Annotated in this window: 45 protein-coding genes and 1 tRNA gene; 26 read left to right on the forward strand and 20 right to left on the reverse strand. The window is 58.9% G+C overall.

The features are described 5' to 3' along the window. Positions 1-123: 123 nt before the first annotated feature. The 4 genes from KUL77_RS00745 to KUL77_RS00760 all read left to right on the forward strand — a co-directional run bounded on the left by KUL77_RS00745 (position 124) and on the right by KUL77_RS00760 (position 2,626). Positions 124-486 carry a helix-turn-helix domain-containing protein gene (locus tag KUL77_RS00745; RefSeq protein WP_297142264.1) on the forward strand — a complete coding sequence of 121 codons (363 nt, stop codon included), beginning with the start codon at positions 124-126 and terminating at the stop codon, positions 484-486. Continuing rightward, positions 470-1,045, forward strand: coding sequence for a hypothetical protein (locus KUL77_RS00750; RefSeq protein ID WP_297142266.1), 576 nt, complete (start codon positions 470-472; stop codon positions 1,043-1,045). Before KUL77_RS00745 ends, KUL77_RS00750 begins: the two co-directional genes overlap by 17 nt. A gap of 112 nt (positions 1,046-1,157) precedes the next feature. Further along, complete coding sequence (locus KUL77_RS00755) at positions 1,158-1,763, forward strand: type IV toxin-antitoxin system AbiEi family antitoxin domain-containing protein (protein WP_297142269.1); 606 nt, start codon at positions 1,158-1,160, stop codon at positions 1,761-1,763. Next, positions 1,760-2,626, forward strand: a complete 867-nt coding sequence (locus KUL77_RS00760; RefSeq protein WP_297142270.1) for a nucleotidyl transferase AbiEii/AbiGii toxin family protein — start codon at positions 1,760-1,762, stop codon at positions 2,624-2,626. The genes KUL77_RS00755 and KUL77_RS00760 overlap by 4 nt, the downstream gene beginning before the upstream one ends. A gap of 99 nt (positions 2,627-2,725) precedes the next feature. Here KUL77_RS00760 and KUL77_RS00765 read toward each other — a convergent pair. Both KUL77_RS00765 and rnd read right to left on the reverse strand, forming a co-directional pair. Then, positions 2,726-2,801, reverse strand: a tRNA-Phe gene (locus tag KUL77_RS00765). 63 nt (positions 2,802-2,864) lie between these two features. After that, complete coding sequence (rnd, locus tag KUL77_RS00770; protein WP_297142271.1) at positions 2,865-3,950, reverse strand: ribonuclease D; 1,086 nt, start codon at positions 3,948-3,950, stop codon at positions 2,865-2,867. A gap of 77 nt (positions 3,951-4,027) precedes the next feature. Between rnd and KUL77_RS00775 the strand changes: the two genes are divergently transcribed. Together KUL77_RS00775 and KUL77_RS00780 are read left to right on the forward strand one after the other, a co-directional pair. Next, on the forward strand, positions 4,028-5,893 hold the full coding sequence (locus KUL77_RS00775) for a formylglycine-generating enzyme family protein (RefSeq protein WP_297142274.1): 1,866 nt from the start codon (positions 4,028-4,030) through the stop codon (positions 5,891-5,893). A gap of 48 nt (positions 5,894-5,941) precedes the next feature. Beyond that, the gene (locus KUL77_RS00780) at positions 5,942-6,808 is read left to right on the forward strand and encodes a M48 family metallopeptidase (RefSeq protein ID WP_297142278.1); all 867 of its coding nucleotides are present in this window, start codon (positions 5,942-5,944) and stop codon (positions 6,806-6,808) included. Positions 6,809-6,820: 12 nt separating this feature from the next. Here the strand turns inward: KUL77_RS00780 and KUL77_RS00785 are convergent, their stop codons facing one another. The 4 genes from KUL77_RS00785 to gluQRS all read right to left on the reverse strand — a co-directional run bounded on the left by KUL77_RS00785 (position 6,821) and on the right by gluQRS (position 9,591). After that, on the reverse strand, positions 6,821-7,315 hold the full coding sequence (locus tag KUL77_RS00785; protein ID WP_297142280.1) for a DUF456 domain-containing protein: 495 nt from the start codon (positions 7,313-7,315) through the stop codon (positions 6,821-6,823). Between the two features lie 78 nt (positions 7,316-7,393). After that, positions 7,394-7,849, reverse strand: a complete 456-nt coding sequence (locus KUL77_RS00790) for a hypothetical protein (RefSeq protein ID WP_297142282.1) — start codon at positions 7,847-7,849, stop codon at positions 7,394-7,396. Between the two features lie 46 nt (positions 7,850-7,895). Next, positions 7,896-8,636, reverse strand: a complete 741-nt coding sequence (phbB, locus tag KUL77_RS00795) for an acetoacetyl-CoA reductase (RefSeq protein ID WP_297142285.1) — start codon at positions 8,634-8,636, stop codon at positions 7,896-7,898. 55 nt (positions 8,637-8,691) lie between these two features. Next, complete coding sequence (gene gluQRS / locus KUL77_RS00800) at positions 8,692-9,591, reverse strand: tRNA glutamyl-Q(34) synthetase GluQRS (protein ID WP_297142288.1); 900 nt, start codon at positions 9,589-9,591, stop codon at positions 8,692-8,694. A gap of 90 nt (positions 9,592-9,681) precedes the next feature. Between gluQRS and htpX the strand changes: the two genes are divergently transcribed. Continuing rightward, positions 9,682-10,542, forward strand: a complete 861-nt coding sequence (gene htpX, locus KUL77_RS00805) for a protease HtpX (protein ID WP_297142291.1) — start codon at positions 9,682-9,684, stop codon at positions 10,540-10,542. Positions 10,543-10,622: 80 nt separating this feature from the next. On the opposite strand, the gene KUL77_RS00810 is transcribed toward htpX, so the two are convergent. Then, positions 10,623-10,922, reverse strand: a complete 300-nt coding sequence (locus KUL77_RS00810) for a hypothetical protein (protein WP_297142294.1) — start codon at positions 10,920-10,922, stop codon at positions 10,623-10,625. Between the two features lie 124 nt (positions 10,923-11,046). Beyond that, a complete protein-coding gene (locus KUL77_RS00815; RefSeq protein WP_297142297.1) occupies positions 11,047-12,222 on the reverse strand; it encodes an acetyl-CoA C-acyltransferase in 1,176 nt (391 codons plus the stop codon). Positions 12,223-12,416: 194 nt separating this feature from the next. Here KUL77_RS00815 and KUL77_RS00820 point away from each other — a divergent pair, with 194 nt between their 5' ends. Further along, on the forward strand, positions 12,417-15,365 hold the full coding sequence (locus KUL77_RS00820) for an autotransporter serine protease (RefSeq protein WP_297142300.1): 2,949 nt from the start codon (positions 12,417-12,419) through the stop codon (positions 15,363-15,365). A 9-nt stretch (positions 15,366-15,374) separates the two neighbouring features. Here KUL77_RS00820 and hflD read toward each other — a convergent pair whose 3' ends face one another. The 3 genes from hflD to KUL77_RS00835 are packed head-to-tail and all read right to left on the reverse strand — an operon-like array spanning position 15,375 to position 17,596. Next, positions 15,375-15,986 carry a high frequency lysogenization protein HflD gene (gene hflD, locus KUL77_RS00825; protein ID WP_297142302.1) on the reverse strand — a complete coding sequence of 204 codons (612 nt, stop codon included), beginning with the start codon at positions 15,984-15,986 and terminating at the stop codon, positions 15,375-15,377. A 12-nt stretch (positions 15,987-15,998) separates the two neighbouring features. Next, entirely contained in the window at positions 15,999-17,105 is a 1,107-nt protein-coding gene (gene mnmA, locus KUL77_RS00830; protein WP_297142304.1) for a tRNA 2-thiouridine(34) synthase MnmA, read from the reverse strand. After that, positions 17,102-17,596: an NUDIX hydrolase gene (locus KUL77_RS00835; protein WP_297142305.1), complete on the reverse strand. Its 495-nt coding sequence runs from the start codon at positions 17,594-17,596 to the stop codon at positions 17,102-17,104. The genes mnmA and KUL77_RS00835 overlap by 4 nt, the downstream gene beginning before the upstream one ends. A 72-nt stretch (positions 17,597-17,668) precedes the next feature. Between KUL77_RS00835 and clpS the strand changes: the two genes are divergently transcribed. From clpS to KUL77_RS00855, 4 genes are all read left to right on the forward strand, one after another. Then, the gene (gene clpS, locus KUL77_RS00840) at positions 17,669-17,989 is read left to right on the forward strand and encodes an ATP-dependent Clp protease adapter ClpS (RefSeq protein WP_297142381.1); all 321 of its coding nucleotides are present in this window, start codon (positions 17,669-17,671) and stop codon (positions 17,987-17,989) included. Between the two features lie 117 nt (positions 17,990-18,106). Continuing rightward, entirely contained in the window at positions 18,107-20,383 is a 2,277-nt protein-coding gene (gene clpA, locus KUL77_RS00845; protein ID WP_297142307.1) for an ATP-dependent Clp protease ATP-binding subunit ClpA, read from the forward strand. Positions 20,384-20,386: 3 nt separating this feature from the next. Beyond that, positions 20,387-21,088, forward strand: coding sequence for a 4'-phosphopantetheinyl transferase superfamily protein (locus KUL77_RS00850; RefSeq protein ID WP_297142309.1), 702 nt, complete (start codon positions 20,387-20,389; stop codon positions 21,086-21,088). Positions 21,089-21,138: 50 nt separating this feature from the next. After that, positions 21,139-21,579: an acyl-CoA thioesterase gene (locus KUL77_RS00855; RefSeq protein WP_297142312.1), complete on the forward strand. Its 441-nt coding sequence runs from the start codon at positions 21,139-21,141 to the stop codon at positions 21,577-21,579. Between the two features lie 5 nt (positions 21,580-21,584). On the opposite strand, the gene KUL77_RS00860 is transcribed toward KUL77_RS00855, so the two are convergent. Then, a complete protein-coding gene (locus KUL77_RS00860; protein WP_297142316.1) occupies positions 21,585-21,770 on the reverse strand; it encodes an oxidoreductase-like domain-containing protein in 186 nt (61 codons plus the stop codon). 81 nt (positions 21,771-21,851) lie between these two features. On the opposite strand from KUL77_RS00860, the gene KUL77_RS00865 reads away from it, so the two are divergent. Further along, complete coding sequence (locus KUL77_RS00865) at positions 21,852-22,487, forward strand: mechanosensitive ion channel family protein (protein WP_297142319.1); 636 nt, start codon at positions 21,852-21,854, stop codon at positions 22,485-22,487. Between the two features lie 3 nt (positions 22,488-22,490). Here KUL77_RS00865 and KUL77_RS00870 read toward each other — a convergent pair whose 3' ends face one another. Together KUL77_RS00870 and epmB are read right to left on the reverse strand one after the other, a co-directional pair. Next, a complete protein-coding gene (locus tag KUL77_RS00870; protein WP_297142323.1) occupies positions 22,491-24,593 on the reverse strand; it encodes a bifunctional diguanylate cyclase/phosphodiesterase in 2,103 nt (700 codons plus the stop codon). Between the two features lie 42 nt (positions 24,594-24,635). Then, entirely contained in the window at positions 24,636-25,676 is a 1,041-nt protein-coding gene (gene epmB / locus KUL77_RS00875) for an EF-P beta-lysylation protein EpmB (RefSeq protein ID WP_297142384.1), read from the reverse strand. An 89-nt stretch (positions 25,677-25,765) separates the two neighbouring features. On the opposite strand from epmB, the gene efp reads away from it, so the two are divergent. Genes efp through folE2 form a run of 6 tightly spaced genes read left to right on the forward strand, consistent with a single transcriptional unit; the run spans position 25,766 to position 30,727 of the window. Next, complete coding sequence (efp, locus tag KUL77_RS00880) at positions 25,766-26,332, forward strand: elongation factor P (RefSeq protein ID WP_297142325.1); 567 nt, start codon at positions 25,766-25,768, stop codon at positions 26,330-26,332. Positions 26,333-26,335: 3 nt separating this feature from the next. Then, positions 26,336-27,679: a TRZ/ATZ family hydrolase gene (locus KUL77_RS00885; protein ID WP_297142328.1), complete on the forward strand. Its 1,344-nt coding sequence runs from the start codon at positions 26,336-26,338 to the stop codon at positions 27,677-27,679. After that, a complete protein-coding gene (gene ubiG, locus KUL77_RS00890) occupies positions 27,676-28,392 on the forward strand; it encodes a bifunctional 2-polyprenyl-6-hydroxyphenol methylase/3-demethylubiquinol 3-O-methyltransferase UbiG (RefSeq protein WP_297142330.1) in 717 nt (238 codons plus the stop codon). The genes KUL77_RS00885 and ubiG overlap by 4 nt, the downstream gene beginning before the upstream one ends. After that, positions 28,371-29,066, forward strand: a complete 696-nt coding sequence (gph, locus tag KUL77_RS00895; RefSeq protein WP_297142334.1) for a phosphoglycolate phosphatase — start codon at positions 28,371-28,373, stop codon at positions 29,064-29,066. Before ubiG ends, gph begins: the two co-directional genes overlap by 22 nt. Further along, positions 29,063-29,728 carry a phytoene/squalene synthase family protein gene (locus tag KUL77_RS00900; RefSeq protein ID WP_297142337.1) on the forward strand — a complete coding sequence of 222 codons (666 nt, stop codon included), beginning with the start codon at positions 29,063-29,065 and terminating at the stop codon, positions 29,726-29,728. Before gph ends, KUL77_RS00900 begins: the two co-directional genes overlap by 4 nt. Before the next feature lie 60 nt (positions 29,729-29,788). After that, complete coding sequence (folE2, locus tag KUL77_RS00905; RefSeq protein WP_297142339.1) at positions 29,789-30,727, forward strand: GTP cyclohydrolase FolE2; 939 nt, start codon at positions 29,789-29,791, stop codon at positions 30,725-30,727. A 157-nt stretch (positions 30,728-30,884) separates the two neighbouring features. Here folE2 and KUL77_RS00910 read toward each other — a convergent pair whose 3' ends face one another. The 3 genes from KUL77_RS00910 to yidD all read right to left on the reverse strand — a co-directional run bounded on the left by KUL77_RS00910 (position 30,885) and on the right by yidD (position 36,450). Beyond that, positions 30,885-34,193, reverse strand: a complete 3,309-nt coding sequence (locus KUL77_RS00910) for an autotransporter serine protease (protein ID WP_297142342.1) — start codon at positions 34,191-34,193, stop codon at positions 30,885-30,887. A 683-nt stretch (positions 34,194-34,876) separates the two neighbouring features. Further along, positions 34,877-36,223 (reverse strand): dihydroorotase, encoded by a 1,347-nt coding sequence (locus tag KUL77_RS00915; protein WP_297142346.1) that lies wholly within the window; start codon positions 36,221-36,223, stop codon positions 34,877-34,879. Further along, on the reverse strand, positions 36,220-36,450 hold the full coding sequence (gene yidD / locus KUL77_RS00920) for a membrane protein insertion efficiency factor YidD (RefSeq protein WP_297142348.1): 231 nt from the start codon (positions 36,448-36,450) through the stop codon (positions 36,220-36,222). The genes KUL77_RS00915 and yidD overlap by 4 nt, the downstream gene beginning before the upstream one ends. Before the next feature lie 117 nt (positions 36,451-36,567). Here yidD and dksA point away from each other — a divergent pair, with 117 nt between their 5' ends. Further along, positions 36,568-37,680 (forward strand): RNA polymerase-binding protein DksA, encoded by a 1,113-nt coding sequence (gene dksA, locus KUL77_RS00925; RefSeq protein WP_297142351.1) that lies wholly within the window; start codon positions 36,568-36,570, stop codon positions 37,678-37,680. Positions 37,681-37,794: 114 nt separating this feature from the next. On the opposite strand, the gene KUL77_RS00930 is transcribed toward dksA, so the two are convergent. Then, a complete protein-coding gene (locus tag KUL77_RS00930) occupies positions 37,795-38,121 on the reverse strand; it encodes a helix-turn-helix transcriptional regulator (protein ID WP_297142354.1) in 327 nt (108 codons plus the stop codon). A gap of 105 nt (positions 38,122-38,226) precedes the next feature. Here KUL77_RS00930 and KUL77_RS00935 point away from each other — a divergent pair, with 105 nt between their 5' ends. Genes KUL77_RS00935 through KUL77_RS00960 form a run of 6 tightly spaced genes read left to right on the forward strand, consistent with a single transcriptional unit; the run spans position 38,227 to position 42,429 of the window. Beyond that, entirely contained in the window at positions 38,227-38,514 is a 288-nt protein-coding gene (locus KUL77_RS00935) for a hypothetical protein (RefSeq protein WP_297142358.1), read from the forward strand. Between the two features lie 11 nt (positions 38,515-38,525). Further along, entirely contained in the window at positions 38,526-39,653 is a 1,128-nt protein-coding gene (locus KUL77_RS00940) for a S1C family serine protease (RefSeq protein ID WP_297142361.1), read from the forward strand. After that, a complete protein-coding gene (locus tag KUL77_RS00945; protein ID WP_297142365.1) occupies positions 39,650-39,913 on the forward strand; it encodes a hypothetical protein in 264 nt (87 codons plus the stop codon). The genes KUL77_RS00940 and KUL77_RS00945 overlap by 4 nt, the downstream gene beginning before the upstream one ends. 9 nt (positions 39,914-39,922) lie before the next feature. Then, positions 39,923-40,870: a J domain-containing protein gene (locus KUL77_RS00950; RefSeq protein WP_297142368.1), complete on the forward strand. Its 948-nt coding sequence runs from the start codon at positions 39,923-39,925 to the stop codon at positions 40,868-40,870. Between the two features lie 35 nt (positions 40,871-40,905). Further along, positions 40,906-41,655 carry a hypothetical protein gene (locus KUL77_RS00955; protein ID WP_297142370.1) on the forward strand — a complete coding sequence of 250 codons (750 nt, stop codon included), beginning with the start codon at positions 40,906-40,908 and terminating at the stop codon, positions 41,653-41,655. Between the two features lie 48 nt (positions 41,656-41,703). After that, positions 41,704-42,429 (forward strand): hypothetical protein, encoded by a 726-nt coding sequence (locus KUL77_RS00960; protein ID WP_297142373.1) that lies wholly within the window; start codon positions 41,704-41,706, stop codon positions 42,427-42,429. Between the two features lie 71 nt (positions 42,430-42,500). On the opposite strand, the gene KUL77_RS00965 is transcribed toward KUL77_RS00960, so the two are convergent. Beyond that, positions 42,501-42,887 (reverse strand): type II toxin-antitoxin system HicB family antitoxin, encoded by a 387-nt coding sequence (locus tag KUL77_RS00965; RefSeq protein WP_297142376.1) that lies wholly within the window; start codon positions 42,885-42,887, stop codon positions 42,501-42,503. Positions 42,888-43,181: 294 nt separating this feature from the next. After that, positions 43,182-43,383: M3 family metallopeptidase (locus KUL77_RS00970; RefSeq protein ID WP_297142379.1), on the reverse strand; the 202-nt coding region annotated here is incomplete at its 5' end.

Here is a 43,383-nt window from a genome sequence, read left to right on the forward strand (position 1 = left end):
AAGTTCAGAGAGGCAGATTGGCACTCGCAGTTGCCACGACTGCCGGGGAATCTCGGGGCCGCAACTTGGCTTTCCTCTCGTTTGTCGCCGTAATGCCCGGCACGAACGACGAAAGGAAATGCCATGCAAACCGAACCCGCCTTCACCGAAACGGAGCTTGCACATCGGTGGAGCGTCAGCATCAAGACCCTACAACGCTGGCGCAGTGAAGAACGCGGCCCGCCGTATATCAAGCTCTCAAAGGCCGTCCGCTACCCAGTGGATGAGATCGTCACCTATGAGCAGGTGAACCGCCAGGGCATGCCCAACGAAGCGCCGCTGCCATCCTTGAACGACGCGCAGCCCGTTGTCGAGTCTCCCGCGCCCGCCGCCCCCGAACCAAAGCGGTACTACTTGAGCGAGGTCTTCGCACTGATCGCGCAGTACGGCAGTCTTGAAGCGGCCGAGGCCGCGCTGACCGAGGCGCGCGATGAAACCAAAGGTTGATGTCGATAGACAGGGTGTTGTGTCCAGCCCGGATGAGCCAGTCATCACGTATCCGGTCCTCGATGAAAACCAGTTGTCCTCGAGGTGGAATCTCTCACCCAAGACGCTGCAAAAGTGGCGCTCGGAAGGAATCGGCCCGCCCGCCTGGCACCTCAACAGATCTATCCGTTACCTTCTGATGGAGGTCGAGGCCTTCGAGCGCAAGGCTCGGGTCACTTGGAAATCCGCAACCGGACGCCCTTTGTCCGAATCGTCACCCACAGCACGCGAAGACGCCATCAAGCAGATGATGCAGAAGCGGGCCACACGCCGCGATCAGGTTTTTTACTCCGCCAAGGATGTGGTCGACATCACTGGATTGCCCGGTTACTGGATTCACCAGAATCTGGAACGCCTGCGGCTCGGCATTCCGTTCTACCGGATCGCAAACGGTGACGTCATCCGCTTCAGCATCGAGGAACTCTTCCTCTGGGAGATGCATCACCTGCGCCCATGCCGGTACCCGGTCGACAGGGGCATTGATGTCAAAGAACAGCGGGGGCACTCACCTGCCATCTGAATGGAAGGAGGCGAGGTTGGCCGCCGCACCTGCAGGTCGAGGATTTCCGCTACCTGTTCCTATTTTTCGTCACATTATTGCATTGAACGAAAATATGGAACATACTCCACCCATGCTCTCCAGTACCCACAATCAACGCGTCCTCGATCTGGCCAGCCAGAAGGGGCTACTGCGCGCCAGCGATCTGGACGCCATCAGTGCGCCTCGGGTCGTTCTGACGCGCCTGACCGCTGCGGGTCTACTAGAGAAGGTGGGGCGTGGCCTGTACCGTCTGCCGGATGCACAGGTTTCGGAGTTCGAGAGCCTTGGCACCCTCGCCACCAAGGTACCTCAAGCGGTGTTCTGCCTGCTTACGGCGCTGCAGTTTCATGAGCTGACCACGCAGCTGCCGCGTCAGATCTGGATCGCCATGCCTCGGGGCAGCCACCCGCCCCGGGTCGACTACCCGCCCGTCAAGATGGTGCAGTTCACGGGTGATGCCTACTCGGCAGGGATTGAGGAAGTCGAACGCGACGGTGTCAGGCTCCGGGTGTACGGCGTGGCCAAGACCGTGGCGGACTGCTTCAAGCACCGCAACAAGATCGGGCTGGATGTGGCGCTTGAGGCGCTGAAGGACGCCCGGGCGCGCAGCAAAGCCTCCGTCGACGACATCTGGCGTTTCGCCAAGATATGCCGCGTGGCCAATGTGATGCGACCCTATCTAGAGAGTGTCGGATGAGTGCGGCTACCCCAAATGTCGCGGCATCCGTCCGTGCGCGCCTGCTCAATGTCGCCAAGGCGCAAGGCGTGGATTTCAATCAGGTACTGGTGCGCTTCGCCTTGGAGCGCATCCTCTACCGGCTGACCCAGTCGCCGCACGCGGACCGTTTTCTGCTCAAGGGTGCGCTGCTGTTCACGCTCTGGTACGACATGCCACACCGGGCCACACGTGATGCCGACCTCTTGGGCTTCGGTGCTAGCGATCTGGAGTCAGTAGCCCAAGTATTCCGGGACATCGCAGCTGTACCGGTCGACGACGGTATCGTGTTCGACCCAGCCTCGGTCACAGTCGAGGAGATCCGCAAGGAAGCTGGCTACGGCGGCGTTCGCGTGATGATTGCAGGCGATCTGGCCAGAGCACGCTGCAAGACCCAAATCGATGTCGGCTTCGGCGACGCCGTCACCCCAGCGCCTGTTGATTCGGTCTACCCAGTACTGCTGGAGGAAATGCCCGCGCCACGACTGCGGGCCTACCCAACGTACACCGTCATCGCGGAAAAGCTCCACGCCATCGCATTGCTGGGTATGACCAACAGCCGCCTGAAGGACTACTTCGATCTGTCGGTGCTGTTGGAACGAGAAACTCTGGACACTGATCTGCTGGCCCAAGCGATCAAGGCCACATTCGAAAGACGCGGCATGGCGGTTCCTGACGCGCTGCCAGTCGGCCTGACGGACGAGTTTGCGCACGACGCTTCGCGCCAGGCGCTGTGGCTGGCATTTCTCAAGAAGAACGAACTTCCGCCAGAGCCCTTGCCCGCCATTGTTGGCCGCTTGATCGTGGCATTGGCCCCCGCGTTGAACACCGTTGCCCCTTCATAGTGCTGCCACTTCGTGACCTTCGCCAAGGGCAGTGGTGGTCTTCATACGGGAATCCACAAACAAAAAACGCCCAGCTGAGAACAGTTGGGCGTTGTGTATTGGTGGCCCGGGGCGGAATCGAACCACCGACACGCGGATTTTCAATCCGCTGCTCTACCAACTGAGCTACCAGGCCATGCATTGCGTTGAGTCGCGCATGATACGGGGTGAAGTCGGTTTCGGCAAGGGCTTTTGAAAATTAACTGCTCAGCAGAGGGGCTAAGTGGGGTTGCAGCACTTGCTGACGCCAACCTGCAAGCTGGCCTGTCCAGCCGTTGCCGTCTTGTAGGCCTTCTAGTAGCCGGCGCGAGGCCAGCGTGCCTTCGGGAATGGCAAGGGTAGCGGCCACGCCTGCAACGGCGTCTTGTAGGGCGCGGAGCTGCTTTTTATCGCGCTCCTCGCCGCGTACAAGTGGGGCGTCCTGCTCATCGCTAAGTGGTGTGCTCAGTGCCTGCCATAGCGCGTCGCGTAGGCTGCGCGGAGATTTGGGTGCGGCATCGAGCAGCGTGTTCAAACCGTAGCGATCAGCTGGATTTTGCCGGGCCAGCGTCACTGCGAGCTCGTTATCCAAAATCCAGCTACGCGGGCGGTCGCTGCTGCGCGCCTGCGCTTCACGCCAGCGCAGCAAACGCAGCAGGCGGCGCTGACTGGGTGCATCAAGGAACTGCGCGCTGCGTAGCCCCAAATGCGGCCAGCGTTCGCCCTCATTTTCTGACGCATTGCTGAGCTGGCGCGCGCAGTCTTCCTCCAACCAGCTAGAACGCTGCAGCGCGTCCAGTTTGGCCTGCAATGCGGTGTGGGCGGCATGGAGGTGGCGCACATCGTCGGCGGCATAGGCGAGTTGCGCATCGGAGAGCGGGCGGCGCAGCCAGTCCGAGCGGGTTTCACCCTTACTCAGTTCAATGCCTGTCACCGAGACCACCAGTTTTTGATAACTCAGCCCAGCCCCCATGCCGCACAGGGCCGCGGCGGCTTGGGTGTCAAATAGCGGGGCGGGTAAGGTGCCACAGGTATGCTGAAAGGCCACCAAGTCTTCGCTGGGGCTGTGCATTAGTTTTAGTACGCGGGTGTCGGTCAACAGCGGCACAAGGGCTTCGGCCATGCCTGCGGCCAGCGGATCGACCAGTAAAATGTCGTCCTCAGCAGGGCTAAGGGCGATTTGCACCAGCGCGAGCTGTGGCCAATAGGTACGCTCGCGAATAAATTCAGTATCCAAACCAATACTGGCAGGAAGGCGGGAGATGCGCGCGCGCAGCGCGTCGGGGGTGTTGATCCAATGTGTCATCCGCACATTATGCGGTTGCCGATCCGGTGTGCATGCCCTAACGTCACATATTCGCGATTTCGTGTGAGCGGAGGTTCATGGAGTGGGCTTTGGGTAAAACGGCTTGGCTTGTTGTTGCGGTGATCGCGCTGGCGGGGTGTAAACCTCAGCCGGAGGCGGCTGCGCGCCAAGACAAAAACCAGCATCAGCTGGAGCTTATGCCCCTGCCCAAGCCGCTGTCGCCACGCGAGGGAAGGGTGCGTGTGAGCGGTGATGATGCGCTATCTGGTGTGCTGAGCTGGTCGTTGCCGAAGGTCAAAATTGAAAACCCATCGCGCGCGCGCGCGCAGGCACGCAAGGCGCTTGCTCATGGCGATCTATTTGAAACCGAGCATTCGGCCATTCCTATTCTGCTGGCGCTGCAAGCCGCCGCACCGGGCAATACACAAGATGCAAAGCTGCTCGCGGAGGCGCAGGCCGCGCTGTTATCGCAAGCGTGGATTGCGCTATCGGTGGATGATGATGTCGCTTCGCTGCAATTTGCGCAGCGCCACGGCACGGTGCTGCGCACGTTGTGGCCAGACTTACCCGAGGTGAAGGATTATCAAGCCGCCGTGGATCGTGTGGGGCGCGCGTTCGAGCTAACCCAGCAAGGGCAACGTGCACTACAAGCCGGGCGGTTGGATGGCGCGGGCAGTGCGCTGGATTACTTTCGCAAGGCGCTGGCGGTTTGGCCAGAACAGGTACATGCACAAGCTGGGGTGGCAGAAGTTGAAGCGCGGCTCATTGCTGCAGCATTTACCGAAGCACGAAAAGGGGAGTTTGACCGTGCCTATGTCGAAATTGCGCGCGCACGTCGCGCGGAGCGAAACGCAGCACTTATTACGGCCGCCACGCAGCGTATCGAGACGATGCGCGATGACCGCATTCGGCGCTTGGGCGATGAAGGGTTGATGGCGCTGGGCGATGAAGACCTCGATTTTGCGCGCGTGCGTTTGGCCGAAATGCTGCGTATCGCCAAGCCCGGCAATCAAAAAAGTATTGAGCTGCGTCAGCGTATCGACTTAGTGAGCCATTACGGATTATTCCGGCCCGGGCAAGTGTTTACCGATGCGTTGCCGGACGGCAGTCGTGGGCCGTCGCTGCGGGTGCTGTCGATGGGTTCTTTCATGATGGGGGCGGAAGAAGGAGAACCGGGCGCCAGCGCAGACGAACAGCCGCAACATCCCATCCGCTTTGAGCGTGGTTTCGCGATGGGGCGTTTTGAAATTACGGTGGGGCAGTTCCGTCGTTTCATTGAAGCAACTGGCTATGTGCCGCGTGCAACCCAGCGCGGGCATTCGCTGGCGTACGATGCACGCAGTGGCAATTTTGTACGCGGCAGCGGTATTGATTGGCGTTCAAGCTATGACGGTAGGCCTGCTGGCGACACAATGCCGGTGATCCACGTCACCGCGTATGACGCAGAAGCCTATGCCGCGTGGCTATCCGAACAAACGGGTGCGCATTATCGGTTACCCAGCGAAGCCGAATTTGAATATGCGCTGCGCGCGGGCGGAACCGGGCTGTACCCATGGGGCAATAGTGGGCCACCGGAAGATGTTGAAAACCTCGCCGGTGGGCGTGATGTGTCGCCACAAAAACGCCATTGGAATAACGCGTTCCCAGGCTATGGCGACGGCTGGTGGGGGCCAGCGCCGGTGGGAAGCTTTATGGCCAATGCGTTTGGTCTGCACGATATGGGCGGCAATGTCAGCGAATGGGTCACCGACTGCTGGCATAAGGGCTACCGCCGCGCGCCGTCTAACGGCGCTGCGTGGGTCAACCCCGGTTGCCGCACACGCATGTATCGCGGCGGCGCGTGGTCAAGTGCGCCCGCGCAGGTGCGTTCGGCGTGGCGCATGGCAGGGGGCGTGGACATTACCAGCGCGAGGGTCGGGTTCCGGCTGGTGCGTCAACTGTAATAAGGCGATGGTGTTGCTGAATCAAGAAATGTGGAGAACAGCATGGGCATGAATAATCGACAAGGTGGCTTGCGCATTTGGGTAGTGCTGGCCTTTGTGCTGTACGCCGGCTGGTATTGGTTTTCTAATCGCAGCGTGGACCCACTCACGGGAGAAACCGTGATGATCGACAAAGACCTGTCGCCGGATCAAGAAAAGGCATTAGGGCTGCAGTCGTACCAACAAATTCTGCAACAAGAACGCCCGTTGCCCGCCGATGCCAAGGTTTCCAAACAGGTAGAAGCCATCGCGCAGCGGCTCATTGCTAAAGTTCCGGAAGTCTCCGATGCGCTGGCGGCCGAGCACGGCATGCAGGCGAACCATGTTGAGAAAAGTTTTGACTGGGCGGTGACCGTGCTGCAGTCGGATCAGGTCAATGCATTTTGTTTGCCGGGTGGAAAAATGGCGGTGTACACCGGCCTGTTGCCGGTGGCGCAAAACGCCGATGCGGTGGCCGTGGTGATGGGGCATGAAATTTCGCACGCGCTGCTGCGCCACGGTGCGCAGCGCATGACCCGTGGCAAGCTGGAGCAGCTTGGGCAAATGGCGGGGGCGGCCAGCGGTATGGATCAAAGCACGCTGCAAACAGTGATGTCGGCCTACGGCTACGGCAGTGCATTGCCCTACGCGCGCGGGCAAGAGTCGCAGGCCGACGAATTGGGGCTGATGTTGGCTGCGGCGGCCTGTTTTGATCCGCGTGAAGCGGTGCCGCTGTGGCAGCGCATGAACCAAAGTGCCGGTGGAAAATCGACGCCTGAATTTGCTTCAACCCACCCCAGTGCCGACACCCGTATCCAACGTTTACAAGCATTGATGCCTAAGGCGCTGGAGTATCGGCAAAAATTCTGCGAAACCGCGAGCGCGGGGATGCATTAGCGCGGGCGAATGCTAAAACCACCATGCAAGGGCAAACCAGCCCAGCATGGTGAAGGCGAGGGCAAGTTTGAGAACGGTGCCAAACAGCAAGCCTAGCCACGTTCCAATGCCCACCTTGGTTGCGTGGCCCAGCGCGTTTAGGCTGCGCCGGTGCAGCAGTTCGCCCGCAAGTGCGCCAAAGAACGGGCCAAAGAGTAGGCCGGGAAGGGCGAAGAACAGGCCTACCACTGTGCCAATCACCGCGCCGAGCATGGCAGGGCGGCTGGCGCCTACGCGCTTAGCGCCGTGCGCGGTGGCCCAAAAATCGACCAAGATAGACAGCAGCGTGAGCACCGCAAGTGCGATTACCGTGGTGGTGCCGATATGGGCAAAACCATCGGCCCACGCGGCAACCAACAGCCCGGCAAAGATCAGCGGCGTGCCCGGCAGCGCGGGCAGGATAATGCCAGCAAAGCCAACGAGGACGAGCAGCGCGGCCAGTAGATACAAAAGTATGGTCAGGGTCATGGCGACGTGAGCGGTTAAAGAAAACCCGGGCGCTGTAGCAGCGGCCCGGGTGGAGTGTTTGCAGCGATGGTGTAAGGCTTAGCCTTTGAAGTCGCGGTGACAGCCCTTGCATGTGTCGCCGATGGATTTCATCGTGCCAGCAAGGCTTTCGCAGCTCAGTGGCGGTGCGGCGATGGCTTTATCCACCGCACCACGCATGGCGGAGGCCGCGTTGCGGAAACGCTCATCGTCCTTCAGCCCCGGGAAGGCGGCTTCAAGATCGTTTGAGGTCATCCGCAGCGCCTGCAGGTGTGGCAGTGCATCGGTGGCCGCGCAGCGGTTTTGCTCCATTGCAGATTTGAGCTGCCCCATATGCCAGCCTTGTACTTCCATCAGCGCATCGGGGAACTTGTCTTTGCGTGCATTCAGTGCATTCAGCAGCATGACGGTGGCCACCACGCCAATCACAAGGCCAAGGATCAACATAAACAGATAACGGCCGCCATTGGAACGCGGTTTGGCGTCTTGTTTCGGGGTTGGGTCGGGTGTGGACATTGAATCTCCGAAAGTGATGAAAGTTGGGGAGCAGGTAAAGCGTACCTTACCAACCCATATGATGCCCACCATTGATGTCTAAATTGGAGCCGGTGATCCAGCTGGCCTGCTCATCGGCAAGGAAGCCAACGCCGTAGGCGATCTCTTCCGGTGTGCCCAAACGCCCGGTGGGGATGTCGGCCACGATCTTGGCGCGCACTTCTTCCGGCACCGCCATCACCATGTCGGTGGCGATATAGCCCGGCGAGATCGTGTTGACGGTAATGCCGTTACGCGCATTCTCACGCGCCAGTGAAATGGTGAAGCCGTGCATGCCCGCTTTCGCCGCGGCATAGTTAGCCTGGCCGTACTGGCCCTTCAAACCATTGATCGAACTGATTTGAATAATGCGCCCCCATTTGCGTTCGCGCATCCCCTCGATCACTTGGCGCGTCACATTGAAACAGGAGTTGAGGTTGGTATTGATCACATCCTGCCACTGCTCATATTTCATTTTGTGAAAGGTGCCGTCGCGGGTAATACCAGCGTTGTTCACCAAAATTTCAATTGGGCCAAGCGCAGCTTCTACGGTGTGCACCATGGCCTCGGCCTCTTGTGGTGAGGTGACATCCCCCTTGGCAATGAAGATGTCGTAGCCATCGGCCTTCATTTTGGCTTGCCAGGCCTTGGCCTTTTCTTCGTTGCGATAATTGCTGGCCACCTTATGCCCCATATCGGCAAGACGTTTGACGATGGCCGTGCCGATACCGCCAGTGCCGCCGGTGACAAGTGCTACGCGTGATGTCATGTGCTACCCCTTGCAATGATGAAAAAAGACGATGTCACAGAGTGATGTATGGATTCTATGCACGAGTTGTGATGATTGTGTTGTGCGCTGCGCAAACTGGCCGCACTTGGGTGGGTATTTTGTCTGCTTGAAAGCGTAGCGCGGCGAGATTGAGAAAGGCTTCAAGCGTGTTGGTGGAAGGCAATGGGGGTTGCCCAAGATAGCCCCATAACCTGCGTAATACCGCCTGTGGCTGCGCGCTGTCCACCGGTAGCGCCGCGCTAGATTTGGAAAGTTTCTTGCCAGAAGCGTCGAGTAAGAGGGGTAAGTGCGTATAGCTGGGCGTGGGGAGCGCGAGCGCCTGCTGCAGCAGAATCTGGCGCGGCGTGGAGTCAAGCAGGTCGGCGCCGCGTACCACATGGCTGATGCCTTGCAGTGCATCGTCCACCACCACCGCCAATTGGTAAGCCCATAGGCCATCGCTACGGCGCAGCACAAAGTCGCCTACGGCGCTATCCACGCGCTGCTGGTAGCGGCCAAACACAGCATCATTAAAATGCATCACGCAGCCCTCTGGGACGCGTAGGCGAATGGCAGGGTCAGGGCGCGTGTGCGTGTTGACGCAGCGGCGGTGGATGCCTTGGGTGGCCGCCAGAGCGCTGCGGCTGCAGTGGCATTCAAAGGCTTGGCCTGAGGCGAGCAGGGTATCGAGTGCCTGCTGATAGTGCGCGCTACGCTGACTTTGCAGCACGACCTCACCATCGGCATGCAGGCCAAATGCCGCAAGTGTTTGCAGCTGCTGTTGCGCCGCACCCGGTACTTCACGCGGTGGGTCAACGTCTTCAATACGCACAAGCCACTGACCCCCTGCTTGGCGGGCCAATAGCCAACTACCAAAGGCTGCCAGCAGCGAGCCGGCGTGCAGTGGCCCGGTAGGCGATGGCGCGAAGCGGCCGCGGTAGGGAAGTTTGAACATTTTGTTCAGGAACGCCGATTGAAATCGGAGAAGATGCCCCACACTACCGGATAAGACCGCATCTCCTGTGCGGAAGGATCGAAATTTTCCATGTTCAAACGCATGTTCCTTTTTCTTGCCACCAATATGGCCGTCTTGGCGCTGGTTAGCATCGTCATGTCGGTGTTGGGGGTCAATTCACAACAATTTGGCGGCTTGCTGATTATGGCAGCGCTGTTTGGCTTTGGCGGCTCGATTATCTCGCTCTTGATGTCGAAATGGATCGCCAAACGCACCACCGGCGCGCAGGTCATTGAAACGCCGCGTAACGAAGCCGAGCAGTGGCTGGTTACGACGGTGCGCCGTCAGGCGGAAGCGGCGGGCATTGGGATGCCCGAAGTGGCCATCTACGAAGCGCCGGAAATCAATGCCTTCGCCACGGGTGCGAACCGCAATAATGCGCTGGTGGCCGTGTCCACGGGCCTGCTGCGGGCGATGAGTCGCGATGAAGCAGAAGCCGTGCTGGGCCACGAAGTAAGTCACGTCGCCAATGGCGATATGGTGACCATGGCGCTGCTACAGGGCGTGCTCAATACCTTCGTTATCGTGTTGGCGCGCGTGGTTGGGCGCGTGGTGGATGGGGCGATCAGCGGCAATCGTGAAAACGATGGGCCGGGCTTCGGCTATTTCATCATCGTGTTTGTGCTGGAAATGATTTTTGGCGTATTCGCCTCGATCATCGCGATGTGGTTCTCGCGTTACCGTGAGTTCCGTGCAGACGAAGGTGGTGCAAAGCTTGCCGGCCGTCAAAAGATGATCGCAGCCCTAGAGCGTTTAGCGCAGATGCACGGTGAGAGCAGCCTGCCCAAGCAGGTGGCCGCATTTGGTATTAGTGGCGGTATGCGCGGCTTGTTGAGTAGCCACCCTCAGCTGGAAGATCGCATTGCGGCGCTGCGGCAGCAGGCGGTGTAAGTGAGGCAACAAAAAAGCCGCTGGCGAACCAGCGGCTTTCTTGTTTTGAAGTACCTAGCGGCGAAGAATCGCCGCGTCGATTACTTCTTGGCTTCTTCAGCAGCCGGAGCAGCAGCGTCGGCGGCCGGAGCAGCGGCAGCGTCAGCGGCCGGAGCAGCAGCGGCGTCGGCCGGAGCAGCAGCGGCGTCAGCCGGGGCTTCAGCCGGAGCAGCGGCGTCAGCAGCCGGAGCCGAAGCGTCGGCAGCGGCGTCAGCAGCCGGGGCTTCTTCAGCGGCCGGAGCAGCGGCTTCAGCAGAAGCGTCGGCCGGAGCTTCGGTCTTGCTGCAAGCGGTCAGAGCCAGGCCCAGCGCCATTGCGAGCAGGATCTTGTTGATGGACATGATACGGTTCCTCGTCGTTGAAATTCGGGGCAACGCAAACATTGCGTGCCACAACATGATGGCAACTCCGTTTCCGGTGTCAAGAGTTTGGCCGGTTTTTTTTTGATTTGCCGTTGGAATGCCCTTATGCAAGTTCGATTGCAACGGCGGTTGCCTCGCCCCCCCCAATGCACAGCGAAGCCACGCCACGCTTAGCTCCGCGGGCTTTTAGGGCATGTATTAAAGTGACCAAAAGGCGGGCGCCGCTGCAGCCAATCGGGTGACCCAGTGCAAGGGCTCCCCCATTCACATTTAGCTTATTTTGCGCAATTCCAAGGTCCGACATCGGTGCCATGGCGACGCAGGCGAAGGCTTCATTGATCTCAAAAAGATCCACGTCCTCGACCTTCCAGCCGGCCTTGGTCAGCACGTTTTGCACGGCGGCAACCGGGGCTGTGGTGAACCATTCGGGGGCTTGTGAATGGGTGGCGTGGGCCACGATCTTGGCCAGTGGGGCCACACCTGCGGCCGCAGCGGCGTCGGAGGACATCACCACCAGCGCGGCGGCACCGTCGGAGATCTTCGACGAGGAGGCCGCGGTGAGCACGCCTTCCTTACCAAAGGCGGGGCGCAGTGTGGGGATCTTGGCCGCGTCAATCTTGCCCGGCTCCTCGTCCTGATCCACCACCACCTCGCCCTTGCGGGTTTTCACCGTCACCGGGGTGATTTCGGCAGCAAACGCACCCGAGGCTTGCGCTTCTTGTGCGCGGCGGGCGCTTTCAGCAGCAAACGCATCAACGGTGGCGCGGTCGTAGCCATACTTGGCGCAGGCGGCGTCACCAAACACGCCCATGGCCTTGCCGTCATAGGGGTTGGTGAGGCCGTCATAGGCCATATGGTCCAAAAATTCGGCGCTGCCATAGCGCACGCCTGTGCGCGAGCCGTTGAGCAGATGCGGGGCATTGGTCATCGACTCCATGCCGCCTGCGATCACAGTCTGTGCGGAACCTGCTTTGATGATGTCGTGGGCCAGCATCACCGCCTTCATGCCCGAGCCGCAAACTTTATTGATGGTGGTGCAGCCCGCTGCATCGGGGATGCCCGCGGCGCGCGAGGCTTGGCGGGCGGGTGCTTGGCCAAGGCCGGCAGGCAGCACGCAGCCCATGATGACCTCGTCCACCTTGTCGGCAGCAAGGCCGGCGTGCGCAAGCGCACCTTGGATCGCTGCGCTGCCCAGTGCGGGCGTGGGGGTGCCGGTGAATTGGCCGAGGAAAGAACCGATGGCAGTGCGCTTGGCACCGACGATAACGACGTCGCTCATGGAAAGCTCCGAAACTAGGTGGGGCCGAAAACCGGCGAAACCCCGATTATCGCTCGAAACGTATGCGGATGCTGCATTGCCGCATTCATCTCGGTATGCGCCATGCCCCGTTGCGTGTTGACGGCGTTCGGCTTACAACATGGGGTATCGAAGGCGCCGATCGCTGCGCTGATCACAGGGAATGGGGATTCCACATGCACACACATCATTGCGCCACGGGGTTTCGTCGAATTACGTTAGCGGTATTGCCCGCAGCCATAGCGCTGACGCTTGCTGCCTGTGGTGGTGGGGGCGGTGGGGCCAATGTGCGGCCCACGCCGCAAACACCGCCGACACCGCCGGGGGGGCTGGGGTTCACTCCCAATGTAGCCAATGACGCCTCGCTGGTCGTCAACCCGCCCAGCGTGCCAAGCTTAGGTGCACCGCGCACCTTCACAGATCTTTCGATCAATAAGCATCTCAGCCTTATCAATGCCAACGGTGCACTGGGTGCGGGTTTGACCGGCAGCGGCGTCACTATTGGCTTTGTGGATTCGGGGGTAAACCGTAGCCACCCGGCACTGAATGGGCGGGTCACGGCGAGCTTCATTCACATTGACCCCAACACCAACAACACCAGCGTGGACGATGTGGTGGGGCACGGCACCACGGTGGCCTCGCTCGCTGCAGGTCGCCCCACCGTGGGTACCTATAGTGGCGGGCAAACCGGAAACTGGGGCGGCGGCGTGGCGCAAAGCGCCAATATCGTGTCCTCGCGCATCATTGGCGATAAGCGTCCCACCGATGATGGCTCCGGTGCAGGAAATGAAATTCATGCTGGTGACGGCTATGGCGATTTCTTCAAAGGCATCAATAAAGAGCTGGCCGATGCAGGCGCCAAAATCATCAATAACTCATGGGGTGGGTTGTACTGGAACGACCCGGCGTTGACCACCGAGCTTGCCGCTGCATGGAAAGACTTTGTGTTAAATCGCGGCGGTATCGTGGTGTTTGCCAACGGCAACAGCGGTGACGATGCGCGCTTTGCCAATGAGCCTTCCGATAACGCGCGCTTGCCTACCTTGGCCAACGATGCGCAGTTGGAAAAAGGTTGGCTGACGGTAGGCGCACTGGATAACGATAACCCGACCCAACTCACCAGCTATTCGCAAAAATGCGGTAGCGCAATGAACTATTGCCTTGTGGCGCCTGGCAACGATGTGTTTATCGACCCGCAGGCGAAAGTAAGCGATGCCTCTTACAAGCTCTATCAGGGCGGCGGCACATCGTATGCCGCGCCGCTGGTGTCGGGGGCGGCGGCGGTAGTGTGGTCGGCATTCCCGTATTTCACCAATGACCAAGTGCGGCAGGCTTTGCTGGGGGGGGCTAAAGATTTGGGTGCGCCGGGCGTGGACGCCGTGTTTGGCTGGGGCTTGCTGGATGTCACCAAGGCGGCGATGGGGCCAAGCCAATTTGCTTGGGGCGACTTTAGCGTGTCGTTCTCTGGGAATTCGGTTTGGCGTAATGAAATTACCGGCAGTGGCGGGTTGATCAAAAACGGCTCTGGAACGCTGACGCTGACTGAAGCAGGCAAGTTTACTGGCGCAACCCAAGTCAATTCAGGCGGGCTGGCACTACATAAAGGCTTGTCTGCATCCAACCTGACGATTGCAGGCGCAGGCACTGTGTGGGGGAGCGGTGTTTTTGGTGGCAATGTGAGCAATAGCGGGCGGTTCTTGAATGGTGCAACGACGCCAGCGCGTATTTCCGGCAATTACTCGCAAACCAGCGCCGGAAATCTCGGTGTGTGGCTGGGAAGTGCGCTGCATGTGGATGGCAGTGCAGCGCTCAATGGCACAGTGTCGATTTTGGGGGTGAAGTCGGGCTACACCACAACGGCCAAAGAGACGCTGCTCAACGCCAATGGTGGAGTCACGGGAACCTTCAGTACGGTCAAAGCGGCACCAAATGTCTTTTTGGATGCTTCGCTGGGCTATGACCCGAATAACGTCTTCCTCAACATCAACCGTATTGATGTGAGTAAGGCGACCGCGGGCATGGGCATCACCGGGATGAGCCTTGCGGCTGCAACACGAGTGGAGCAGGCCATGCAAGCGATTGATGGCCAGCTCAGCGGTGGCTTTACTGGCATTGGTTCGGCCTTTATTGATGCTGCCGGAGCGTTTCAGCAAGTTGCCAGCGCAGCGCAGGCCGAGGCTTCACTGCGTAGCCTCTCTGGTGAACTCCATGCGGCAAGTGCGGCGCAAACCGTGGCAGCGCTCGACAGCGCCCGGCAGATGCTAGATACCCGCCTTGATGAGGTATTGCAGCGGCCCGCGCGCGTAGGCGGCTGGGCGCGTGACTTAAACAGCAGCGGCCAGCTGGCGCAGTTGGGTGGTGCGGCGATGGGAATGGATAGCCGCGGCACCCTCATTGGTAGCGATTGGCGGGTGGGTGATCACGCGGTTGCCGGGCTTGCGATGAATCGCGTGGAGCAGCTGGGTTGGCAACATATGCGCGGCGATCAAAGCCGTGGGCATCAACGTGAAGTTCAGTTCTACACCGCCACACAACGCGCAGGTTGGCAGCTGCAAACGCAATTTGCACTGGGTAGCTTCCAGCGGCAGATGCAGCGTGAATTACTGCTTGGCGCATTGACGGAAACGGCCGCGACGCAGCTTAGTGGGCGTTATCAAAGCGCGTTTGCGGAAGTTGGGCGTCGCTTTTCCTTCGGCCAGATGGGGCTTACTCCGTATCTTGGGACGCAGTATTTGCGCATCGACAATGACAGCTTTATTGAGTCGGGTGAATCTGGGTTTGGGCTGCGCGCGAATGCTTGGACGAGCCGCTACTGGCAGGGTTTGGCGGGTGTTCGTGCCGAGCGCGGTTGGCGGCTGGGTGGTGTTGAGCTGCGCGCCGATGCGCGTGCGGAATGGCAGCGTAACCTTGCAACAAGTGGGGCATTGTTCAATGCGAGTTTTACCGGCATTGAGCAATGGGCGCCGTTGCAGGGCATGGCCCTGCCTTCACGCAGCCAGCTCTATGGGTTGGGGCTAAGCGCGCGCTGGAGCCCGAACCTGATGCTACGGTTTGATCTGTCACATCGCGCCGGTTTGTGGGGGCGCGATGAAGGGGCGATGCTTTGGGGAATGTATCGGTTCTAGGTGTTGCGCTTAGCCGATACGTGCGTCCACCGCCGCAGCCATTGCGCGGCGTTGGAACACAAAATCCCACAGACTTCCGCCCATCTGCCGCCACAGCACGGCAGAACGCACGGCGGCCATCAGTAGCGAGCGAATCTCCGCGACCACGCTCGCCTGGCCCAAATAATGTGGGTTGCCTTGCACCATCACCCGTGGGCGCAGCTGGCTCACTGTATCGGTGTAGAGCTTGGCAAGATCGGTGACCACTTCAGGGGCGGTGCTGCCCTGTGTTTGCGCTGTGCTTGAGAGCTGCTTTAGTCGCGTCTGCACGGTGTTGGTCATGGCGTCATTGCGCACAAAGCGGCGTTCAAGTTGCAAGACGGCCAGCGTAAGCCGCCCCAGCGCTTCGTCTTTATTACCTTTGGATAAATAGTCACGCAGCTGGCGCAGCCCCGGACGTAGGGTACTGGCGTCACCGTACACGGCTTCCGCTGAGGCGGCGTCAATGCGGAACACGGTGTCGAGGGAGTATTGCACCTGCGCGCTGTCGGGTTGCCCGGTTTCTGCAATGCGGCGCACTTGCGCCAAGGCTTGCAGTAATCCGGCGAGGGCGAGGACGCGGTCGTCGATGGAGTTGCTCATGCAGTCACTAGCTCATGCAAATAACGTAGGGAAAGGGGCGTTCGTACTGTGAATGACGGCGCCGCCTAAACAGTTGTCGCCATCGTAAAGCACCAGTGATTGACCGGGCGTGACCGCACGCTGCGCACGCTCGAAGCGAACTGACAGCGTGCCGTCGCTATTTACCGTGACTTCACATGCTTCGTCGGGCTGGCGATAGCGGGTTTGCGCGGTGCAAGTAAAGTGCTGTGCAGGCGGCGCGCCCGCGATCCAGTGCGCAGCTTCACTTTGCAGCGTGGTGGACTGCAGCCACGGGCTATCGTGGCCTTGATCCACATACAAAATATTGCGCTGCACGTCTTTGCCGACAACAAACCAAGGCGCCTGTGGGCGACCACGCACGCCGCCGATATTCAGCCCTTCGCGCTGGCCTAAGGTGTAATAAAACACACCCGGGTGCTCGCCAATGCGCGCACCATCGGGGGTGCGCATATCGCCGGGTTGGCTGGGAAGGTAGTGCGAAAGAAATTCGCGGAAGTCACGTTCGCCAATAAAACAAATGCCGGTGGAATCTTTTTTGTCAGCAGTGCGAAGGCTGTGCATCGCCGCGATTTTACGCACCTCGTCTTTGTGCATTTCTCCTAAAGGAAAACGCGTAAAGGCAAGCTGTGCTTGGCCGAGCTGGTGCAAAAAATAGCTTTGATCTTTGCTGCGATCTACCGCACGCAGCAGGCAAAATTTGCCGTTGCGTTGCCAGACGCGTGCATAGTGGCCGGTAGCGATCGCCTCCGCGCCCAGTTCCCGCGCTGCATCGAGAAAGTGTTTGAATTTGATCTCGCGGTTGCACAACACGTCGGGGTTGGGGGTGCGACCGGCCGCATATTCGGCAAGAAAATGCTGGAAAACACCGTCCCAATACTCGCGGGAGAAGTCGCGGAAGCGAATCGGGATGCCTAGCGCGCCGCAGACAGACACCGCGTCGCGGCGGTCATCTTCGGCGCGGCAGTCACCACTGCCGTCGTCGTTCCAGTTCTGCATAAACAGGCCGGTTACCTCAAAGCCTGCGTCTTTCAGACACAGCGCGGCCACCGACGAGTCCACGCCGCCAGAGACGCCAACGATGATCTTGCCAGCGCTCATCGCAGCTGCTGCGCAAATGAGAGCGGGTAGCGACAGCCGTCTAGGTAGTCGGAGACCACCTTCCATACCAGCGGGCTGCGGTGGCGCGCAGCTTCTGCCTGCAGCTCCTCTGGGGTAAGCCAGAGCGCCTGCACGATGCCTTCATCCAGCGTGGCGCCAGGAATGGGCGCTATGGGTTCGGCGGCGAACGTGAAGCGCAAATAGTGGCGCCCCCCGCTGCCATCGGGTGCCACCGGCGCTTGCCATTGGTAAGCCCCGACAACGTGGGTGAGGCGCACCTCCCAGCCGGTTTCTTCGCGCGTTTCGCGCAGCGCGGCTTCTTGCAGGCTTTCATTGGGCTCTAAATGCCCGGCGGGTTGGTTGATCACCGTTTGGCCTTGGGCCTGTTCTTCCACGCAAAGCAAGCGGCCATCACGCATCACGATGGTGGCAACGGTGACATCGGGCTGCCAAACGGCGCTCTCGGAGAGTTTGGGCTGTTCAATTCGCATAGGGGCATTGTCTCTGCTGAAGCCGTAAGCGTCTATGCAGGGCAGGATTCGTATAATGGGCGGATGGCTCAAATTCCTGAAAATCCGCAGCATCAGCATGAACACGGCGTGGCGGTGGCACCGGCGAAACCGGCGCTGGCGCGTCCGCCGCTTTATACCGTGCTGCTGCTGAACGACGATTACACCCCGATGGACTTCGTAGTGGACGTACTGGTTCAGTATTTTTCGATGGGGCTGGAACAGGCCACGCAGGTGATGCTGCACGTACATACCCGCGGCAAAGGCGTGTGCGGGGTATTTACCCGCGAAATTGCTGAAACCAAGGTGGCCATGGTCAACGAATATGCGCGGCTGAACCAACACCCGCTGCTATGCACCATGGAGCCCGCCTGAACCAAGTGGTAAAACAGTGCAGGAAAGCACTGTTTCGTTAGCGTATGCTCAAGACTCTTGCTCTAAGGCCGATTGCACCTTACATAGGAAGCAAGAAGTAACGGAGGGCTACCCCCCATGTTTAGCAAGGATCTCGAGCAAACCATTGGCCAGTGCTACAAGCGCACCCGTGAGGCGCGCTATGAGTACATGACGGTTGAGCACCTATTGCTGGCGCTGCTCGACAATCCATCCGCTGAAGCCGTGCTGCACGCCGTGGGTGCGGATATGGCGCGGCTGCGGTTGGAATTAGAAAACGCCATTGAAGTGTCGGTAGGCCGTCTGCCAGAAGATGACGGCCGCGATACCCAGCCCACGCTAGGCTTCCAGCGCGTGCTGCAGCGTGCGGTGTATCACGTGCAGTCGTCGGGAAAGAAGGAAGTTACCGGGGCAAATGTGCTGGTCGCCATTTTTGGCGAAAAAGACTCGCACGCGGTGTATTTCCTCAATCAGCAAGACGTGCATCGCCTCGATGTGGTCAATTACATCTCCCATGGCATCGCCAAGACCGACGATGCACCCGGGCAGCCTGCGCCGGAGAATGAGGCGCGTAGCGAGGGCGAAGGTGAGCCAAAAGGCGACCCGCTCACCGAGTTTGCCAGTAACCTCAACGAAACTGCACTCGCGGGTAAGATCGACCCGCTGGTGGGGCGCGCAGAAGAAATTGAGCGCACCGTGCAGGTGCTCTGCCGCCGTCGCAAGAACAACCCGCTGTATGTGGGCGAATCTGGCGTGGGCAAAACCGCGCTGGCCGAAGGTTTGGCCAAGCGCATTGTGGATGGCGAAGTGCCAGACGTGCTCAGTGAAGCGGTGATCTACGCACTCGACTTAGGCGCGCTGGTAGCAGGCACCAAGTATCGCGGTGATTTTGAAAAGCGCTTGAAAGGCGTGCTGGCGTCATTGAAGAAACAGCCCAACGCAATTCTATTTATCGACGAAATTCACACCATTATTGGTGCGGGTTCGGCCAGTGGCGGCACGATGGATGCGTCGAACCTCATCAAGCCAGTGCTGGCCAACGGCGAGCTGCGCTGCATTGGTTCCACCACCTTCCAAGAATATCGCGGTGTGTTTGAAAAAGACCGCGCACTGGCGCGGCGCTTTCAAAAGATCGACGTGGTTGAGCCCACCGTAGGCGAGGCCGTGGAAATTTTGAAGGGCTTGCGGCCGAAGTATGAAGCCCACCACGAGGTGAGCTATGCCGATGACGCGATCCAGGCCGCTGTGGATTTGTCGGTGAAGCATATTGGTGACCGTTTATTGCCAGACAAAGCGATTGACGTGATCGACGAGGCTGGTGCGCGTCAGCGTTTGCAACCGACGGAAACGCGCAAGCATCTGATTGACGTGGAAGAGATTGAAACCATAGTGGCGAAGATGGCGCGCATTCCAGCCAAGCAAGTCTCGGCGTCGGATAAAGATGTGCTACGCCACCTCGACCGCAATTTGCGCATGGTGATCTTCGGCCAAGACCCGGCAATTGACACCCTTGCCAGCGCAATCAAACTGGCGCGCTCGGGCCTTGGCAACCCCGATAAACCCATCGGCAGCTTCCTGTTTGCAGGTCCCACCGGTGTGGGCAAGACGGAAGTCACCCGGCAGCTGGCGATGCAACTGGGCATTGAGCTGATTCGCTTCGATATGAGCGAATACATGGAGCCGCATTCGGTGTCGCGTTTGATTGGCGCTCCTCCGGGCTATGTGGGTTTCGATCAGGGTGGCCTGCTGACCGAGAAAATCGTCAAAACCCCGCACTGCGTGTTGCTGCTGGATGAAATTGAAAAAGCCCATCCGGATATTTTCAATATCCTGCTGCAGGTGATGGATCGCGGCACGCTTACCGATACCAATGGGCGCGAGGCTAACTTCCGTAATGTCATTGTGGTGATGACCACCAATATCGGCGCAACTCAAGCAGCGCGGCGCAGCATTGGCTTCACCAAGCAAGACCATAGCCCGGATGCGATGGAAGCCATTCGGCGCGGTTTTACCCCCGAGTTCCGCAACCGCTTAGATGCCATCGTGCAGTTCCAAGCCTTGGGCTTTGAACATATCCTGCGCGTGGTGGATAAGTTCTTGATTGAGCTTGAGCTTCAGCTGCATGAAAAACATGTGGCGCTCAGCACCACGCCTGCGGCGCGCGAATGGCTGGGGCATAACGGCTTTGATCCACTGATGGGCGCACGCCCGATGGCACGGCTGATTTTGGACAAGATCAAGCGCCCACTGGCCGACGAGCTACTGTTTGGCAAGCTGGTGGACGGCGGCCGGGTCACAGTGGATGCGGCGGATGGCGAGCTGACCTTGGACGTGCAGGCCGAGCCGGAGAAGCTGCTGCCCGCTTTGGTGGACTAAACCGTGGCTGCAAAGGCGTGGCTGCAGCTGGCTAAGGTGGCCGACACCGCAGCGCGTGCACAATCCGAGGGCTTGGGCTGGCTTACGGCGCTTGAGCAGCAGCGGCTTGCAGCCATGCAGGCCGCACCTCGTCGGGAGAGCTTTATCGCCGGGCACTGGCTGGCCCGGCAGTTGGCCGCGCGCTGGCTGGGCGAGGCGTCTGCCACCCTCACGCTGGCGGCGCATCCCGATGGACGTCCGTTGTTGTTAAGAGGTGGCGATACGCTGCCGCTGTCGCTATCGCTTAGCCATAGCGGCGGCTGGCTGGCGCTGGCGCTAAGTGATGCTGCCGTGGGGGTGGATATCGAACTACCGCAGCGTGAGCGCAACTGGGAGGCGCTGGCGGCGTTTACGTTTTCGGAAGAGGAAAGCCAGCGAGTTTGCTGCGCCGAGCCAGCACAGCAGCGCACGGTGTTTCATACCCTGTGGACATTGAAAGAAGCACGCGGCAAGCGCAGCGGAGAAGGGCTGCTGCCGCAGGCGGCGCGGAAGGTTTCGGCCTTGGTCTGTATGCCTGCCGAAAGCGAGGCGCGAAGTTGGGTTTGGCAGGATGGCGCGCTGGCGTTGGCGCTCGCGGCAAGCGCGCAGCTTGAACTCGTGGAGACGCCGCAGCTGCAGACGCCACATTACTGGCGTTATGCGCAGGCGGCATCAGTGCTGGATTGATCGCGCCGATAATTCCCTTTAAGGTGTAGCGCGATTTTTGGAGAAGACACATGTTGCCAGCATTGGATGCACACGCGCCCGGCGTTGACGCCACGGCAGAGACTATTCCGCCCACCGAGGCGCGCCTACAAGAGATCGTATTCCCCGATCATGCCAACCACTTGGGTACCTTATTCGGCGGGCAAGCGCTGGCGTGGATGGATAAAGCCGCGTTTATTGCCGCCTCGCGCTATGCGCGTAAAACCGTGGTGACTGCACGTTCGGAACAGGTAGATTTTCGCCTACCCATTCGCCAAGGCCAGCTGGTGGAAGTGGTGGCGCGGATTGTGGAGGTAGGGCGTAGTTCCATGCAGGTGGAAGTTGAGCTCATTGCCGAAGACCTGCTGCAGGGTGAGCGCGAGCTGTGCACGCGCGGACGCTTTACCATGATTGCGCTCGATGGTCGCGGCCGTCCGGTACAGGTGCCGCCACTCACGCCTGCCGTTGCGTAAGCGGCTTACTCTGTCGCGTCAGGGTGTCTGGCTTTCCACGCGGCCAGCATCTTGCGGTAGTAGTCCATTTCTTCGGCGTACGCATCGTGCACGCAGCTGGGGCATCCGCTATCGCAGCAGTCAGAAGGTAGTGGACGCTCGGGAGGCTGCGGGCGTGGGTCAAGCTGTGGAAGCGGAAGTACGTCAGACATGCGCACATGATAGTGGACGCCGCCTGTACGCGGCGTACACGCGCACGCTACGGCTTGCCAGCCGCAAGGTATTATTGAGTGATGACGGCTTATCTTCCTACTTGGCTGCGCCCTTGGTTAGACGTGTTGGTGCCAGCGCTACATATTCTTTTGGTGCTGTTAGTGGGCTGGACGCTGCGCTGGCTGGTGCTGCGTTTGATCGCCCGGCTCACGATGCGCTACGACCTGCCACCGATGGTGGTGATGGCCTCGCGGCGGGTGTCCACGTTCTTGATCTCGCTGGCCACGCTGCTGGCGGTGCTGCAGCAGCTGGGCGTATCGGCGGGCGTGCTGTGGGGCGCGTTTACCGGCTTTGCAACGGTGGCGGCCGTGGCATTTTTTGCCGCGTGGAGCGTGCTGACCAATATCTTCTGCTCGTTCCTCATTTTGACTACGCGCCCGTTCCGCCTGCACGATTACATCGAACTTTTGGACGACGGCGAAAAACGCGGCCTGCGTGGGCAGGTGGTGGATATCAATCTGATCTACGTCACCCTGCAGGAAACCCATTTGGACGGTAGCAGCAGCGTATTGCGCGTGCCGAATAGCCACTTCTTCCAGCGCGCGGTACGGCGCTGGACCAGCGAAACATCAGCCCATGCGCTGGTAGCAAATGTGGGCGGCACAAATAAGGCTACACCAAACGCAGAGGAAAACGGCGCGAGAACCGCGCCGTAAGAGTTATAGATCGAAGTCGTAATTCATCGTGGGCGCAGCTACAGCGAGGAAGTCGCCTTCTGCGTAGCTAATACCGCTGGCAAACAGTATGGTCATGCTGGCAGCGTCTTGCACAAATTCAGCAATACTTTGAATGCCCATGTCGTGGGCCTTTTGTGCCAGCTCGCGGATGCGCTGCTGGTTGCTGCTGTTCTTGGCCAAGTCTTCGGTGAAGCTGCGATCGATCTTGATGAAGCTCGGCTGGAAGTGGGTAAGCAGCTGGAATGAATCGAGGCCCGCGCCGAACTGCTCCAACACCATTTGGCAGCCATACTGGCCGATCGCGGTGGCAAAATCTTGCACCGCACGCAGGTTGATAAATACTTTGGATTCCGGAACTTGCAGTAGTAGTGCGCTTCCACTGAGACCGTGTTCGGCGAGGCGTTCGCCAATAAAGCCGGGCAGGGTGTCGTCTTGCAGTGAGGACTGGGTGATCTTCAGCAGCACAGTAACGTCTTTTCCGGCCTGCTTGCGTTCGGCAATCGCGTCAATCGCGTGACGAATGACCCAGCGGTCGATCTCACCCAAGAGGCCGTGCTCTTCGGCAATGTGCATGAAGCTGCTGGGGGACACCGTTTCGCCGGTGCCGAAATCCAGCCGCAGATAGCCTTCGTAGATGGGGCGCGGTTCGCCCATTAGGTGAATAATGGGCTGGTAGTGCAGCAAGAAACGATCGTTGATCAGGGCATCGCGCAGGCGTTCCACCCAGGCTTGAATACGCTCTTCTTCGGCGCGGTCCACCGCGCTGGGATCAAAAATTTCGATGTGGTTGCCGCCCACGCCCAAAGACGATTGCAAACACTGGCTGGCCTTCGCCATGGCTTGGGTAACGCTGGCGTTTTTCTCGCCAATCTGAACGCCGCCAATGCTGGCGGTGATGGTGCCGGACTTTCCGCCAACTTCAAACACTTGTTCAGATGCGGCGATGCGGATGCGTTCGGCAAGTGTTGTGGTGACGGTGTGGTCACCGCGAATCAATACGGCAAAGCTGTGCTCACCAAAGCGCGCGACGTGCACGCTGTTTTCCGCAAGCTGTTGGGTGTCGATGGTGCTTTGCAGGCCGTGGGCGATGGCGGCGAGCAGGTCATCGGCGCTATCAAGGCCAATCTCATTCAAATAGCGCTGGTAGTTATCTGGCTCTAATAGCAGCAGGCCGTATTGTTGGCGGCTCTGTGCGGCATCCACCACGGCCTCTTCTAATGTGTGCAAGAAGGTGGGGCGGTTGAGTAGGCCGGTAGCCTGATCGCGCTTGCGTAGTTCTTCCAGTTCGCGCGCGAGTTCAGGGTCCACCTCGACGGCTTGATGGCGGAAGATCACCTGCTGGCAGTGTTCGCCCTGATATTCGGCGGGGCTGAACTCCATGACGGCGGGGAAACTATTGCCTTCACTGTCGCGCGCCGTGAGTTCATAGCGCGGAGGGGCTTCTTCCCCTTTGGAAAGACTCTTCAGCAAGGTTTTGAACGCATCCACATCGCCGGGGGCGACAAGGTCGAGCAGTGACATGCCTTCAATATCGTCGAACGATTCGTAGCCAAACATCTCCAAATACGCCTGATTAGCGCGGATATGCATGCCTTCGTGGATATAGGCGATGGGCTCGCGTGAGGAGTCGATCAACATGTCGCAGCGGCGCTGGGTTTCGCGCATCTGCGCTTCCAAGCGGCGCTGTGAGCGGCGTGCTTCCAAGTCGTTCCACTCGGTTTGCACGTTCTTCAAAAATTGCTGCGGGCGGTCGCGCAGGGCCACGGCCTGTGCACCCAGTGCTTGCACGTTTTCCAAGATGTCGTCGGTAATGCCGTCGAGCATGGCCAGCAGCGGTACGTCTTTACCGCAGCCCATCACCGCTTTGGCCACTTGTTCAAACGGTAGGACCACGGCGGCATAGTCGGCCAGCAGCATGTCCACCGGCTGCCCGGCGAGCATGTCGGCAAGGTCGTCCATGGATTCGGGGCGCAGCGGGCGCACCGCAATGCCCGCGTTGCGCAAGCGGCTGACCACGGCTTCGGCCTCGTTGACCAAGTCGGCAACCAGCATCAGGCGGAGGGCAGTGTCTTTTTTCTGGGCCATGCGTCGGGGGAAAGTCGTTGGCGTTATTACAGACAGGCTACATCATTCAGCGCGTCTGGCAATGGTTTGCGCAAGGGGGGTCTTGCCGGGCTGGCCGGGAATTTCGCGCACCAACCGGGGCACCAGATAGCCGGAAAGCCTAGCCGAGAGCGCGGTATGCAGGGCCAGCGCGCGCGCGTCCTCGACTTCAAAATGCGCCGTTCCGGCCACGCGGTCGAGCTGGTGCAGGTAATAGGGCAGCACGCCCGCTTGAAGGCCGCGTTCGCACAGGTTGGCGAGGGCGTCCACCGAATCGTTCACGCCGCGCAGCAAAACAGCTTGATTCAAAACGGTGACGTTGATCGCACGTAGGGCGGCGATGGCGGCATCCACGCTGGGGTCAAACTCGTTGGCGTGGTTGGCGTGCACCACCAGTACAGTGGGCCAAGGCAGGCCGCGCAGCCACGCCAGCAGGCCTTCGTCCACGCGCTCGGGCAGTACGATGGGGAGGCGCGAATGGATGCGCAGGCGGCGCAGATGGGGGATATCGCGCAGCGCGTCGGTGAGTTCGGCCAGCTTGTGGTCGGCCAGCGAGAGCGGGTCGCCGCCCGATAAAATGACCTCGTGGATGCTGGCGTCGTGGCGAATTACCTCCACCGCTTCGCGCCAACCTGCGGCAGCGGCGGTGTCTTCAGCATACGGATAGTAGCGACGGAAGCAGTAGCGGCAGTTCACCGCGCAGCTTCCGGTGGCGATCAACAAGGCGCGGCCGTTGTATTTTTGAATCACCCCGTGGCCGCTGCGCGCGGCGTGATCACCCACGGCGTCCAGCTCGAAACCGGGCACGATGCGGTCTTCCTCCAGCACCGGCAGCACTTGCCGCAGCAAGGGGTCGCTGGGGTCGCCTTTACGCATCCGTGCCACGAAACCACGCGGCACCCGCAGCGGAAACTGCTGCGCGGCGGCGTCGGAAATATGCGCGGCCAAGTCCGGTAAATCCAGTAAATTCAAAAGCTCTCGCGGGTCACGCACGGCTTGCCGCCATGCGGCCTGCCAGCGGCTTGGGGTGGGGTGCTGCAAGAAAGGGGGGGCTGCGGGTATCATAGGCGGCTGCACAACAGGTTCCGGCGAATGTCGGAATTTCCATATCCCTATAGTTTAGCCGCCCTGCCGGGTGGCCCCAAGGAGTACCCATGGCCACCCTCGGCATGAACGACGTTAAAAACGGGCAAAAGATCCTCGTCAACAACGAGCCTTCCATCATCACCGAAACCGATTATGTGAAGCCGGGCAAGGGCCAAGCCTTTACCCGCGTGCGTTACCGCCAGATCCGCACCGGTCGCGTGCAGGAAATCACCATGAAGTCCACCGACTCGGTGGAAGCCGCTGATGTGGTGGATACCGATATGCAGTACCTATACGCTGACGGCGAATACTGGCACTTCATGAATCAGGAAACCTTCGAGCAGGTGCAGGCCGACAAGGCCGGCATGGGTGATGCCGCGAAGTGGCTGAAGGGTGAAGAAGAATGCGTGGTCACGTTGTTCAACGGCAGCCCGATTCAAGTCACCCCGCCGAACTTCGTCGAGCTGAAGATCGTTGAGACCGATCCGGGCGTGCGCGGCGATACCTCTGGTGGCGGCGGCAAGCCGGCGACGCTGGAAACCGGCGCTGTGGTGCGCGTGCCGCTGTTCGTGGGCCAAGATGAAATCATCAAGGTCGATACCCGCAGCGGCGAATACGTTTCGCGTGTGAAATAAATCATGACCGACCTCACCCCACAGCCCTGCGATCTGTTGATCGAAGCCGGCTGGGTGGTGCCTGTGGTGCCGCACGGCGTGGTCCTCACCGATCACGCCGTTGCTGTATCTAACGGGCGCATCCAAGCCATTCTCCCGATCCATGAGGCGCGCGCGCAGTTTGTGCCGAAAGAAACCGTGGCCCGCCCCGAGGCCGCGCTGATTCCTGGGCTGGTCAATGCACATACGCATAACCCAATGACCCTGCTGCGCGGGGTGGCCGACGATCTGCCGTTGATGACGTGGCTGCGCGAGCACATCTGGCCGGTAGAAGGCGCGGTCATGGGGCCGGAGTTTGTGGCCGATGGCACTACGCTGGCGATTGCGGAAATGCTGCGTGGAGGCACTACCTGCGCGAACGAAAATTATTTCTTCGCTGATGTGGCCGCCGCTGTTTATAAAAAACATGGTTTCCGCGCCTTGGTGGGCTCGGTCATCATCGATTTCCCCAGCGCTTGGGCGAAAACCGATGACGAATACTTCGACCGCGCCTGCGAGCTGCACGACGCTTGGCATGGCGATGCTCTTGTTGGCACTGCATTTGCCCCGCATGCGCCGTATACGGTAAGCGATGCGAACTTCGAACGCGTACGCATGCTGGCCGATCAGCTCGACGTGCTGGTGCATCTGCACACCCACGAAACCGCGCAGGAAATCGCTGATTCCATCAAGCTGCACGGCCAGCGCCCGCTGGCGCGGTTAGATCGCTTGGGGCTGGTCAACGACCGCCTAATCGCCGTGCACATGACCCAGCTCACCGAGGCCGAGATCGCACTCTGCGCCGAACGCGGCGTGAGCGTGGTGCATTGCCCGGAGTCCAACCTCAAGCTGGCTTCGGGCTTCTGCCCAGCCTGCGCACTACTCAAAGCTGGGGTAAATCTTGCGATCGGTACCGATGGCTGCGCGTCCAATAATGACTTGGATATGTTCGGCGAAACCCGCACCGCTGCGCTGCTAGGTAAGGCTGTGGCCAACGATGCTGCAGGTTTTTCTGCGCATGAGGCGCTGCGTGCGGCCACCTTGGGTGGGGCAAACGCGTTGGGCTTTGGCGATAAGGTCGGTTCGCTGGAAGTTGGCAAACAAGCCGATCTCGTCTGCGTGGATCTCGCGCAGCTGGAAACCCAGCCACTGCATCACGTGGTCTCGCAGTTGGTGTACGCCGCAGGGCGCCAGCAGGTGAGCGATGTGTGGATCAACGGCGTGGCCAAACTGCGTCAACGCGTCTTAGTGGATATGGATATGGACGCCATCATCGCCAACGCCAAGCAGTGGCGGCAGCGCATTGCCGGGATTGAACGCGCATCATGACCACGACTTCTTCGCATTCCAATTTTCATCAGGCCGAACTGGATAAGTTCGACGAACTGGCACAGCGCTGGTGGGACCCAAATGGCCCGCAAAAAGCCCTGCATGCACTGAACCCGGTGCGGCTGGATTACGTAGCCCAGCGCACCTCATTAGCGGGTGCAGCCGTGCTGGACGTTGGCTGCGGTGGTGGTTTGCTGAGTGAGGCACTGGCCAAGGCCGGTGCGCAGGTAACCGCGATTGATCTAGCGCCGAACCTGCTGAAAGTTGCGCGTCTGCACGGGTTGGAGTCGGGCATCAAAGTGCACTATCGGCAGCTGCCGGTGGAGCAGCTTGCGCAAGAAGCGCCGGGGAGTTTCGATGCGGTAACGTGCATGGAAATGCTGGAGCATGTGCCTGACCCCGCTTCCGTTGTGCGCGCTTGCGCCACCTTGCTCAAGCCCGGTGGTCGGCTGTTCCTGTCCACTTTGAACCGTACTCCGGTGGCCTTTGCGCTGGCGATTGTGGGGGCGGAGTACATCGCGCGCCTGCTGCCCAAGGGCACCCACCAATACCGCGACTTCATCAAGCCAGCGGAGCTGGCGCGTCTGCTGCGTGAAGCCAAGCTAGATTTAGAAGACGTGAGTGGGTTGATGTATCAACCGTGGCGCAATGCCGCGCGGCTGAGCACGCGCGTGGATGTGAACTATCTTGCGTGTGCACGCAAACCCGAATGAGCGATGTGATGTTTCCCAAGCTGGTGTTGTTTGATTTAGATGGGACCCTGCTCGATAGTGCCCCCGATATGCTGGCCACGGTTAACCGCATGCGCGCGGCGCGTGGGCATGGGTCTATGGCCTTAGAGACGCTGCGGCCACAGGTATCGAAAGGCGCGCGCGCGATGAGCGCGATAGCCTTTCCAGAGCTGGGTGGAGAGGTGCCGGGCGAATTGATCGCTGAGTTTCTAGCGATTTACGAGCAGGTACTCGGCGAGAACAGCACGCTATTTGCGGGCGTGCCGGAGTTGCTTGACGCCGTCGAAACCGCGGGCAGTCGTTGGGGCATCGTGACCAACAAACCCGAATACTTGGCGCGCAAAATTCTGCCCAAACTCGGTTGGGACACACGCAGCGCCATTTTGATTGGTGGCGACACGCTGCCGCAGCGCAAGCCGCATCCGCTGCCGTTGCTGCACGCGCTGGAAGCCTTGGCGGTTGACGTCATGGATTGTGTGTATGTGGGGGACGACCAGCGCGATATCGACGCGGCGCGCGCGGCCAATATGCGCAGCATCGTGGCGCTATGGGGCTATCGCCCGGAAGGGGATGACCCGCAGACATGGGGAGGCAGCGCGATGGCGTCTGCCGCCGCTGATTTATTGCAGCCTAAATTTTGGGAGGCGCTGCCGTGAGCGAGCGCGAGACGTGGCAAAGTTTTTTGAATAAATGGCAGACGTGGTGGCCAGAATGGGCCGTAGCCGAAGCCTTTATTCCCGAACCGCAGCGCGAGCTGGCGCGGGCGTGGCTGGCACTGCGCGGCGAATGGGCCGACGCAGCCTGGGCCGGGCAAGACCCAACGCCGGGCGCAGCCAAACTAGGTTGGTGGGTGGAAGAGCTGCAGGGCTGGTCGCAGGGGGCGCACCGCCATCCGCTGGGCGGGCTGCTGCAAAGCAAGCCGGTGGCATGGTCCACACTGGCCGCGCGCCTGCCCGCGCTAGGCTCTAGCCGCACGCTAGAAGGCGATCTGGCCTCGGCGGTGCGCAGCCTCAATACCGTGGCCCAAGGGCTCACCGAAACCGCTGCCGTGCTGTTTGAAGGCACGCCCGCAGAGCCGCAGGATGTGGCCATTACCCTGCTGGCCGAACGCGCGCTGCGCCAGCCGCCCAGCGGAGTACAGGGGGAATTGAGCGCGCGTGGCCTGTTAGAACAGCCGCGTCTGCCCGGCGGCACCCGGCCCGAGCGCATCCACGCCGCCCTGCTGCGCTGGCGCTTGCAGCGCCGTGTGGCCAATCAAGAAGGCGCAACACCGCGCTGGCGCGCTCTCTGGGCCAGTTGGCAGGCGGCGCGCGGCTAACCCGGCATCTGCACTACAGCGTTGCAGCGATAGTCACATCCAGCCCGGTACAATACACGGATGCACAAGAACGCAACGCATTCGCTTTTACCCGATGTCGCCTTCGATGCTGTTGCGCTGGCGCGCCCGCTCGACTGGGTTGGCATGGAAGGCATGGCCCTACCCATTCGCCTACACAGCGCAGACGGGCAGGGCATGTTGGTGCCCGCAACAGTGGACGTGGCAGTCAACTTAAGCAAGCCCGATGCGCGCGGCATCCATATGTCGCGGCTATACCTGCAGCTGCAGGCGGGGTTGGCCAATGAAGCCCTTGGTGCGCCCTCGCTGCGCCGCCTGTTAGATGCCTGTATCACTTCGCAAAAAGGCCTTGCCACCCACGCGCGCCTGCGCCTGCGCTACGACCAATTGCTGCTGCGCAAAGCCTTGCTCAGCGATAACACTGGCTGGAAGCGCTACCCGGTGGAGGTGGAAGCCGAATTGCACGACGGCCACCTGCGCTTGACGCTGGCGTTTTCGGTGGAGTATTCCAGCACTTGTCCGGCCTCGGCGGCACTGTCGCGGCAGGCCAATGCGGCGCGGTTTGGTGAAGACTTTTCCGCAACCACCAGCCTTGCCCCCACCGACGTGCAAGCATGGCTGGAAAGCGAGCGCGGTATGGCCGCCACCCCACATGCCCAGCGCAGTCGCGCCGAGGTGCGGGTGGAGCTAAAACCCGCGTTCGACGAACTACCGCTGGTAGCACTGGTGGACGCCATCGAAGCGGCCCTCGGCACCCCTGTGCAAACCGCAGTGAAGCGCGAAGACGAGCAGGCCTTCGCCTGCGCCAATGCGGCCAATCTGCTGTTCTGCGAAGACGCTGCGCGTCGTGTTGCCTCGGTGTTGGCAAGCGATAGCCGCGTAGCCGCATGGAACGCCCGCGTCGCACATTTTGAAAGCCTGCACCCGCACGACGCGGTGGCAAGCGTCAGCGGACGCAATCCAGCAGTACGCTCAGACTGAACTCGCTTCGTGATTAGTTCGACTGCTTTCGTGCCGCCGTTCATACTGTGACAAACGGGTAATAAAAAAACAAGTCCGGGGATAGACCGGACTCGCTGAAATGGGGCAACGCCATCAAGATGTTGCCCCAGCTTTACTCTAGGTGTCAGCTATTTGATTAGAACTGGAACGACAACCGCAGGTTGGCGGCATGGTCGCGGCCTTCATCGGAGTATTGGCCGTTATAGCCAACTTCTAGCATCACGCGCTCACTCATACGTGCCGCAAGACCGAGTTCGACCAATGTGGCTTTGTCGGCAATGGGGGCGCCCCAAGTAGTGAAGGTTGCACCGTTGCCAAAGGCCATGCTGGTTGCTGGGGTTCGATCAGCTGATGCAAAACGGTAGGCTAGGCCCGCGCGCAGGCTGAGCCACGACTGTTCTTGCTGTGAACCCTTGAGGTTCATGGCGCCACGCAAGCCCATTGTGGTTAGGTCTACCGTGTTGCTGGATTTACGAGCACTGAGCGCTGCATCACCACCAGTTTCGGTAAAGGCATCGGATTCGGCTTTCACATAGGCATACTGCACATAGGGCTCAAGTTGCCAGCTGGTGTTGCTGAACTGGTAGCCACCCTCGATAAACAATTGCTGGGTGCGACTGTCGTATTGACCTTGCAGCGCTTGCGCTACGCCAGGTACATTTACACTACGCTGAGTACTGATGTCATGACTGGTTAGACTGGCGCCCCCATGCAATCCGAATGCACCCCAGCGCTGTCCACCGAGGAGAGCGAAAGTGCGGCTGGTGACTTTGCCTTTGGCCATATGAGCGACTGTGGTGGCGTCGTTGCGACTGGTGCCGCCTAGCGCACCGATGCGCAGACCATTATCGAATTGATAATCCCCCCCCACCAGCGTTTGATTTCCGGTTGAGCGAAGCCCTGTGGCATTGCCGTCACTTTCTAGCTGGTTTCCGTTGCCGAGAATGTCGACCCACAAGGTTGCGCCGGGTGCAGTGGACTGGCTGCTAAATGCGTCGTGACCACTACCAGCACGCGCCAATGCAGCTTGACGCACTTGTCGGCCGTCTTCCAGTAATACGTTGCGTAGGCTGGGGTGCAGATCACCGGAAAGCTGATCGAACGCTTTCAACGCGTTTGTCGCATCTAGGAAGACCATTTTTTGAAGCAGTGAATTGGTGGTGGAAAGTGCATCAATTGCACCGGCTGTTTGGTGCTGGTTCGCAGTTGTTGCCACCGAAGCGAGAGCTGCAGCGCGAACGACGTCAGCGTAAGCGCTGTTTGCGCTGTAGCGAAGCTGCATTTTCGCAAACGGGCTGAACAAGCTATTGTCCACGCCTGCAAACGTGCCAGAGATGCCTTGGGTGGCGGTGAGGAAGTTGTAGCTTTGACCCAGCCCATATACCCCGGCCGTGCGCAACGCGACAACCGTGCCACCGTTCAAGGTGGCCGTGCCATTGATAGTTATCGTGTCATTGGCGCTTGGTGGCTGCATTTCGACAAGGAATTTCGAGCCTGCCTGCTGCACATAATTGCCATTGATCGTCAAGTTGCCAATGGAATTGCCCGGCGCGATCGTGCCCGCTACGGTAGTATTGCCTAGGCTACCGCTGCCGCCAAGAATGCCACCTGTACCGACGAAGGTATCACCGCCGCTGAGTTGGCCATTGATGACAGCGGTTCCGCCGACGATGTTCAGATTGCTTCCCGTGAGGTTCCCGGTCAGGCGGAAGACGCCGCCGTTCACGGTGACATCATCAGTCAAGGCATTGTTGCCCGACAATTCTAGCGTGCCGCTCTTGATGCTGATGCCGTTGAAGCTGTTGTCACCAGACAAGCGCAGCCAACCGCCGTTCACGCTAGCGAAGGAAAGGCGGCCAGGGCCGCCGATATCGTTGGTCCAGTCATCCCAGATGCGCGCATCGCTCCAGACGCGCAATCCGCCTGCCTTGGTATTCATTACAACATCGGTATCGACACGGAACTGGCCAAAGCCTTCGATTGCTTTTTTCAGGTTCAGCATGCCCCAGCCATAGATTTCATCGACACCTGGCGCACCCATATCCGTGGCCGTGGTCAGCATGATGTCGCGGATTTGTGGGTTGCTCAGATAGGGGTAGCGTTCGAACAAGAGCGCTAGGGCACCGGTGACGTGAGGAGCCGCCATGGAGGTGCCGCTGTAGACATCGTAATCATACGTTGGTGTCAGGCCACTCGGATCTAAGCTGAAGTTGCCATCTTCATCCGGCATCAGGTCGTCGAGATTGCCACCGATCCACCCGCCCCAAAAGGAATCCGGATCTTGCACACCGTACACAGTGGATGTGATGTCGGTGCCGGGGGCTGCAAGACACCAGTTGGCGCTGAGGCCGCACTTCATCGAACGGTTGCTCAGGACGTATGGCGCATCTGGATTGTCGGTTTGGCTGACGTTAACCACGCTAAGCCAAAATTCCTCGAGTTCAGGCATAAAGCGCGGCAATGAAGCGTAGATACCGGCAATTGGACTTTGTGTGGGGGTGGAAATCACCGACTTTGTATTGCCTGCGGCCCAGACTTGGATCATTCCCTTAGCTAGCGATCCGTCGCGCATTGCGTTGAAGCGTTCTTGCATCGCCGGATTGTTGAAGATCGCATTTTGACCTGCGGCGTTGCTGGGTTCATTTGCCAATCCCCAGCTATGGTTTAGTGCACGCACGCCATCCGCATTCATTTGTGAATACATGTCAACAAAAGCCGACGCCGAAGGCTGCATGCTCAGTGCGCCAAGCGAAGTGATATAGCCATTCCGTACGGTGACGAAAGTTAGGCTATCGGCAAACAAGCGCGCGGAGCTGAAGTTGGCGTCGAACGCGACGCCATGCATTCCCTCACCATCCCGGTTGGCGGCCATTGTGCCGGCGACGTGGGTGCCGTGTGCGCCGTAGGTGTAAACCACCTTGCCCGCTAGGTGCTTGGTAACTGAATAGTTGGCAAAAGTTTCATCGAAATAAGTGGCATCGAGCTGTGGGGTGCCGCCATCGGTTCCGAAGCACGTAGTGTCGCCTAAAATGTAACTATTGGCAGCGCAGCGATTGCCATCAGCGTCGATATCACCAATGTGTAAGCCATGATGATTCTTGCCAGCAAATTCTGGGTGTTCCAGCCCGGCGCCGGAGTCGAATAATCCGATACGGATGCCCTTGCCAGTTAAGCCACGTGCATAGGCATATTGGGCATTGATAGCGGCTAGGCCCCAGTCTTGTTCAAATTCGTCGGTGCGCCAGCTATCAGGGTTGCCGATTGCTCCTGGATCGCTGGTTTGCACTACTACCGAATGCGTAGTTGCGGCAGGTAATGCAACATGCTTGGTTTGCAAATAGGCCGCCTGTGCGGATTCACATGTGCGCTTGGCTTGGGTGCCATCAATGGCGCTGCATGCAGAGGCTTGTGTGTTGATGGAGTGCACGGTAGCTTTGGCTTGCACCGAAGCAGTCGCGCCAATCCCCAAAACTAAACTGGCTGAAATTGCGTGGAACAGACGAGAGCGAAGAATGTGATTGGGCGTGATTTTCATAGTGTCCTGAATGTATTAAAAATTGAGGCTGCATATCTGCTTTGCAGATGAATGCAGAGTTAATAAACCCTCAATTTTTAACACAAATCTGATATTTTGCAAATAATTGTGACCAATTAGGGCGCTGTATTTGCTAGTACAAGTGTCGGACGTGTTATTTGTGTGTTGAAATCACTCGATAATTGTCACCTTGAATCTCATGGGGGCCGATCTGCCGGGTCTGTGAAGGATGAGTGTAAGTGTGCCGCGAGTGGATGATGGGACGCTCCAACTGAAGTGGCCCGCCGTATCCAATTCGATCGCTTGTCCTTCAATTGTCAGGTGGCTGCCTACTGGCACCGCTCCGTTGAATGGTTTGCCCGCTTTGACCATATGCGGGATAGCGATGTGCTGACCCGACTGCCGCTCACCGGGCGGCAGTGCTGGAGCGAAAGGTGGTGATGGGCTGATTGACTGAGGAAAAACCTCTTTGTTGGACATGTCTTGGAGTGTCGTGTCAATGACAGGTGGTTGATCCGTTTGGATATGCTGCGCGCAACCATTGAGGCCGATTCCCAGCAGTAGGCCAATAGATAACTGGCGAGGTGTTTGTGTCATCGGGCATACGTCATACGTTGCCCCTGCGGGCCGTTCACCAGCGTGCTGCCGTCCCACACCTGCACGCCGTTGACCCAAGTGGAGGCGATGCGCGAGCGGAAGGTGAAGCCTTCAAACGGCGACCAACCGCATTTGCTGAGCACGTCGGAGCGCTGCACGGTAAACGGGCGGTCTTCTACCAGCACTAGATCGGCGGCGTAGCCTTCGCGCAGAAAGCCGCGGCTTTCCACGTCAAACAGCTGGGCTGGGGCATGGGCGAATTTTTGCACCACCTGCGCGGTGCTGAGCTTGCCGTCAAACACCTTTTCTAGTGCTAGGTTCAGTGCGTACTGCACCAGCGGTAGGCCGCTGGGCGCACTAGCATACGGCTTGGCCTTTTCTTCCAGCGTATGCGGGGCGTGATCGGTGGCGAGCACGTCCAGCACGTCATCGGCAAGGGCTTGGATAATCGCGGCGCGGTCGGCCTCGTCTTTGATCGCCGGGTTACATTTGATCCAGTTGCCAAGACGGGCGTAGTCGGGGCGGGCGAAATGCAGAAAATGCACGCAGGTTTCGGCGGTGATCTGCTTGCGGCTGCCATCGGCGCGGATGAGTGGGCCTTTTTCAAACAGGGCCAGCTCGTCGGCGGTGGAAATATGCAGCACATGCAGGCGGGTGCCGTGGCGGCGCGCCAGCTCCATCGCCAGCCGGGTGGACTTGATGCAGGCTTCGCGGCTGCGGATATCAGGGTGGCATTCCACCGGGATGTTGTCGCCGTACTGCGCCTGATAGCGGGCAAGGTTGGCGTCGATCATCGGGGTGTCTTCGCAATGGGTGATGATTGGCACCGGTGTGTCGCGGAAGATCGCGTCCAGTGTTTCCGGGTTATCCACCAACATATTGCCGGTCGATGCGCCCATAAACACCTTGATGCCAGGTGCGGCTTTTGGGTCAAGCGCGCGAATCGCCTCCAGATTGTCATTGGACGCGCCATGGTAGAAGCCGTAATTAGCCCAAGCACGGCCCGCCGCGCGGTGGTATTTATCCTCTAGTGCTGCGCTATCCAGGGTTGGCGGCTTGGTATTGGGCATGTCCATGAAGCTGGTCAGCCCCCCGGCCACGGCCGCGGCGGATTCGGTGGCCATATCGGCCTTGTATTCCATGCCCGGCTCGCGGAAGTGCACTTGGTCGTCGATCATGCCCGGCAGCAGGCGCGCGCCCTTGGCGTCGATCACGGTTTCGCCGGGTTTACCGGTAAGGCCGCTGCCAATCTGTTGGATGCGGCCGTCTGCAAAGCGCAGATTGCCGTCAAATTCGCGGCCTTCGTTCACAAGGCGGGCGTTGACGATGAGGGTAGAAGTCATGGGGAATCCTTTTTAGAAGGGACGGGGTCGTGCCCGCCGGGATGCAGGGGGTGGCAGCGCGCAATGCGACGTGCGGCCAGCCAGCTGCCTTTAAGCGCACCGAAGCGCTCTAACGCCTCGATGGCGTATTGGGAGCATGTGGGATAAAAACGGCAGTTCGGCCCCAAAAGTGGGCTAATAAAGCGCCTGTAGCCTTGCACCAGCGCGATGAGAAATTTATTGATCACAAACGCTCACAAGAAGCGAAATTATGAGGCTGAACGTGTTACGGTTGCCCCCATGCGCGTGACAGGGTATAACAGCGCGCCTTCCCGCCTCAAGGGACAACCGAGGGAAACTTGAACGTGGCAGCGAAGAAACCAGTGAAAAAAGCCGTTAAGACGGCCAAGAAAACCGTTCCGGTGAAAAAGCCCGTGCCTGTTAAAAAGGCCGCGGCGAAAACACCTGCAAAGTCTGTTGCTGCTAAAAAGGCGGTAACTCCGGCTAAAAAGCCTGTTGTTGCTAAAAAAGCAGCAGCAGTAAAAGCGCCCGTGGCGAAAAAAGTCGCAGCGGTTAAGAAAACAGGGGGTGGAACAGTTTCCGCAGTAAAGAAGCCAGCCACAAAGGTTGCGAAGCCTGTGGCCAAAACCGTGGCTAAGGCACCGGTAAAAGCACCTGCGAAGGCGCCAGTAAAAGCGCCAGCCAAAGCCGCAGCGGTGAAACCCGTAGCGACAAAGCCTGCTGCAAAGCCGGTGGCGAAGCCAGTAGTAGCGAAACCTTCGGCCGCAAGCAAGGCGAAGCCTGAAAAGGTCGCTGCCGCACCGGCAAAAACGCCAACGCCTGCGGCAGGGGTTAAAGTACAACCGGCCAAGGTTCAAAAAACCGTGGCCCCAACACCGGGTGTGCAGAAGGCTGTGGCCGCGCCGGTGGAAGTTAAAAAACCTGCCGCAGCCAAGACAGTAGGGAAAGTAATGGTGGCAGTGGTGAAAACGAACAAGCCGGAAAGCAAACCGGTGGCAAAGAGCAAGTTCAAGGTGATCGACTTTAAGACCGACGATGCTACCGGGCGTCCCATTTTGCCAGAGGGCTACAAACCTTCGGCAGATGAAGAGTACATGAGCCCGCTGCAGCTGGAATACTTCCGTCAGCGCCTGTTGCAATGGCGCGCGGATCTGGTGGAAGAGTCCAAGCAGACCATCGAAAACCTGAAAGACGAGGTGCGCGATATTGGCGACGAAGCCGAGCGTGCGACCCGTGAAACCGAAAACTCCTTGGAACTGCGCACCCGCGACCGCTACCGCAAGCTGATTGGCAAGATCGACAGCACGCTCAAACGTGTGGACAGCGGCGAATACGGTTTCTGTGTGGATACCGGCGAAGAAATCGGCTTGGAACGCATGGACGCCCGCCTCACCGCAGAGCGCACTATCGACGCCCAAGAGCGCTGGGAACACCGGCAAAAGCAGATGGGCGACTAACCACCGCTTCATGCACCCCATACAACAAACCCCGCTGAGGCGGGGTTTGTTGTGTCAGGTCATAACATTTTCAGCGGCTTTTGCAGGCAAGCAAGGTGCGTGCATAAACAGCCTTTAGGGTTCCGCTGCTTTCTTCAGTAAGCGTTTCCGCTTTAACGAGCTGGCCTGATGCCATGCCAGCAGTAAAGCTGCCGTGTCGTCATCCACGGCAAAAAACCAAGGCAGCGGGCGATCAAGAATTTCGCCCAAGCGCTCCAACATGCGCAGGTTCGGCATGTGTCGGCCTTGTTCGTACTGATTGATACGGGGCGAGGCTACCGTAATGTCTAACTCTGCAACGATGCCCAGTTGCCGTTGGGATAAACCAGCGGCCTCGCGCGCCTGTCGCAGGCGCAAAGCCACGATTCCCAGTAAATCGTTTGACGTTGCGCGCTTGGGCAAGAAACAGACAACCTTTCCAGAACAGACTGGATAGGGTCGGCAATTCTTCTTGTGTCCACATCTAAGTAATGCTTAGATGGCAAGGTGTTAAAGGACAACCCAAGGATGAAGTTGGATATGAATAAGGGTAATTTACCTGCGCTGCGCGCAGTGATAGCTATCGTGCTGCTGGTTTTGACAGGTGCAGTAAGTGCAGAGATGTATAAAGTCAATGTTCGGCGAATCGACAAGGATTTATACAAAACCAGCGATGGCGTCTATATCCAGACGAAGTATTGCTACGAATACGCCTACGGCGACGACGCCGTGCTCAGGTACGAGCGGTATTCCTACGAAAACAAGCTGATTTTCGACAACGGCACGGTTTGTGACGTCGAAAAGGTATTCAAGTGATGGAGTCTGCCATGAAGATGGGACTGTTTTTCGTGGCTATGCCGGTAATGTGGCTGGCACTTGCGTCCGGTGCGGGAGCGCAGGAGCTTTCGGCGCAGGAAGTGTTCAAGCAGGTATCGCCAAGTGTGGTGGTGATCGAAGTTAGGGAATACCCGGAGGGGAAGCCTTCCCGGTTGGTTGCGTCGGGCAGTGGTGTCATTGTTCCGAGTCGTTCCGAAAATGGAAATCTGGTTGCTACCAACTGCCATCTGACGGACAAGTCTGACGATGGAATATTTCTGGTCAGGCATGGAGAAAGTAGTGGAATTGGGTTTATGAAAGGCAGGGATGCTGAAAGGGATTTGTGCTTAATCAATACTCTTTTCCCGGATGGTCTTGGGGAGAATAAAGGCAGCTCCATAAAAGTTGGTAAAGACGGCAAGGTCATCTACAAGAAGCTCCCGACGGTACGTGTTGCCTCTTCGCAATGGCTGGAGGTTGGTGATCCGGTTTATGCCATCGGTGCGCCGCAAGGCCTGGAGTTGACCTTGTCGAACGGTCTGGTGTCCGGCATCCGTGAGTACAAAGGCACCGAATACATCCAGACCACCGCGCCGATTTCCCAAGGTTCCAGCGGTGGCGGCCTGTTCGATGCGCAGGGGCGGCTGGTCGGCATCACCACGATGTACCTGAAAGACGGGCAGAACCTGAACTTTGCCATCCCGGCGGAGTTGATTGCATCGGTGCCGGAAGTTGGGAAAAACAACGTGCAGCCAGCTGCGCGTACGCTGGAGCCTGTGCCGCAGCCTGTAGAAAAGCCCGCATCGCCACGAAGCCGCTGGGTTGAGGTCGGTAGTAGTGATTTATCCACTGCATACGTTGATACACAGACCCTTCAACGCAACGGCACGGATGTCACTGTTTGGACGAAGTTCGTATTGGACAGGCCGAAAACCGATAAGGCCGGAGACACCTACGACGAAGAACTGAGGCTCGATGCCTATCACTGCGCAAGTCGTCAAAGCACGACGAAGTTTTTTTCGCAGAGGCTTCGTGGAAGTTTGGTTTGGAGTCACGAATACAAAAGCTACGAACAAGATCGGGGAAGCATTCAGCCTGGGACTGTGGGCGAAGCAATCATGGAGGCGGTTTGCAAATGAATGACATGGCGATTTCACATCATGGATGCGTGTTGTTGGTAGTGACTGCCTTGAGCGCCATTGCTCTCTGTGGATTTTTCATAACAAAAACGTCGGGATTTGGTCGCTATAACACATCTGTGCTTGTGGTGATTTTGGCGATTTCCTTTGGCTGCATTGCTTTGATCTCTGGCTTTCTTCCAGGGCAGGCCTTCTCTGGTTTGTTGATGGCGGTGGTTGGCTTTGCCGGCGGCATGGTGGTTGGAAAAGAGCAGTCATAGCAATTGATCATGACCAAGCTCCGCACCCACTACGACAACCTGAAAGTCGCCCGCGACGCCCCGGATTTCGTCATCCGCGCCGCGTACAAGACGCTGAGCCAGAAATACCACCCGGACAAGAATCCCGACGACGCGCGCGCTGCGCGGGTCATGTCCCTCATCAACCAATCCTACGACGTGCTGTCCGACCCGGAACGGCGGCGCGAACACGACGCATGGATCGCGCGGGAAGAAGCGAAACTCAAGGCCCAAGCCCAGCCGCAATCCCCGCCGATCCCGCCGCAATGGCAGCAGCCGGAACCGTCTCTGCCTCCCTCGCCAGCGTCCAAACACTGGCTTTCCACGCTGTTGCTGTTGCCCGTCAGGTTGTTAGCTGCTCTTTTTGAGTTCGCGCCCCGGTTGACGGTGCTGGGTCTGCTGCTTGGTGGCATCTGGTTATGGAATGCGGTGACGCCGGATCGCCCGCCGCCGCCGGGGCCGAAGCCTTATCAGGCGGCTGCGCCCGTAACTCCTTCACCTGCTCCCGCTCCCGCCAAGCCGGCCCATATCCGGCCGGCCACAGCTCCCAATGGGAGTGCATGGCCCACCCGTGCCGACTATGTGAGGGGCTATCCCATCAGCAACCGCGAAGGGCGCTCCGAAGTGACGGTGGACAATACGCAAAACGATGCAGACGTGTTCGTCAAGCTGGTATCGCTGGAAGGTGAAACCGCCTATCCGGTCAGACAGTTCTATATCCCGTCCGGCGCGAAGTTCACCATGAACAAGGTGGATGCGGGTCAGTACGACTTGCGCTATCTCGATCTTGCGACGGGAAAACTCTCGCGCTCCGAATCGTTCGAGATCGAGGAACGGCGCACGGCGACCGGTATCGAATACAGCAGCATGACCATGACGCTGTACAAGGTGCGGGATGGCAATTTCCACACGTATGCTCTTGCCGCTGACGAGTTTTGAGTGCTAATGATTGGTTCCATGAAGCGGAGAAATACATGAAGCAGTTTTCGGGGAGATTTGCTGTTCTGATGGTGCTTGCCGGGATGGTGTTTCCGCTGATGGCGGCGGAGCGTAATTTCGTGCCGGTCGCGGTGGGAGAGCAGGCGGTCGAATACGATGATGGAAATCCGGTGCTGCTTGCAAGGACGGAGCGGGCGTTCGTCGTGGCGTCCTACATTCCGCGCGACAAGAAATCCTGTCTGGTCAAGATCGAGCTGAGGAATATTGGTGGCGCGTCGTTCACCGTCAGCGAGTCCGATATCACCGCAGCTTCCGGGCAGGAGCCATTGGAGGTTGCGACCTATGCCGAGCGATTGAAAGCGCAAAAGCGTGAAGCCATGTGGGCGAATATCGCTTTAGGAATGGCCGCAGCGGCGGATGGTTACAACGCGGGTGCTGCTGGCTATAGCGAAACAAAAGGGTCGTATACCGGTTCGGTGGGCAGGTCATCCTTTAGTGGCACATATTCCGAAAAAACTTACGACTCAACGGCTGCTTATCAAGCGCAAACGCTAGCTCAGATGCGGAGTCAACAATTAAGCGAGATGCAAGCGGCGAGTGCCAAGTTCGCAAGACTGGAATTGAAAGACAGAGCGTTCAAGACCAATACGCTTTCGCCCGGTGAACTGGTGATAGGCGATGTGCAGCTATCCTTGCCGAAGAAAAACAAGAAAGTCCCCGCCGAGTTTGTCATGAGCCTAGTTGTTGCAGGGGAGTCAGTGCGGCTCTTGTTTCGAGAGCGGTGATGGTGAGGGGACGAATTCTGAATCCAGTTCCTTTTAGGAGAGCGCCAAATGGAAGTCCTGCATCGCATTTTCTCCAAGCCTTTCGAGGTGACGCAATTTTGGGTGTCTGGCCGGTATCTGGTGATGCAGATGAGTGCAGGTAACACGATCGGCCATTTGTTCAAGTATTGCCCGGAAAACGTGCGGAAGTACCAGCCTGCACAAGACGGCGATTGGTTCTTCAATGTATGTGATGGTGAGGGTGGGCCATCTGGAGGTGATTTTCTTCCTAGAGTACTGCCAAGCCGCAGGAATATCGCGGTGCTCAATGGCGCTTGTATCAAAGCTTCGCATCATCTTGATGCACGGCTGAGACATGTTGGTATGAAAGAGGGGGACGATGACAGCGCGCTGTTTACGGAGATTGTGGCGTGGTATGGCAGAGGGGCAATGGAACTTGCAAACCCGTCCTATCAGCGCGACCTCTGGCAAGTATTTGCGGACGACTGGGGGCTGGGGCTCCCTGTGCCGGAGCGGTTCGGTGTCGATTCCGTGACGATTACGCATCGCCCCGGTATGCCGTGTGCCGCTGCGATGGTGCGGGCAGTGCAGCCGATCATTGAGGCTGTGCATGGAGAAATGGAGGTCGTGAGTCAGAGTACGGAAACGGATGGCGGACGGCGGTTCGACGTGCTGGAATATCAATGCGCGGATGGGCGGACACTGGTGCAGCGATACGATATTACCGATGTATTTGGCCGTAACGACCTAGATTGGATGCACTTCCATTTCTGAATGGTGTGGATTGTGCAATCGGCACAAAATTAAAAAACCCCGCAATGAACTGCCCCCAAGAAGTTGGGCGGTTAAGACGCCATTGCCTGCTGTGCTGCTTTGGCTAGGAAGCCGCTGCGGCTCATATGCGCGGCTTCGGCGGCGCGGTCAATGCGCTGTACTAGGTTTGCAGGTAATGAAATATTCAACCTGATGGGTTTTGTGTTCACTTTGGCTAGGTCAATTTCGACCAGCATCCAAACGCCGTTGGTATAGATTGCATCGTTGACCCATTGCTCGATGCTACTAGGCTCCGGGATGGATAGGGCTTCGCCGTGGAAATGTGCCTCAACCGCTTCCTGCGCCATACGGGGAAGGTCTGCTAAATCATCGGCCGCAGTAAAACAGCCTGGAATATCGGGAAATTCGCCGCCCCAAGCGCTGCCTTCTTCGTGATGTACATAGAGGGGGTAGAGCATAACGGTCTCCTATTTCCAATCCCAGCCAGCTTGTCGATAAATACTGCGAACTGTCCCGATAGGCAGGTCATGTTTGGGGTGTGGCACTGTGACATGGCCTAGCTTATTTGCGTGCTTGAACTTGTGGTGCGAGCCGTTGACGTGTACTAGCTTCCAGCCTTCTGCCTTTAGCTTTCGGATAAGGGCTGCACTATTCATGGATGATTATACACACAAATACACATTTGCAATTCCTCGACAAAAAGCCCCCGCAAACATGCGGGGGCCTGAGTGAGTCTACGAAGTTCGGGGCTGTTACTTGGTATCTAAGCCACGCGCTTCCAGCAGCGGTTCGATCTTGGCCTCGTAGCCCGACAGGTTCGGGAACAGCTTGCCGGGGGCGATTTCGCCGCCCGGAGCAAGTACCTTCGCACGCACGCGGTCGCCGTTTTCCAGCGTCAGGCCGCCGTTGTTGCGGATCCATTGGGTGGTGTTGGCGCCCAGCACTTCCGACCAG

Source organism: Thermomonas sp., assembly GCF_019104945.1.
Taxonomy (GTDB): Bacteria; Pseudomonadota; Gammaproteobacteria; order Xanthomonadales; family Xanthomonadaceae; genus Thermomonas.

What these genes read in the sequence shown, in the direction of transcription:
- KUL77_RS00745 (WP_297142264.1), top strand. Translation starts at nt 124, where the DNA reads ATGCAAACCGAACCCGCCTTCACCGAAACGGAGCTTGCACATCGGTGG.
- KUL77_RS00750 (WP_297142266.1), top strand. Translation starts at nt 470, where the DNA reads ATGAAACCAAAGGTTGATGTCGATAGACAGGGTGTTGTGTCCAGCCCG.
- KUL77_RS00755 (WP_297142269.1), top strand. Translation starts at nt 1,158, where the DNA reads ATGCTCTCCAGTACCCACAATCAACGCGTCCTCGATCTGGCCAGCCAG.
- KUL77_RS00760 (WP_297142270.1), top strand. Translation starts at nt 1,760, where the DNA reads ATGAGTGCGGCTACCCCAAATGTCGCGGCATCCGTCCGTGCGCGCCTG.
- rnd (WP_297142271.1), bottom strand. Translation starts at nt 3,950, where the DNA reads ATGACACATTGGATCAACACCCCCGACGCGCTGCGCGCGCGCATCTCC.
- KUL77_RS00775 (WP_297142274.1), top strand. Translation starts at nt 4,028, where the DNA reads ATGGAGTGGGCTTTGGGTAAAACGGCTTGGCTTGTTGTTGCGGTGATC.
- KUL77_RS00780 (WP_297142278.1), top strand. Translation starts at nt 5,942, where the DNA reads ATGAATAATCGACAAGGTGGCTTGCGCATTTGGGTAGTGCTGGCCTTT.
- KUL77_RS00785 (WP_297142280.1), bottom strand. Translation starts at nt 7,315, where the DNA reads ATGACCCTGACCATACTTTTGTATCTACTGGCCGCGCTGCTCGTCCTC.
- KUL77_RS00790 (WP_297142282.1), bottom strand. Translation starts at nt 7,849, where the DNA reads ATGTCCACACCCGACCCAACCCCGAAACAAGACGCCAAACCGCGTTCC.
- phbB (WP_297142285.1), bottom strand. Translation starts at nt 8,636, where the DNA reads ATGACATCACGCGTAGCACTTGTCACCGGCGGCACTGGCGGTATCGGC.
- gluQRS (WP_297142288.1), bottom strand. Translation starts at nt 9,591, where the DNA reads ATGTTCAAACTTCCCTACCGCGGCCGCTTCGCGCCATCGCCTACCGGG.
- htpX (WP_297142291.1), top strand. Translation starts at nt 9,682, where the DNA reads ATGTTCAAACGCATGTTCCTTTTTCTTGCCACCAATATGGCCGTCTTG.
- KUL77_RS00810 (WP_297142294.1), bottom strand. Translation starts at nt 10,922, where the DNA reads ATGTCCATCAACAAGATCCTGCTCGCAATGGCGCTGGGCCTGGCTCTG.
- KUL77_RS00815 (WP_297142297.1), bottom strand. Translation starts at nt 12,222, where the DNA reads ATGAGCGACGTCGTTATCGTCGGTGCCAAGCGCACTGCCATCGGTTCT.
- KUL77_RS00820 (WP_297142300.1), top strand. Translation starts at nt 12,417, where the DNA reads ATGCACACACATCATTGCGCCACGGGGTTTCGTCGAATTACGTTAGCG.
- hflD (WP_297142302.1), bottom strand. Translation starts at nt 15,986, where the DNA reads ATGAGCAACTCCATCGACGACCGCGTCCTCGCCCTCGCCGGATTACTG.
- mnmA (WP_297142304.1), bottom strand. Translation starts at nt 17,105, where the DNA reads ATGAGCGCTGGCAAGATCATCGTTGGCGTCTCTGGCGGCGTGGACTCG.
- KUL77_RS00835 (WP_297142305.1), bottom strand. Translation starts at nt 17,596, where the DNA reads ATGCGAATTGAACAGCCCAAACTCTCCGAGAGCGCCGTTTGGCAGCCC.
- clpA (WP_297142307.1), top strand. Translation starts at nt 18,107, where the DNA reads ATGTTTAGCAAGGATCTCGAGCAAACCATTGGCCAGTGCTACAAGCGC.
- KUL77_RS00855 (WP_297142312.1), top strand. Translation starts at nt 21,139, where the DNA reads ATGTTGCCAGCATTGGATGCACACGCGCCCGGCGTTGACGCCACGGCA.
- KUL77_RS00860 (WP_297142316.1), bottom strand. Translation starts at nt 21,770, where the DNA reads ATGTCTGACGTACTTCCGCTTCCACAGCTTGACCCACGCCCGCAGCCT.
- KUL77_RS00865 (WP_297142319.1), top strand. Translation starts at nt 21,852, where the DNA reads ATGACGGCTTATCTTCCTACTTGGCTGCGCCCTTGGTTAGACGTGTTG.
- KUL77_RS00870 (WP_297142323.1), bottom strand. Translation starts at nt 24,593, where the DNA reads ATGGCCCAGAAAAAAGACACTGCCCTCCGCCTGATGCTGGTTGCCGAC.
- epmB (WP_297142384.1), bottom strand. Translation starts at nt 25,676, where the DNA reads ATGATACCCGCAGCCCCCCCTTTCTTGCAGCACCCCACCCCAAGCCGC.
- efp (WP_297142325.1), top strand. Translation starts at nt 25,766, where the DNA reads ATGGCCACCCTCGGCATGAACGACGTTAAAAACGGGCAAAAGATCCTC.
- KUL77_RS00885 (WP_297142328.1), top strand. Translation starts at nt 26,336, where the DNA reads ATGACCGACCTCACCCCACAGCCCTGCGATCTGTTGATCGAAGCCGGC.
- ubiG (WP_297142330.1), top strand. Translation starts at nt 27,676, where the DNA reads ATGACCACGACTTCTTCGCATTCCAATTTTCATCAGGCCGAACTGGAT.
- folE2 (WP_297142339.1), top strand. Translation starts at nt 29,789, where the DNA reads ATGCACAAGAACGCAACGCATTCGCTTTTACCCGATGTCGCCTTCGAT.
- KUL77_RS00915 (WP_297142346.1), bottom strand. Translation starts at nt 36,223, where the DNA reads ATGACTTCTACCCTCATCGTCAACGCCCGCCTTGTGAACGAAGGCCGC.
- KUL77_RS00935 (WP_297142358.1), top strand. Translation starts at nt 38,227, where the DNA reads ATGAAGTTGGATATGAATAAGGGTAATTTACCTGCGCTGCGCGCAGTG.
- KUL77_RS00940 (WP_297142361.1), top strand. Translation starts at nt 38,526, where the DNA reads ATGAAGATGGGACTGTTTTTCGTGGCTATGCCGGTAATGTGGCTGGCA.
- KUL77_RS00945 (WP_297142365.1), top strand. Translation starts at nt 39,650, where the DNA reads ATGAATGACATGGCGATTTCACATCATGGATGCGTGTTGTTGGTAGTG.
- KUL77_RS00950 (WP_297142368.1), top strand. Translation starts at nt 39,923, where the DNA reads ATGACCAAGCTCCGCACCCACTACGACAACCTGAAAGTCGCCCGCGAC.
- KUL77_RS00955 (WP_297142370.1), top strand. Translation starts at nt 40,906, where the DNA reads ATGAAGCAGTTTTCGGGGAGATTTGCTGTTCTGATGGTGCTTGCCGGG.
- KUL77_RS00960 (WP_297142373.1), top strand. Translation starts at nt 41,704, where the DNA reads ATGGAAGTCCTGCATCGCATTTTCTCCAAGCCTTTCGAGGTGACGCAA.
- KUL77_RS00965 (WP_297142376.1), bottom strand. Translation starts at nt 42,887, where the DNA reads ATGCTCTACCCCCTCTATGTACATCACGAAGAAGGCAGCGCTTGGGGC.